Here is a 54,979-nt window from a genome sequence, read left to right as displayed (position 1 = left end):
GTCCTTCCGGCGTCGCCTGCGGACGCGTTACTTTCAAGCGTCCACGCGGTAGTAGCCACCGCTGCAAGCACTCGCCTGCGGGTGACGAATGGCAGACTCGTGATATTGTCGGAATCAGTCATGATCCGAGCTCCTCAGAAGCTTAGGCTTGTGGTCAGGCCGGGTAAGGTGTTGCACCACCTTATTCGGCCGTTTCACACGGGCTCGTCCTGCCACCGGCCGAGTATTGTCTGGGGCTGAGCGAGCGCAGTGTCCACTCTACGGTCTTAAACGAAACCGTCGGCATAGTCAAGACTTTTGGCATCAAATGATGCGTTAGGTATAATAATGATAACGAGTGAGCAGTTGCGAGCAGCCCGCGCACTTTTGCAATGGGATCAAAAGGCCCTCGCCGCGAAGTCAAAGGTGTCAGTCGCGACCATTAAGCGGCTTGAGCCACTCGCTGGCATGTTGAAGGCCAACCAGGTGACGATCGAAGCACTCAAGCGTGCATTGGAGGCCGGTGGCGTCGAATTCATTCCCCAAAATGGCGGCGGGCCTGGCGTACGGCTGGCACGCCCTCTGGAAAGCAAATAACTTGTTGGAACGGGCGGCAAAGGCTTCGTTCATCCATCTCGGGCCTAGTGTCTTCGATGATGGTTGCGTGTGTCCATCTGCATCTCGACTTACGATTGTCATTGCTACAGATCGATTGCCCTCACCCGGAATACGAGAGCATCCCTGGCGAAGCTGAGAGCCGAGTTCGTGAGCAGTCATGCGATTGCACAGAGCAAAATCAGCCGAGGGCCCGGCTGGCCAACGGGTGGGTGATTAGCACGTTTCCGGCCCCTGCCCGTGCTCGACCGCCACGGACCGGCCAACCAAATGCTGGCCCTCATATCGTAGACCGGCAGGCGCACTCTTCTTACGATCTCATCGAAAACAGGATCGGCAAGACTCGTTAAGGCGGATCTAGCTAATGCGAAACGGCTCGCTGCCAACGAGCTCGGCAGCTCTGGCCGACATTGGCAGCACCACGGGGGCGGATACTCGACCTTTACTCCGCCGCTCCGCGCTCAGCGCGATTGTTCAAGGCGATGAGGTTTTTGGCCCGGGCCAAGCAATCGGGCTGCTCATTGCGATAGCGGGGTTCGATTTCCATGATGAGGACGGTCCCCGGCAAGAAGACCAGCTCGCTGACAATGTCATCCCATTCGATATCGCCCCAACCGAGGAGTAAGTGCAGGTCACCCAGACCTAGCGCTGCATTCTCCTGCGAGAGGTAGGTTCGATGGAGACCCTGTGGGCGCCCGAAGGAACCATGGACATGCAGGTGGCCGGTCACCGGCGCCGGCCCGCAGCTGCTCACGGAAGTTCAGGCCGCGATGGGTCGATTCGCTATAAGCGTGACTGAAATCGATGAGCGCCACCAGGTTCAGATGGCTAACCGCCTTTGCCGTCTGCGCCACCTCGGCCAGGCTCTGCTGGCACTGACCCGGGTCCATGGCGAAGAGGTTCTCGAAGGTGATGCGCACGTCATAGGGCTTGCAGAACTCGGCGAGCTCGAACACCGCTTCGCGTTCGCGTTCCTCGAAACCAGGACCATCGAGAACCTGGTCGGCGAAAAGCCCGCTATGCTGGACAAGGTCGCGCATCGATCCGATCGCAAATTCGACCAGGGCCTTGGCAGCATCAATCTGGTGACGTAGACAGCCGGTCCGTGAGGTTCGATGAGACGACGCCGTGAACCGTATAGCGGAAATCTAACTGCCTCGTCAGCGCGATAAGCCTCTCGGCTCTCTCGGGGACGACGCGGCCACCGACCATGAGGTCAAGGGTCGTCAGTTCCAGTTCGACGGCTTCGACGCCCATATCGGCAAAGCTGCGAAAGTCCGCTTCAAGGCTCTCCATCTGCCATTGGAAGAGACTGAGTTAAACCTGCGGCGATAATGTTGCTCATAAGCATCCCCCAATGACGGGCGGCCAGGAATGCCAGGCCGGTCTGGACCATTGTCAGGTGAGATGGCAATTACAGAACCGATGCCATTCTCGAAACGAGTCTTCGTTCGCCCCAAGTGCGATCGAGCGGTCTACGCTATTGCCAGTGGGCCTACATTAACTCGGATCGGACCGCGACGACCTCGAGTCTCACAAAGCAGACTGCCTGCCCCCGAACCTGAAGCTCTCAAGAGCACCTCTCGTTCAGACAGACTTGATACTGAGAACCCCTTTCTCAAGCTAAACTATTACAGGTTCACGCAAATCACCTTGTCATCGTGGCGAATTCATCAGCCTCCAGAGCTGGAGGAACTGGCAAGATGCGCGGCATGAGGCAAATCAATTCGACCGCCGGAGGCCTTGCCGTTGCAGAGTTTCCGGGTTTGAGTTTCATTGCTGCGGCGTGCTCGCAGATCCCAGGAAAAGACCGGTGAAGTTCGCAACACGTTGAATTCTCGGCGACACGCAGAGGTTACAGCCCGCCTTTATGTACGCCGCAACGGCTCAGATCTGTCTGGGTTCGGTCCACTCGGCGCCCGAGAGGCGAAGATTTCGGGATCGAGGCGCTTGAGCCACTGCGCGCCAGACAGAGCGATCCGATCCGTGTCATACTGTCAGAGGCAAGACACTAGCAATTTGGGGGCGGCGGCAGATGAAGGAAGAGAACGACGTTCAGAAGCTGGTACGCACGCTGCGTGCTCGAGCACCTGATGACGCGGCTGAATTGCTGGCCCGAGAATCTCCCGAGTTCATCCGGGACACACTAAAGTTGTTGCCGGACAGGCACGCCCGTAAGGTGGCGGAGCATTTGCCGCCGCATATGCGGCCTGTCAAGCCTGATGCCGGTGGCAAGGACCTTGCGATCCCTGAGTCGCTCGTCGAACTGATGGACCCGATTCCCGCCAGCGTTCCTGTCGGCACGACGATAGCCGCCGCGGTGGAGGCCGTCAGACGCACCCAGGTGCCGACCGAGCTCACTTATCTCTACGTCACGGAGGGCGGCGATAAGCTGGTTGGCCTGGTGGTCCTGCGCGATCTGATGCTGAGCGAACCGGACGCGATGGTCGATCAGATCATGCTGCCCAGGCCGTTCGCCCTTAACGTCGATCTCTCTTTGAGCGACGCATGCAAGGCGGCGGTACGCCGTCACTACCCTGTCTATCCCGTGGTGGACGCGGAGAACCGGCTGCTCGGGCAGGTCCGCGGCTGGCGGCTGTTCGAGCAGCAAATCATTGAGATTTCCGCCCAGTCTGGCCAGATGGTGGGTGTCCAGAAGGAGGAGCGTTCTTTTACGCCGCTGATTTCAGCCTTCTTGAAGCGTCATCCGTGGCTGCAGCTGAACCTGCTGACGGCCTTCATGGCCGCTTTCGTGGTCAGTTCGTTCACAGGCACGATCGAAAAGATCGTCGCCTTGGCAGCGTTCCTCCCGGTCTTGGCCGGGCAGAGCGGAAACACCGGCTGCCAGGCACTGGCCATGACGCTGCGTGGCCTTGCCCTGGGCGATGTGGACAAACGACCGAAGCTGCACCTGGTGATGAGGGAGGGCGCGCTCGGGATCGCCAACGGCGTGCTCGTCGGTCTTGTGGCGGCTGCGGCGATGTGGTTCTACGCCTCGCGGCAACCGGAGTCGGCGGCCCAGGCGCCCATGCTGGCACTTGTGATCCTGCTCGCAATGTCTGGATCGTGCCTGATGTCCGGAATCTCCGGCGTGCTGATCCCGCTGGGCCTGCGCCGGGTCGGCGCCGATCCGGCGGTCGCTTCGGCGATTTTTCTCACCACCGTGACCGATATTGTAGGCATGGGCCTGATGCTGGGGCTGGCCACCATGCTCGTGCTGTAGCAAGGCGCGTCCGGTGGACGCGTCCCTGGACAGATGTAGTTCCTATAAGCTGACCTCGTCGCGTTCAACGAAATAGCAAGAGCCGTGCCGCATCGCGCGCGCGTCGTAAGAAGCACCTCGCGGCAACTCTCCGACCGCTTGCGCACTGCCACGGAAGACCTTTGGATCAGCCGTGGACGACCTTGATGGCTCATTCGGTGACCAGGTACCCGCAGAATCGCGCAAACAATATTGATCTTGTCGGCTGTGGGATCCACGACTGGTGATGATTTGAGTTAGTTGCCACCGGTGCCGAATACTTCACTTGCTACAGCAACGCCGAGAAGATGTTTTTACAACCAGCGCAGCCAAAATGCGAATGAACCCGATGGTTTGTTGCGCAGCTGCAACAGCTGCTGAGACTCGCATGATCTGGTATCCGTTCAGTCGCCTTTTTCTTGTAGTCGTGCTAAGTCCTTCGCACTAGTCGGGTTTGGGGTGGGTTCTCGGCATGCAATTCTCGTTTCGAACGATCGTCGGCTGCGCCGCAGCGCTGCTTTGTACCGGCGTATTGCCGGCCGGCGCGCAGGGTCTTTTTTCTGCCTATGACGATGCTTTTTCAGCCCGCATCGCCAGTCCGGCCGACAACGGAACGCTCGCCCAGTTCGTCACAGTTGCCGTCAACGCGGGACAATACGATCAGGCGATCTCGTCAATCGAGCAGTATCTGATCAAATACCCCCGCGATGCGCGCGCCCGGCTGGCGGCCAGCCGGTTGTACTATCATGTCGGCTCCTATGAATTGGCCCGGCGGCAGGTGCAGTACGGCATCGAAGTCGGCGGCCTGACCGCAAGTGAGCAGCAGGAAGCTGTTCGCCTGCTCGCCCGCATCGAGCGCGCGTTGCGTGGCGTCACCTGGGAACTCGCCCTGACCGGTGGCGTATTCAGCGCATTCACCGATTTTGAGCCGGGCGGGGCGCAGGACGACGACAGCTTCGTCTCGCCCTATGGGCGGGCGGAAGGCTTTGTCCGGTGGGACCTCGGCACGCCAAGTGCTGACGCTCTCGTTCTTTCGGGGTCATTGACGGCGACACAGCGCTTTTTCACGCCAGACCTGTCGGTTCCGGGTGGCAAGGAGACCTTCATCCACGGCAACGCCGCGATCACCTGGGACAAGGGATTACCCAACAGTGGGATCGATTCGCTGCGCCTGCTGCTTTCCGCGTTCACAGTTACGGATCGCTTCGACAGCGATATCCAGGAAACCGGCATCGGCGTCAGTGGGCGCTTTCTTGTGCGCCCGACGGTCGAGACGACGCTCTTCGCCGGTGGCGGCTACATCGATCTAGGCGCCTCGCAAGGCATTTTCGCCGATAGCAGGCTTTTCTATGAGGCAGGCGGCAGCTACCGCTTCCGCAATGGCCAGGCGCTCGGACTGCGCTTTGTCGGCTCGAATGACTTCGCCTCCGGATCTGAAATCGGCCGCAGCTACACGGGCGAGGTCCGCTATGGCGGCCTGTTGATGAACGTACCGGATCTTTTCGCATGGTCGCACCAGGTCGCTTTCTCGGCCGGACATAGCGACGCTCCCGATCTGTCCATCGGCATCGGCACAAGTATCAAGAGCGACTTCTGGCGCATTGCCTCGGAAAGCGATTTTCAGCTGACGGAGTCGCAGAAGATCAGCGTCGATCTTGCCTATCGCGAAACCAACTTCGACATCGCCAGCCGCGACCGAAAATCGTTCGAAATGCTCATGAGCTACACGTTGACGCTCAATTGAAAGAGGCCGCGATGAGGACCCCGTACCGTCAGATCGCCATTTTTGTCGCCTGCCTTGCCTTTGCGGCACCATCTGCCGCTGAAACGGTCGGGTCGATGACGGCCTACCAGACCAACATCGTCCGCAACAACGGCGGGACAATGAACGTCGGTGCCGGCGTCGAACTCGGCGACCAGCTGCGCAGCAATCCCACTGGTCTTGGAATGCTGGTGTTCCAGGACGAATCGAGCGCCAAGATTGGTCCGAACACCAGCCTGACGATCGATGAATTCGTCTACAATCCGGGATCCGGATCGGGAAAGATCGACATCGGGATGAACAGCGGCCTGGCCCGATTCTATGGCGGCCAGGTTTCGAAAGGCGGCGTCATGCAGGTTGCGACGCCGCACATGGTGCTCGGGGCCAGAGGCGGCATCATCGAAGTGCTGGTGGCAGCCGGCCAGACCGTCGGCATACTGCGCGCCGGCCGCATGACCTGCACGATGAATGGCAAACGGCTGGTCATCACAAACCCGGGCTTCGCCTGCACGTCGGAAAATGGCAAGCTGCTGACCGGCTACGGCGGAATCGACACCTTCCCGATATTGGACAGCATCGACCGGATTGCCGGCACCGGCCTGCCAGGCGCACCGGGTCCGGGATTGGACGTAAGCGCGCTTTGTGCGTCGGCACTCGGCGGCTCGCTCAAGGTCTGCGAGTCCAGCGATGGCGCATTGCCAGGAGTGGTCATGGAGTTCCCCGACAGCCCAACGCCACCTGCCGGTGGCGGGGTGAAGGATGAGGGCGATGGCGATGGCGAGGGCTGCGACTACTACTGCAATTAGGCCCGGCCGCACGACATGAGCCTTTTGGCCGGTTGGCGCTGGGCTGATTGGCGGCAAGCTGGCAGGCGCAAAATATCCGGCCTTGTGGTCGTGCTCCTGCTGCTCGCTTGCCATTTGGCTTTTGACGAACCGTTGTCGCGCCTGCGCGAACGCACGTACGACTTCTACCAGTTTCTCGCTCCGCGCCAGGCGACGAGCAATCCTGTCGTGATCGTCTCGATAGACGACGCCAGCCTCAAGGCACATGGGCGATGGCCCTGGAACCGTGGCCTCTTGGCCGATCTGGTCGATGGCATCACCAAGTCCGGCGCCGCGGTCATCGGGCTTGCGCTGGTACTGCCCGAGGCCGACACCTCGCCTGAGGGAATCGCCGGAGACAAGCGCCTGGCAACGGCACTGGCGAAAAATCGAACGGCGCTTGCCGTCAGCCTGGGCAACGAGGCGACAGTTTCAGAAGCAGGGCCCAAAGCCGGCTGGTCGATCGTCGGGCAAGTACCCGACACACTTCCCGGCTTCACCGGCCTGACCGGCTCGCTTGCCCAATTTTCGAACGCTGCCGCGGGCCTCGGCGTAATTCGCACCTTGCCCGATCCAGACGGCGTACTGCGCCATGTGCCGCTTCTGTGGCTTCGCAACACCGCTCAAGGCGTGCAGCTGTGGCCGTCCTTCGCGCTCGAGCTTCTGCGCCTTTACGCCGGGCAGGACGGCTACATAGCCCGGATGAATGCCGCCGGGTTCGACGCACTCAGGATGGCCGGCGCCATCGTGCCGCTCGAGCCGGAGGGGAGCATCCGCCTCTGGGAAACCGCCACGGATACGCCCCGTATATCTGCCAGCACTATCCTTTCGGGCGGCAGTGATCCGCGGCTGCGGGACGCCATCGCCATTGTCGATCTGTCGGCCGTGGGACTGACGCAGTACCTGCCCACCCCGACACGTCCAGCGCGACCAGGCGCGGACATCCACGCCGATGCAATCGGCCAGATGCTTGCCGGGCGCTACCTGGCTGAGCCAACGCACGCGCGTATGCTCGAGCGGCTCTGGTTTGTCCTCAGTGCCGTCGTTTTCATCGGGCTTTCCGGAGTGCTCGCCTGGCGTGTCGTGCTTGGTGCCCTGGCTCTCGTGCTGCTGGCCGTCACGCCGTTCGTGTTCGGCGCTCTCGAATACAGCCTGCAGGGTGCACTCTATGACCCGCTGCAGCCGGCGCTTGCGACGATCCTGGTAGCCGGCTTCGAAGGCTATGTTCTCTACAGGCGCAGCGAGCAGCGCCGGTCCACCCTGGCACGGCAGTTCTCCCAGTATCTGTCGCCTTCCGTGGTGCAGCGCCTCGCAAGCTCGGACACCGAAGCGATCCTGTCCGGCGAGAAGCGCGAGATCACGATCCTGCTCAGCGACATACGCGGCTTCACGACGATGAGCGAACAACTCGATACCCAGGAAATCGCCAAGGTGGTCAATCACTTCCTCGGCATTGCGACCGATGAGATCCTCAAGCGCGACGGCACCATCGACAAGTTCATGGGCGATGCGGTGCTCGCCTTCTGGAACGCTCCGCTTGATCAGCCGGACCATCGCGAGCGCGCGCTCGACGCGGGCCTTGCCCTGATCGAACGGGTGAAGCGTGAAGACGCCGCCTTCACCGCGGACGGCCACCCCTCCATCGCAATCGGCGTCGCCATCGAGACCGGCATCTGCTCGGTAGGCAATTTCGGCTCCGAACGGCGCTTCGATTACACCGCGATCGGCTCCCCGGTGAACCGCACGGCACGGCTCGAGTCGACGACCAAGAAGCTGGGCATCCCCCTGGTGCTTGGTCCCGGCTTTGCGGCAGGAGCATCGATGCCGGTCGTCCAGGCAGGCGCCTTTGAGCTCCAGGGTTTCAAGGGCGAGGTGCCGGTTTTCACCGTTCCGGAGATGCAAGCTGCTCACCAAGGTATGAGCCGCGAAGTAGAGAGCCAACGTGGTGAGCAATCTGGCGCCCCTGCCGTGGTGGTTGGTTCGCCGCCATCCGTGCAAATGGCACCGCCTGATCTTGCACCCCGAACCCGAAGCACACGCTGACCGGATCCAGCGGATGGCAGGGGTGCCGACCTGCTTTGTGAATTAATACTGCTGGGGAGGCCTAGGTGTCATCAAACGGCCCTTTAATTGCGGGTGGCTGTCAATCCGGATCAGCGCGACAGCCGATGAGACTCGGATAGACGGCGAAGGGATCCGTCGAGGTAACCCCGGCAATGATTGTCGAGGCCGCCGAATTTTCGAGCGAGAAGATAGGCCGTGTTATCCAGTTCACCACGAATGCAGCACGGCTTCGTTGAGTTCGCCGGCGCCATCATGTGGAGGCAGCGCGTGGTTCAGATTGTTTATCCTCGCCGCCGGATCATGCGCTCGGGATGTTCCCAAGAGCATCCAGCCGTAGCACTCCCCGAGCTGCCCTAACGAGAGAGTTCGCTGGGCCGGGATTATGGCCGTTATGAACCTGACGCAATCGATGCAGCTGGCGCTGGCCTCGTCGGGCGCGTGGGCGGTCTATCGACATCAATCGGTCGCCGCGGATGTTGGGATGCGCAGGCGTCGGCGTACGTAGCGCCGATGCGCCTTGGGCATGTGGGCGTTGACAGTGACATGGCCGCAGCGACGTGTTTCAGACGCCGAGCAATTCCAAGGACTGAGCACCAGAACCGAACCTTCCGACGGATTTTCGCGAGCTGCATTCCTCCCTCCCCTCCTTATCAAAACCGCCGCTCGCGAATTCGCTGGCCAGTATATCTGCGATATGATATACATATATCACTCAGAGGATATACAAATGCCGCTCTTCATTCGCGATCCCGACGTCGATGCCATGGCCGTCGAGCTGCAGCAGATTACCAACGCGCGCAGCAAGACCGAGGCCGTCAGAACCGCCTTGCGCCATGAGATCGAGCGCAACCGCGGCAGCGTCCCGCTGCGCGAGAGACTTGCCAAAGTCAAGGAAATGGCGCGGCGGATCGGGCCGGCCAACCCTGATTTCGATATGAAGAAATTCACCGACCAAATGTGGAGCGACGACTGATGTTCGTCGATGCCCCGGTGATCGTTGCCATCCTGAACGAGGAACCTGGCGCGGAAGAACTGGAAAAGCGGCTCGCGGCCGCGACCAAGCCGCTGTATATCTCCCCGCTCGTCCGGTTCGAGGCAGTCCAGGGTCTCGCGCGAGCATCGGCCGAAGCCATCAAAAAGAACGCCAAGCCCACGGCCGACATGCTGGCGCAAGCCCGTGATACCGTCGACGCCTTTTTGATCGAGATCGCCGGCAAGGAAATCATGATATCCGGCGACATCGGCGACCGGGCGATCGAAGCCAGCATGAAATACGGCAAAGCAGTCGGGCACAAAGCCGATCTCAATTTTGGCGATTGTTTTGCCTACGCTTGCGCGAAGGCTCACCGGCTTGCCCTGCTTTACAAGGGCAATGACTTTTCACAAACTGATCTGGCGTAAGGCTTTCCTGGCCTTGCATCGCGGCGCGAGAGCCGATGGGCCCTTTTGTGCTTTGGGCGAATCGTCGTCTTTCATGGTTAAACGCAATATTACGAGGAACGTTCGCTGCAGCACTGGTTTTGTTCGGCACGATCACCGTCCAGGCACAGCGGGCAGACGGCATCTTCTGGGTGCTGCGACCGGGTGCGCCATGCCGCGATCTTCCAGGGGGCGATACGGCCCACGCACCACCTGCTACAATCGCTTCGTTCGATGGCGGAAAGCAGGTGTGTGGGACCGCCTCATGCATGGCATCACCAGAGTCCATGATGCAACGGTGCAGATGATCGATACCTCCATTGTTCGCGTCCATCAGCAAGGCGCGACAGCAAAAAGGGGGATCGAGATTATTGTCTCGGTCGTTCCCGATGCGCGCTGACGACCAAAATCCATGCTCTTGTCGACGCCGAAGGCAGGCCGATCAAGCTGACGCTCACGGCAGGTCAAATGAGTGACATCGCCTACGCAGCGGACTTGATCAAGGATTTGCCCGAGGGTGCCATGCTGCTCGCCGACAAGGGCTATGATGCCACGCCTTGCGCAATGCCGTCACCGAGCAAAAGGCATGGGCCAACATCCCGCCCAAGGCCAACCGCAAGGACCCGATGTGCTTCAGCCCCTTTCTCTACAAGGCCCGCAACCTCGTCGAACGTTCTTCAACAAGGCCAAGCAGTTCCCTCGCATCGCAACTCGATATGACAAGCTGGCAGAAAACTACCTTGCTGCCCTGAAACTCGTGTCAACTCGCATCTGGCTACGCGGTGATGAGTCTACGTCCTAGCGTTTTGCGTGCCCTGCCCGGTTGTCATTCGCCGCGCATGGTCGCCTGGAACGTCGGCAGGTGCTTCTTCTGCGCCTCGAGCATTTTCTCGCGATAGACGCCATAGATGACGTCGGTGTCGTGCAGTGTGACGCCGGCAATTGTCGGCGAGGCAAAAACCGGCAGTTCGATGCCGCGTTTCGAAAGCGCCTCGGCGGTGCGCGCGATCAGCTCATGCGCCAGGATCATGGCAAGCACGGTCGACGAACCGGAGACCGGCCGGCTCCAGCCCTCGACCGGCACGATGGCATCCTCGATCGGCGAGCAGGTGTCGATGACAAGGTCGGCGGCATCGGCAAGCCGTTTGCCGGAAGAGTGCGTCGCCGGCTTGTCGAGATTGTTCTTGCTAGTTATCGCAACGACGAAGATGCCGCGTTTTTTCGCATAAAGCGCGGTGTCGATGCCGGACGAATTGCGGCCGCTGTGGCCAAAGATGATGATCGAATCGCCTTTGTTCAGCGGCTGGTGGTCGAGGAATTTCTCGGCGTATTTCTCGGTCCGCTCCAGCCACAGAAGTTCGCGCACGCCGCCGGCGCCGAGCACGTTATGCCACATGACACGCGGGTCGGTCAGCGGATTGAAGCCGACATAGCTGCCGTAGCGCGGAAACACTTCCTGGACCGGCAACACCGAGTGGCCCGAGCCGTAAAGATGAACCAACCCGCCGCTCTCGAGCGTGTCGGCAAAGCGGCTGGCCGCTTCGCCAAAGGCTTCGGCATTGGCTTTCGAGGCCTGTTCGATGAGGGCGGCAAGGCGGGGTATGTAAAGATCGGACACGTCGGTACTCCTGTTATGGGTCGGCTTGGGTATGGCTCAGCTTCTTGCGGTTGGCGCGGCGCGACCGGCACGCAGCGTCGAGCGGATTTCGTAGCGGTCGCCACGCATCACCGAGACGGTGAATTCGAACGGGCCGCGCTCGTCGGTGGTGATGCGCTCGACCACGAAAGCGGGGCTCCCCGCAGGCAGATCGAGCAACTCGGCATCCGCCGCCCCGACAGCGCCGACACGGTAGTTTTCGCGCGCTGCGACCGGCACGATGCCGTAATGGCGTTCCAGCGCTTCGTAGAGCGAGCCTTGCAGCAGGCCGGCATCGAGAAAGCCCGGCACGCGCGCGGCCGAGAGTTGCGCAGTCTGAATACCGATCGGTTCGTTGTTGCCGAGCCTGAGCCGCCGGATGCGCACCACCGGGTCGCCCTCCTCGATCTCCAGCGCTCCGGCCGCGGCGGCATTGGCGGTGGTCAGGCTGCAGTCGAGCAAGCGCGAGCCGGCGACCACGCCCATATTGCCCATTTCCTGCGTGAAGCTGGTGAGTTCGCGGGTGCCGGCGACCAGCGTGGTGGAGCGCACGAAGGTGCCACGGCCATGTTCGCGCCTGAGCAGCCCGTGCTCCTCAAGATTGCGCAAGGCGTGTCGCAGCGTGATGCGGCTCACCCCGAACAAGGCGCACAGTCTGTCTTCGGCCGGAATCTGGTCGCCGGTCGCCCACTCGCCACTCTTGACGATGGCGCGGATGGCCTCTTCCACCTGATACCAGAGCGGCTCGGGCCTTCTGCGGTCGGGCAGATGGAAGCTCGCTTGACTCATCTTATCTGCCTCCACTGTGCTCCGGCGAGACCAGCCAGCGAGGCGCCGACGAGACCGGCGCGGGAGCCGAATTCGCCGGACCGCAGAACGACGTCGCGCAGATGCGGCGGCAACTGACGCCGCAAAGCCGAAAGCAGCGGCGGCCCTATCACGTCCAGCGCATCGGCAAGCCCGCCGGAAATCAGGATCGCCTGCGGATCGAGCAGCGCGACCGCACCCGCAAGGACAGTGCCCAGCCGGCGCGCCGGCAGCTCCAAGGCGTCAAGTGCGGCCGTGTTGCCAGCCCGCGCGGCCTCGATCAGCCTGCCGCCATTGGCCAGCCCGATCTGGCGCGCCGCGGCGTCGAACGCCCGCCCGGAAGCGAAGCGCTCCAGCCAGCCGCTGCGGTCCTCGCCTTCATCCTCGATGTCGGCGCAGGCCCAGCCGAATGAGCAGGCGCCGCCACGTGCGCCTGCAACGATGCGGTTGTTGGCCAGAACGGCGGAGCCGATACCGGTGCCGATCGCCAGCAGGATGGCATCGGACAGGCCTTTTGCGGCACCTTCGACCGCTTCGGCCAGCATGGCGACCTGCGCGTCATTGCCAATGGCAACAGGCAGACGAGGAAACAAGGCCGCGATGTCGATGCCGTCGAGATAGGGAAGGTTCGGAATCCAGCGGCAGACCGAGCCCTCGACAAGTCCGGGCACCGCAAGCCCGAGGGCGTCGACCGGACCGGCCTCGGCGCGCAAGGCACCGATACGGGCGACGAAGGCATCCAGGCTTGTCGGCGCAGGCTCGCGGCTCAGCATCTCCAGCCAGCGAACATCGCCGCTATGGATTGCGGCGCGCAAATTGGTGCCGCCAAGATCGATAGCCAGAATGCGTGTCATCGAGAGCCGCTCCGATTGGCCGGCGCGAACAGGCCACTGCCGGCTTGCCAGGACTGCGAGGCCGCCGCAAAACCCTGCGCGTAGCGCGTGCCGCGCAGGCAGCCGCGAAGCCGATAAAGCGCACTGTAATAATCGACGTAGGGGAAACTGCTCAGGCCGCGTGCCAGTTCGTATTCCCGCACCGCCTCGCTCCAGGCCTCGAAGCCGTCGCTGACGTCGACGAGGTGTTCGGGGCGAAACCCTTCGTCGTCCTCCCAGTTTTCGCCGAACAGCAGCAGTTGCGGTGTGTGTGCAGCATGGTCGCGCTTCAGCGTCGGCAATGCCGCAAAAAAAATACCGGTCTGTGTCAGTCGGGCCGCGGCGCGATGGTCCTTGTGCCAGCTGCCATGCCAGTGAGTGATGACGATTTGCGGCTTCAACTCGCGCACAACATCGCAAACCTTGAGCGCCGTCTCGTCGTCGCAGGGCAGGAAGGCGTCGTGCAGCCCGAGACTGCGCATGGCAACGCCGAGCCTGGCTGCGGCCTTTGCGGCCTCCTCCTGCTTCTGGACGCAATAGTACTCGGGGGCGAGGCTTGGATGGCCCTGCTCGCCCATGCTGAGATGCAGGAAGGTGACTTCGGCACCGCCTTGCACCGCCGCCGCCGCCAGTGGACCGGCAATCACCTCGGCATCGAAGGCATGCGCCCCGACGACCAGAATCGAGCGTGCGGCATAGACCTTGTCCTCGATCATTTCGCGCCTCCCCCGGAGCCGACGCCCTCGCGAATCTGGCGGGCAAGCAGACAGTACATGATCAGGATGGGCGCCATGGAGATGGCAAGCGAGGCGAACACGAGGCCCCAATCCGTGCGGAACTGGCCGACAAACACGCTGATGGCCAGCGGCACGGTCTTGTAGCGGTCGTCGAAGATGAAGATCAGCGGGAAGAAGAAGTCGTTCCACACGGCGATAGCGGTGAAGATGGCGACGATCGATATAGCTGGCTTCACCATTGGCAGCACGATCTGGAACAGAATGCGCGCCTCGCCGGCCCCATCCATGCGCGCAGCCTCGTCGAGCTCGGACGGCAGTACCCGCATGAAATTTGCGAAGATGAAGACGGCGAAGGGAATGCGGATGGCCGAATAGACAAGGATCAGGCCGATCAGCGAATCGAGCAGGCCAAGGTTGCGCATCAGCGTGAACAGCTCCACCGAGGCAAGCCGGATCGGCAGCATGATGCCGGACAGGAACAGGCCGAGCATGATACCGTTCCAGCCCAGCCGATAGCGGCTCAGCGGATAGGCGGCCATTGCCGACACGATAATCGTCAGGATCACCGCACCGCCGGTGACGATCAGGCTGTTGATGAAATTCTGGCCGAGATCGGCGCGCGTCCAGGCCGCAACGAAAGTGTCGAAGGCAAAGCTTTGCGGCAGGCCGAGCCTGTTGTCGTAGATCTCCGCCGTGGTCTTGAAACAGGAGACGACGAGAATATAGAGCGGCAGCAGCACCGCTGCGGTCCACAGGACCAGCGCCGTCCAGCCGGGCAGCCGAGCAAGCTGTCGAGGGATGGCGAGCATATTCACAGTCGCACCGTGCGGCGGTCGAAGAAGCGCAGCATCACAAGCGTGCCGATGCTGAGGATGAGAAACAGCAGCGTGCCGAGCGCCAGCGCCAGGCCTATATCCGTGATACCGACGGCGCCTTCGGCGCCGAAAGCGAGGCGGTAGAAATAGGTCACCAGCGTGTCTGTGGAATAGCTTGGATTGCCCTGCACGCCCTGCATGACATAGACGATGTCGAACTGGTTGAAGGTGTTGATGAACGACAGCGTCGTCAACGTGCCGATGGCCGGCATCAGCAAAGGCAGGGCAACCGAGACCAGCATGCGGCCGCTGCCGGCGCCGTCCAGCCTGGCAGCCTCGAATATCTGGGACGAAATCTGCCTGAGGCCGGCGGTGTAGATCAGCACCGGCAGGCCCATCCAGTTCCAGGCGTCGACGGCGATCAGCATCACGAGTGCCGTGTGGCTGTTGCCGAGAACGGTCAGGCTGCCTTGATGCAGACCAGAGCCGTTGAGCATCCATTCGATGGTGCCGCCGGGCGCCAGCAGCAGCCGCCACAGGGCACCGACGATGACCGGGCTCAGCACCGCCGGGAAGAAGAATACCGACTGGAAGAAGGCCGCCCCCTTTTCGCGCAGAAACAGCAGCCAGGCAAACAGCAGACCAAGGCCGTTCTGGAACAGCATGATGCCGAAGAACCAGGCGACGTTGTGCCAGAGCGCCCCGTAGAGCCGTCCACCGCTCGGGAAAACGAACAGGCGGGTAAAATTCGAAACGCCGGCGAACTCCAGCATGCGCAGGCCCCTCCAGACGAAGAAGCTGCCCCACAGCGACATCAGCAGGGGATAAAGGACAAACAGCGCATAAACGGCCAATGCCGGCACGATGAACAGCACGGCCATGCGCTGCTGGGTGCGCTGAAGGCTGCTTTTGCGGCGACGGGCGATCATGTGCTGTTTCGCGCAGGGTGTGACGGCCTACTGCTTCGGCTTGAACCAGCTGCTGACGGCGGCCTGCATGTCCGCCGCCAGCTTCTGCGGCGTGATGTTGCCTTCGACCATGTCGATGATCTCGGACTGCAGGATCGAGGAGGCCGTAGGCGTCTGCCAGCGGAAGCCGACAAGCGTCAGATAGGGTGTGGAGTTCTTCGACATCTCCATCATCGTGGCGAGTACCGGGTCTTTCACGGTGACGTCGGTACGGGCCGGCGGCCAGCCCAACTCGTCGGCGAAGAGCTGCGCGAACTCGGCCGAAGCCATGAAGGTGAGCACCTTGATCGCTGCCTCCTTGTTGGTGCTTTCAGAGACCAGACCATAGGAGCCGTCCGAAAAAGCCGAGGTATAGAGCTTGGTGGCAGGATCGTCGGCAGGGAACGGGAAAATCGAGAATTTCAGCTTCGGGTTCTGCGCCTTGAAGCTGCCGTTCTCGAACGAGCCGCCGAAGAACATCGCCGCCTTGCCGCCGATGAATTGCTGTGTCGAAGTGGTGTAATCGACCCCGGCAAAGCCGTCGGAGAAATATGGCTTCAAGTCGGCATAGCGTTTCAGGGCAGCCACGTAGCGCGGATCCTCGAAGGTCGCCTTGCCGCTCATCATTTCGTCGTAGAAGCCCGGGCCATAGATGGTCGGGCCGACAACACCGACGCCGATCTCCAGCGCCCAGGCGGAGCCGTTGGCACCGCCGGCGGCTATTGGCGTTATCCCCGCCCCTTTCAGCCTCTCGCAGGCGGCGACGAAATCTTTGTAGGTCTTGGGAATCTCGATGCCCTGGGCGCCGAAGATGTCTTGATTGTAGAAGACGCCCATCATCGGCACCGAATAGGGCACGCCATAGGTCTTGCCGTCGGCACGGCCACGAGCGCCGCCCAGCGCGCTATCGGGCATGTTCTTCAGCTCCGGCACGCTGTCGTCGAGCGCGTCGAGATACCCACCCTCGATGAACGGTTGCAGTTCGCCGTAAGCCTTGAGCTGAGCGATATCAGGCCCCCGGCCGCCACGCAGCGCCGTGCTCAGCCGGTTCTGGTAGTCGGCGTCGGGGGTGAACTGGATGTTGACCTTAATGCCGGGAGTCTTGGCCTCGAAGGCGTCGAAGATGCGGCGCATCGCAGCCTCGTCCTCGGTGCGCCAGCTCCACAGGGTCACGGTGTCGTCGGCCTTGGCCGGCAGTGCGGTGAGGACCCCGGTGCAGACTGCGGCAAAGCCGCCGATCAGGCCGAGTGTGGCGCGTCGATGAATTGAAAACATGCGCAGTCTCCCATTCTTGTCGATATTGTCATCCCCACGGCGGTTCAAAAGCCGCAAGGCAGTCATAAGCTTCTCTCATGTCATTATAACGACATGACTTCATTCGCAAGAGCCTTGCGATATGTTCGGGCATGGCCGGCAGGGAGAAACGGCTCGAACCATTCCAGATAATTGCCTGTTTTCAAAGTATTATCCCGCACCTTTGTGGGCCGCAGTAAGAAAACGCCGCAGTACCGGCAGGAGCTCTCCGACGAAGATAGCGCTTGCATCGTTGCTTCAACTTGTCATAACGTCATTGACATCGCTGTGCGGCTATGCGGAGGGTCCGGATGTCTTTGGCTTGGATTTCGAAACTGGCACTGGCTGCAGGGCTGCTGACGTCGCCCACTATTGGTTGGGCCCAATCGGTCAACATCTCCTATCTGACCCACTGGTCGCCCGAAACGGTCGCTTTGCTGGACGCCGCGGCCAAGGACTACGCCAAGATCAATCCGGATGTGACCGTCACCGTGCGCGCCGTCCCCTTCGGCGATCTCCTGACGACACTGCGTTCCCAGGGCGGCAGCTCGGACGGGCCGACGATCGGCGGCATCTATGATTTGTGGCTGCCCGAACTGGCGCGAGACAAACTGGTCGCGCCGGCCCCCGATGCGGTTGCCGGCGAGGTCAAGAGTGCGTGGCCGGCCGGTGTCGTCAGTGCGGCCTCTGTTGGCGCCACGCTTTACGGCATTCCAAACGAGATCGACGTCTATGCGCTGAACTACAACAAGGAGCTGTTCAAGCAGGCAGGCATTACGGCCGCGCCGAAAACCTGGTCCGAATTGAAGGATGCGGCCCAGAAGCTGACCAGGAAAGATGCCGGCCAGCAAGGTTTCGGCATGATCAATTCCTGGGCGGCGGGCGTCGTCCATCCCTTCGCCTCGCTGCTGGCCTCCAATGGCGGCGAGCTGGTCAAGGACGGCAAACCGGTGCTCGACAGTCCTCAAGCCGGCGAGACTTTCCAGCTCTACGAGGACCTGATCAAGTCCGGTGCCAGCGATCCGGCGATGGCCACGGCCGACGCCAACACAACCGGTCCCTTCCTCGACAATTTCGTCTCCGGCAAGACCGGCATGATCATCATGGCCAACTGGTGGGAAAGCGCATTGAAGAGCGGCATGGGCGACAAGTTCTCCAATATCGCCACCGCACCCATTCCGGTGGGTCCGAACGGCGACAAGCCGCACTCGATCTCCTATTCGTGGATGACCGTCGTCAACGCCAATGCCGGTGAGGCCGAGCAGAAAGCGGCATGGGATTTCCTGGTATGGCTGAACAGTCCGAAGTCCGGCAAGAACGGCGCATCGGCAATGTCGGATATTCTGATCTCGATGGGCATCCTGCCGACACGGACGTCCGACATCGAAGCCCATAAGGACAAGCTCGGTTCCGAGTTCCTGTCCGGCTATGTCAGCGTGCTTGCCGACGCCAAGCCCTTCCCTGTCGTCCCGGGCGGCCAGGAGTTCAGCGAATCGCTGCAGCAGACGCTCGAGGCGTTGCAGTATGGGCAGCTCTCGGCCAAGGATGCGCAGGCGAACGCGCAGGCCGATGCCGTCTCGATCCTGGAGCGTGCCGCCAAATAGCGAAGGCGTTGTTTCGAGAGCCCGACGCTTTGGAAGCAGAGCGATGATCAAGACCTATCGTGCCTCGGCGGGCATCATGCTGGCGCCCGCCGTGACACTAATCGGCGTTTTCATCCTGCTGCCGATGCTGCTCACCATCTGGCTGTCATTCCAGGACTGGTCGACGCAGACGCCTTTTTCCAATGCGAGCTTCATCGGCTTCGACAATTTTCGCGAAATATTCGGACCGACCTCGGTCGGGCGGGATTTCAAGCGAGCACTGCTCAACACCGCGATCTACACGGCATTGTCGGTGATGCTCATCCTGCCCCTTTCGGTCGCGTTCGGTTTGATGGTCTACCAGCGCGATGTCGCAGGCGGCACGGCGCTGCGGACCGTGTTGTTTTCCACCTACATGGTGCCGATGATCGCCGTGACGCTGGTCTGGTCGAAGCTCTATTCGCCGAGCGAAGGGCCGCTCAACCAGATGCTCGGCCTCGCCGGCATCGGCCCGCAACCCTGGCTATCCTCGCCAAGATCGGCGTTGATCTCGATCGTCGTCCTCAATGTCTGGCAGCAGATCGGCTATTTTACCGTGCTGGCCGTGGCCGGGCTGACCCAGATCCCGGGCAGTCTTTACGAGGCGGCGACTCTGGACGGCGCCACCCGACGCGAACAGTTCCGCTTTATCACGTTGCCGCTGCTGCGGCGCACGCTTCTGTTCAGCGCCGTCATCGCCATCATAAACGCCGTGCAGGTGTTCGAGCCGGTGGCGCTGATCACCCAAGGCGGGCCGGTCGGCTCGACCAATGTGCTGACCTATCACATCCGCCGTGTCGGCATCGAGCGCGCGCAAGGCGGATTGGGCTCGGCCATGGCAGTGATGCTGATGTTGGCGCTGATCGTCGTTGTGTGCGCGCTGTTTGCATTTGCCAACCGGAAGGATGACGAATGAGCGCGCCGGGCCGATCAGCATCGAGCCGGTTGGCGCGCAAACGCCTGGCGGGCCGCAGAGCACTGCTCGCCACGCTGATGCTGCTGGTTGCCGTGGCCTCCGCCTTTCCGCTGTTGTGGATGGTGCTCTCCAGCCTGAAGACGCCGGCCGAAACCATGCAGGTGCCGCCAGTGTGGATACCGCGCACGCCGAGCCTCGAAGCGTATGAGAAAGTGTCCGGCGTCATCAATGTCGGCCGCTCGATGTGGAATTCGCTGGTGATCGCCACGATCACCACCGCCGGCATTCTGGTCACCAGCATGATGGCTGGCTATGTCTTCGCCAAGCACCACTTTCCCGGCCGCTCGCTGCTGTTTTCGGTGCTGATCGCCACCATGTTCCTGCCGCCGATCGTCACGCTGATCCCGCTGTACCGTCTCGTCGGATTAATCGGCCTGAACGCCAGCCTTGCCGGCATTATCGTGCCCAACCTCGCCAATGCGTTCGGCATTTTCCTGATGCGCCAGTTCATAGCCGGCGTGCCGGACGACCTGATCGACGCCGCACGGATGGATGGGGCGTCGGAACTCCTGATCCTGTTCAAGATCGTCGCGCCGAGCGTGGCGCCGGCAATCGCGGCGCTGGCGCTGTTTGCCTTCGTCTACCACTGGAACAGCTATCTCTGGCCGCTGACGGTTCTACAGGGCAATGCGCACGACTATCCTATCGTTATCAGCCTGAGCCGCCTGCTCAGCTATAACAGAGGCGCCCTCAATACGGGACTGGTGATGGCTGGCGCCACACTTGCTGTGCTGCCGCCGTTGGTGCTCTTCGTCTTCCTGCAGCGCTTCTTCGTGGATTCAATCGTCGGCTCGGCGGTCAAGGGGTAGCCTCGGCGGCACGGCCGGCGTCCGCCTGGCCGTCATCGGGACGCGCTCTGCAAGCTCCAGGCAATCAGCGAACTTGGACGCCAAATGCCCACAGCTTAGCTGCACCTGTGATACCGGTTGTTGTGCTACATATGTACCATGCTCATCACCCCAGGGGCGGGAGATCATGGCACTTACCCATGAGACTATTGAACTGTCGGGATTTGGCGTCCTCACCGGAAGGCCGAAGGAGGTTGGTGACCGACTTGATCGCCTAACTGCCGAGCTGGTCATAGCAGTAACGGTCGAGCATGGGAGTGAACCTGCTGTGCGCGGCCTCGCGGACACGCTCGTCAGCATTGCGCCTCTGGTGCGTACGATCCTGATGAGTCGCCAGCGCGAAGCCATAAGCACGATAATCGACGCCCTGGTCCCTGACGTACTCCCTCCGCAACACGTGCTCATACAAGCGCGGATGGCGGCCGAGGCGAGAAGAGAAGTATTGGAAAGCGGCGGTTGGCTGACCGCTCCTCAAGTCGCGACAATGGCGGGGTTCAGCACGAGCAACCCACGTGCGCAGCCCAACAAGTGGAAAAAACAAGGCCGCATCTTCGCAGTTCGGCATCGGGGTGTAGACTATTTTCCCGGCTACGCTCTGGATATTGCAGCTGGATATCGGCCCACTAAACCGCTCGCTAAGGTTCTGAGTGTGTTTCGCGGGAAAAAGGATGCCTGGGGGCTCGCCTATTGGTTTGCATCGATCAATAGCTTCCTTGGCGGCAAACGTCCGCAAGATGTGCTCGCCTCGGACCCCGAACGCGTTCTTTCAGCTGCCGTGGATGAGTTAGCACGCGCACCACATGGCTAACCGACGCGGCTTGGCGCACGAAGCTATCCATGAGCCGCATCCGATGGTGAGTCGCCAATGGCGCTTAGTATCGGACGCATCCAAGCCGCGCCTGTATGGCGGTTGAGACGAGTCTCTTTTTGTTACTCAGGGACAGTTGGCCCGACGCGATCTGAACGACATCGGCGGCCCGTGATGGCCCGAGATGCCGCAACGCCTGAACGACTGTTCCCGCAGCACTCCCCGGTGCTATCGGGTGTTTGGGCGACGCATGGCGCAGGTCGATAACACGCTTTCCGAGCACCACGCGACGGGATGGACCATCCGTGAGATATGAGGTTCGGGCGGGAACTTGGCTGGTCAGACCAAGCGCATTGGCCGCATGCGTCCCGGCGACCTGCACATGAGAGCCCGTCTCCCTGGCCAGCGCCTGGGCAACTTAATCGGGCGACGGGGAAAGCGCCCCAAGTTTTGGATGCAGTTTCGGGAAATCGTAAAGTCCGCGGGCGAGACGCCGCAACCTATCTCTTTTGACGAGGCGCGAGAGCGCCTGATCGATCGCTGACCGTCCCGCCAGATCAAGAAAATCGCTGGGCGTGAAAACGCTCCCGCGCCCACTACCGCGGGCGCGCCTCAAGATCCGATCAGGAACTGAGGAAACGACCATCTTCATGCGTCAGAAAGTAACGCATCTTTTACTGACATTCATCGAAAAAATAGGCATCGCTGTCTGGTTGCTAGGTTTCTCAACAGAGTGCGAGAGCCCAACCAAGCGCCGCGGACTCAGTTGGCGGGCCGCAGCGACAGAGGACTCGGAGACGGCTTGTCCGTGAGAACCTGTTGTTGAAACGAATTCGGGCGCGAGGGTCATGCCGGCCACCGGTCACGCCCGTCGGATGGCAGCCTGCTACAGACTGAGTACTGCGGAAAGCTGCCGAGACGATGACCGCCACAAAGTGACGGCTCGATGCCGAGCTTCACGCAGCAAATCTTGGCTCCGGAACTCCCGTTACGCCGAGGCCGGTGATGGCAAAAAGGCTGCCGCGTAAAACTCCGTCGCCCGGAAAGCGCGGCAGCGGCGGCTTGGCCATCGACGTGACGTACAGGGTATCGAGCTTCGGCCCGCCGAACATGACGCTGGTGATCTTCTTGACGGGCATGTCGATGATGCGGTCGACGCTGCCGTCGGGCGCGTAACGCACCAGCCTGCCGCCATAGACCAGCGCGTTCCAGAGGAAGCCCTCGGCATCGACAGTTGAGCCGTCCGCCGCCCCTCCCCGGCTGGTATCGACGCGGGTGAAAGTGCGCCGGTTGGTGGCGGCACCGGTTTCGATATCATAGTCGTAGGCCCAGATCTCGCCGGTCCAGGTGTCGGCGAAATAGAAGGTGCGGTCGTCTGGACTCCAGCACGGGCCGTTCGAGCAGATGATGCCGGAATCAATCCTGGTCACGGAGAAATCGGGATCGAGCCGGTAGAGCCCTCCGGAGGGTCCCTCTTCCATCGTGTCCATTGAGCCCGCGAAGAAGCGGCCGCGCCGATCGACCTTGCCGTCATTGAGCCGGTTCATCGGCCGGTCCGGCTCCGGATCGTGGATCGGCGTCACCTCGCCGGTGGCGAAATCAAGCAGATGGAAGCCGCGCTGCAGCGACACCACCGCGCCACCACCGTCCTTGCGCAATGCCATCGAGCCGATCTTCATCGGCACGTCCCAGCAACGGATCTCGCGGCCGTCGGCGGTCGCCCGAAACACGCGCCCATCGAAACTGTCGATCCAGTAGAGGCGCTCCTGTTCAACGTCCCACAGCGGTCCCTCGCCCAGCGTGGTTTTCACGTCCACCACGACCTCGATCTTCATGCCGTCCTCCTCTGTTCGAACCTTGCAGAAACCGGTCAGAAGGCGACCTGGTCGCCGCCCTTCAATGACAGGATTTCGCGAGCCTCGTCGGGCGTCGCCACTTCCATGCCGAGGCCTTCGATAATCTTACGGGCAAGCACCACCTGCTCGGCGTTCGATTTGGCAAGCTTGCCCTTGCCGGCCCACAGACTGTCTTCGAGCCCAACGCGAATATTGCCGCCAAGCGCTGCCGATTGCGCGGCAATGCGCAGCTGGCTGGCGCCGGCACCCAGCACCGACCAGCGGTATTGATCGCCGAACAGGCGATCGGCGGTGCGCTTCATATGGGCGACGTCTTCCGGGTGCGTACCGATGCCGCCGAGCAGGCCGAACACGGACTGTACGAAGAACGGCGGTTTCACCAGCCCGCGATCGGCGAAATGCGAGAGGTTATAGAGATGGGCAATGTCGTAGCACTCGAACTCGAAGCGCGTGCCGTTGTCGTAACAGGTCTCCAGTATGTACTCGATGTCCTTGAACGAGTTGCGGAAGACCAGGTCACGCGTCGCTTCCAGGTGCGGCCTTTCCCAGTCGAACTTGAACGTTTCGTATTTGTCTACGAGGTGATAGAGCCCGAAATTGATCGACCCCATGTTGAGCGAGGCGACTTCCGGCTTGAACTGGGCGGCGGGCCGCACACGCTCCTCCACCTTCATGTAAGGACTGCCGCCGGTGGTGATGTTGATGGCGGCATTGGTGCCTTGCTTGACGCGCGGCAGGAAACGCGCGAACGCCTCCGGCGTCTGGTCGGGCTTGCCGGTCTCAGGGTCGCGAGCATGCAGATGCAGGATTGCCGCACCAGCCTCGGCCGCCGCAATCGCCTCCGAGGCGATCTGGTCTGGCGTGACCGGCAGATAAGGCGACATGGTCGGCGTATGGATTGCCCCCGTCACCGCACAGGTGATGATGACCTTGCCCTTGGGCTGCTGAGCGCCGGGCTTGCGGCTTGTTTCCATCATCGTCCAAACTCCCGATCCGATTTTTTCTTGTGCGCCGCCAGCGCCATCAGCCGACGGTCGCGCCAGACCTGCCGTTCGCCGAGTTCTTCCCGCGGCAGGCGCTTGCGGCGCTCGGCCTCGATCGTCTCCATGACCTCGCCGGCCCAGTCGACCCGACGCAGCATCTGCGGGAAGATGTTGGAATAGATCGTCTGGTAGCGCTCTACATAGTCGCGCACACCACCAGGCGCGTTGAGGTCGATCGTTTCGAACGGACCCATGAACGACCAGCGCAGCGCCAGCCCCTCGCGCAGGCCCGTGTCAATGTCCTCAACGCTGGCGTAGCCGTCGGCGACGAGCCGGAACGCCTCCTCCAACAGCGCGCCCTGCAAGCGGTTCATGATGAAGCCGTCGAGTTCGCGCTTCATCACCAGCGGCGCGTGGCCCGCTTCGACAAGAAAGGCGCGGGTCCTTTCCACCGTTTCGGCGGAGGTCCATGGCGCCGGCACGACTTCCGCTGCCGGGATGAGATAGGGCGGATTGATTGGATGTACGACGAGGCAGCGATGCCGCGCCTGCAGATGATCGGTGAATTTCGACGGCAACAGCGCCGAAGTGGAACTGGCGATCACCGCCTGCGGACCGGCAAGGGCGTCGATCCGGGAGAATACGTCACGCTTCACCTCCAGGTTTTCGGGTGTGTTCTCCTGGACGTGGACGGCATCGGCCAAGGCTTCTCCAAGCTCCGCCACAATGGTGATGCGGCCAAGCACGGCATCGACCGCCTGTCCCCGCAGCAAATCGTTGGCGGCGAGGTCGCCGAGCACGCCGGCGATATAGTCGCGCGCACCGCTGGTCGCGGCCGGCGCCTGGTCCCACATGCGCACATCATGGCCCGCACGAGCGAAGCTGATCGCCCACGCTCGCCCGATGAAACCGCTTCCGACAATTGCTACCTTCGCCATGATCGCCCCTCAGAGTGTCTCGACATTGCCGTCGACGCCAAGCGATTGGCCGGAAATGTTGACGCCCGCATCGGAAAGCAGGAAGGCCACCATCGCCGCGACATCGTATGGGCTGGTCATCCGGCGCAGCGAGATGTTCTGCAGATAGCGTTGTGTCATCTCCTCGTTTGACACGCCGAGCTGCTTTGCCCGGTCGGCAATGACCTTGTCGATTCGCGGCCCTTCGATGATGCCGGGCAAGATGGCATTGACCCTGATCCCATGCGGTCCGAGTTCCTTGGCAAGGCTCTGGGTCAGGCCGACAACGCCGAACTTGGCAGCCGAATAGGGGGTGCGGAACGCGTAGCCATGGCGGCCGGCGGCCGAAGACATCGAGACGATCGAGCCGCCGCCCGCCGCCTTGATCAGCGGCACGGCACGCCGCGCGCACAGGAACTGGCCGGTCAGGCAGATATCTATGCAACGCCGCCAGTCTGCCGGATCGATCTCGTCGACGCCGCCGGTCGGCCCGGCAATGCCGGCATTGTTGATCAGGGCGTCGAGCCCGCCGAGCTTCTCCTCGACCGTCTCGAACAGCCGGTCGACATCGTCGTCGCGCGAAACGTCGGCCTTGACTACGGCGGCGAGCGTAATTCTCTCTCGAGCAGCGGCCAGCGCCTCGTCCGAAATATCGCAGATCGCGACGCGTGCGCCGAGCCGCGATAGCGTCTCTGCAATGGCAAAGCCAATGCCGCCAGCGCCCGCCGTGACCAGCACGCGCTGGCCTTTGAGCCCGGTCAGGAATTCGTCCGCCGATGCCGGTGAGCTTGAGCTCATTGTTCCATCCCTTTCACTGAATCCGCCTTTCGCGCAGCGCCATGACGGCACCGAGCACCACCAGCCCAAACAGAATCGCCCGCGTCGCATAAGGCAGCGTCGTGCCGGCGAGCAGCATCTGCAACGCGGTCAGGAGCAGCACCCCACCCAGCATGCCGAGATAGTGGCCACGCCCGCCGGTAATCAGCGCACCGCCGACCACGACGACGGCGATGGAGGGCAGTAGATAATCGTCGCCCATGCCGAGGCTGGCCTGGCCGGAAAAGCCGGTCAGCATGATGCCGACGATCGCCGCGCAGACCGCCGACAGCACATAGACGAGGATGAGCGTGCGACCGACCGCGATGCCGGAGAGCTGGGCTGCGCGCAGGCTGTTGCCGATGCCATAGACGCGGCGGCCGAAAGCGGTGCGGCCGAGCAGCAGTACGGCAAATACGACGAAGGCGATCATGAACAGCACCACCGGCGTGATGGCGAATATTTTGCCGGTCATGAACCAGCGCAGCATCGGCGAGGAGAAGCCGGCCGGCGTGCCTTGCGAGTAGAGCAAAGCGAAACCTTGCAGAATGCCGTTGGTGGCCAGCGTCATTACAATTGGCGAAATGCCGAGGAAGACGATGCCGATGCCGTTGGCGAGACCGATCAGGCAAGCGATGAGCAGCACCGCCGGCAGCGCATAGGCAAGTGCAGCATCCGATCCGTTGACCATGCCGGCAAGCAGGATTCCTGACAGGCCGATCGTCCACGGCAGCGACAGGTCGAGCCCACCGGTGAGGATTACGCTGCCCTGCCCAAGCGCCAGGATGGCAAGGAAGCTCGACAGCACGAACAGCGAGTTCCAGTAGGTGACGTTGACGATGGCGCGTCCAAGCCAGATCTGGGTGACGATCACGACGACGGCCAGGCAGACATAGGCCGGCAGCGCATAGCGCAGCGTCTCGGCGTTACGGACATGGAAGGCCGGCTGCGGCGCCTGCTGGTCGCCAGCGCTGCCCCGCTTGATTCTCAGCCGCCGGTCGGTGCGATCGATCTGCGAGGGCAGCATTCCGGCGCGCCACGCGGCCAGCCGAGCCCGTAGCGCACGCAGTTGGCGGGCAAGCACGGAGCCATGCGACAGCGAGCCGGCAAGCACGGCAAGGATCAGGATCATGCCCTCGGCGATCGTCGAATAATAGGCCGAGACGTTGAGCACGAGCAGGATGTTGACGACCATCATCAGGATGTAGGCGCCGAAGACGGTGCCGACTGGCCCGCCTTGACCGCCGCCCAGTCTTGTGCCGCCGACGACGACTGCCGCGAACATCGACAGCAACAACGGGTTGCCGACCAGCGGATCGCCGCTGCCGGTCTGGGCGCTGATGAAAACGCCGGCAAGCCCATAGCAGCCGCCGGCAATGACATAGACCAGGAAGCGTACGAGAACGACGCGCACACCGACCGCGGCGGCGGCATCCGGGTCGCTGCCGACCGCATAAAGCGCCGTCCCGAAGCGTGTTCCTTTGAGCCAGAACCAGCCGAGCAGGACGACGCCGATGACCACCAGCGGCATCGGTATCCAGCCGGCAATGGCATCACCGAGATAGAAGGCGCCAAGATCGGGCGAGACGAAACCGCCCGGCTTGTCCATGACCAGCAGCGTTACCCCCTGCAGGATGAACATGGTCGACAGTGTGACGACGATTGGCTGCATGCGCAGGACGGCGATGAAGAAGCCGTTGAAGGCGCCGACCAGCATGCCGACACCAATTCCGGCCAAGGTCCACAGCGCGACACTCGTGCCGGTTGCCATCGGATCCATGCCTTTTGCCAGAACGACATTGACCAGCGAGATCACCGCGCCCGCGGACAGGTCGAAACCGCCGGACAGGATGACCAGGGTCTGGCCGATCGCCGCCAGTGCCGAGGTGGCGCCGCCGCTCGACAGGAACGAAATATCGAAATAAGTGAGCCGCCCGGCACTTACCAGATCAACGATTAGCAGGAGCACGGCAAAGACGATCGCCGCGATGATCGCGCCGCGATGCCGCGCGAGGAGCCGCGACACTGTTGCGGCCGGTGCCGCGGGCGAACTCGTCACGCTCATTCCGCCGCCTCCCGGACCAACTCGCCATGGCCAAGCGCCGGCCGCATGATCGCGCCTTCCGTGATGTCGTTGCCGGCAAGCTCCGCCACCAGGTGACCGTCGTAGAGGACGAGCACCCGGTCGCATTGATGGACCAGCTCGGGAATTTCGGTTGAATGCAGAAGGATCGAGCCGCCGGCCGCCACATAGTCGCGCATCATCACATAGAGCTCGTGCTTGGTGCCGACGTCGATGCCGCGGGTCGGATCGAAAAGCAGCAGGATCCGGCTTTCGGCGACCAGCCATTTGGCAATGGCTATCTTCTGCTGGTTGCCGCCAGAGAACGCCCCTGCCCTCGTCCATAATGCACTGCGGTCGACCTCCACGGTTGAGAAGGCGGACTGCACGGCCTTTGCCTCCTCGTCGTTTCTGATCAGGCCAAATCGGGTAAAGCGTTCGACCACAGGCAGCGATGCATTCTGCCGGCCCGAGAGCTTCAGGAACAGGCCTTCGGTCTTGCGGTCCTCCGGCACCAGCCCGATCGCCATGTTGGGCTTGAGCGCATCGGAGGGCGAGCCGAGCCAGACCTTGCGGCCGTCGACCAGGACATGGCCGCGCTCGATCTCGGCCATGCCGAAGCAGGCGAGGAACAAGTCGAGCTGCCCCATGCCCTGAAGCCCGGCAATGCCGAGAATCTCGCCCTTGCGCAGGTCGAAATCGACGCCGTCGAGCTTCCTCCCCGTCTTGAGATCGCGCACACCGAGCACCGGCGGACCGAAGGCGGCCTCACTTTGAGGTTTCGGCGGGAAGGTCTGGGCGATGCTGCGGCCGATGATCTTTTCGATCACCTCACCATCCGAAACATCGGCAACCGGCGCGGTCACGATGTGGTGGCCGTTCCTGAGAATGGTCAGCGTGTCGCAGAAAGCCCGCACCTCGCGCATGCGATGGGTGATGAACACGACCGTGGTACCGGCCGCTTTCAATTGCGCGATGATGGCGCCCAGCCACTCGACATCGCCACCTGACAGTGTCGAAGTCGGCTCGTCGAGCAGAAGGATGCGCGGCTTGCGATAGAGCGCGCGCGCGATTTCGATCTTCTGGCGGATGGCGAGATCGAGCGTCGCTACCTCGGCATCGAGATCGACCGTAAACCCCAGATCGGAGATGTGCTTGCGGACTGCCTTGCGCGCGCTCAACCGCCTGATCAGGCCGATCGAGCCAACGGGCGCGTAAGGCAGCAACATGTTATCGAGAACGCTGAGATCGCGTACCAGGGTCATTTCCTGGAAGGCTGTCTGCACGCCTTTGGCATGCGCGGCGCGCGGCGAACCGAGTGGCGCCGGTTCGCCTGACACGGTGATTTGCCCATCGTCGGGCCGTACCAGCCCCGACAGCAGCTTGACGAGCGTGGACTTGCCCGCACCGTTCTCGCCAAGCAAGGCATGCACGCTGCCGGAAGCGATCTCGAAGGAAACGCCATCGAGGGCAACTGTTGCGCCAAACGCCTTGCGGACGCCCTCTATGCCGACAGCTGTCGAATGCGCTGACATCATGATCTCAGTCCCAGCCCGCATGAAAGCTGCGTGGAGCGCCTCGAAAGCACCCCACGCCCCACTTCGGAAGGCCTACTCCTCGGGCTGGCCTACAAGGGCGGCCGCGAGACCGATCTCAGGTGTCTGATCGGAGAAGATCGAGGCGAACCAGCCTGGGTTCGAGACCAGCGACGGTTTGAACGCATTGCAACCAGCCTTCATCTCCGCCCAGGTGCCCTCGTCGCAAAGCTTTATCGTCTCGTTGGTGACGACCGGCAGCGGCAGGATCGTCTTCTTGGCAACGTGCTTGCCTTCAAGCGCCTCGACGGCAAGCTTGAGAGCGAGCGCCCCGGAATAAGGCGGCGAGGCGTAGGAAATGCGCGGCGCGCCGAGCGGCGCATAGGGAGAGGTTGCGCCCTCGACCTCCGTGCCCTCCGGCAGCATCTGGATGCGCCCGCCATTGGAGCCCTCGCCGGCGCAAGGCAGGAGTTCGCTGACCTTCTTGCCGGCCTCGAGCTGCATGGAATTGGCAGTGAAGCAGCCTACCTGCATCCACAGCCCATTTATGTCATCCCAGCTGCGCGTCGCCAATATCTTGGACAGTTCGGTACGGGCCACCGCCTGGCTCCACATGCCGACAGCTTCGCCGACGATCTTGATGTCGGGATGCTTGGCAAACACCTCCTTCGCGGCCTTGGTGCGCAGATCATCGACCGACGTGCCGGGAACGCCGGTCACCGCGATGATGTTGCCCTTGCCATTAAGTTTCTTGACCAGCCACTCCGCCGTCACCCGGCCAGCCTCTTCCTGGTCGATATGGACGTTGTAGGCGCAGGGCTCGGTGATCTCGGCATCATAGGCAAACACCTTTACCCCCTTGTCGCAGGCGTTCTTCACCACCTGGTTGAGCGCTGTCGGCGAGATCGGGAAAATCACGATGGCTTCGGCGCCTGCCTGCACCATCGCGTTGATCTGCTGGATCTGGCGCTGTGCGTTCGGCCCCGCCACCTGAACCTGGAGGTCGACCTTGTCGGCCATGCTCTTGTGCGACGCCATCGCCTTGAGCATGTTGGCGGCCTCGGCCTGCCAATCATTGCCGATGAAGCTCATGCTGAGAAATATCTTGTGCTTTCCGGCCGCTTCGGCGGCGGACGTACCACAAACGCAAACAGCCATGCCGGCAAGCAGCGCAAGCCGCCGGGCTTTCGATCCGATACCCATTCGAAACTCCTCCCAGTTCAGACGACCGAATGCCTCCCAAGGGTACGAAACGTACTCCTTGTCATTCGATGCGGCTGACCGTATCATGATTTGATCAAAGATCAATGATGAAATGGCTAAGAGGGAAAAGTCGGAAACGCGGGCGCTTGACGCGGCAATCCGAACCTTGCATTCCGGACACAGGCGCCGGGTATGACAAGAGCGTCGCTCGAATGGGGGAAGGTTGACAGAAATGGCTGGGGCGGCATTCAGGAAGCCGGGCGTCGAGATCACGCCGCTGTCCAGGGAAACCCTGCAGGACAGGGTTTACCGGCACGTTACCGAGTTGATCCTCGACGGCAGCATCGTTCCAGGTGAAATGGTGACGGTGCAGAGCCTCGCAGACGCTTTCGGCGTCAGCCCGATGCCGGTTCGCGAGGCTCTGAGGCGTCTGAGCGCGGCCAACGCCTTGATGGTGGTTTCGGGCCGTTCGATCGGTATCCCGGCATTAAGTCGTGCGCGGCTTATCGATCTCAGGAACGTCAGGTTCGAAATCGAGGCGATCGCCGCCGCATGGGCCGCAGAACGCATTGACGATCACGGCGTGATGCTGCTGGGCCAGCATCTGGAGGCACTCGAGCAGGCCAATGCCGCTGGCGACGTCAAATCCTATCTCAGGGCCAATTACGCCTTTCACTTTTCCATCTACCGGGCCGCGGGCTCGGAAAACATGCTCAGCATCATCGAGAACCTGTGGCTGCAGATCAGCCCCTATTTCAACATGCTGCACGATTCCGGAAACTATTCGACCGCCAACCAGCACCATCAGGAGATGTTTGCAGCGCTGCGAGACCGCAACGCGGAGGCGGTCCGGGCTGCGGTTCGCGCTGACATCGACGCGGCTTTCACTGTCCTGATCAAACTGCTGAAATAGTCGCAGGTCGCCAAGCCCGACATGGCAGGACGGTGATGCTCACCACGAACCGAACCGCCGAGCATCAGCGGGCATTTCCGGCGCCTTGCTGCGGTGATTCATCCAGAGGGGACGATCCAGCGCTCACAGGGCCGAGTTGGTCAGGGGTAGCGCTTGCCAGAGCCTACAAGCTCATCCTTGAATGCTGGCGTTGCGGTGTGACCGTCGGCACGGGTGAAGGCATGCCCGAGCGGCTTGTCAACAAGAACGGGAGACGGCAGTGTTCTGACGTTATCAATGAGCCGCGTTTCGCCGAGCCAGGCCGCTGCAAACAGGCGTGCCGGCCGATCCAGGCTTGCTATCGGTTGCAGATCTGCCTCGCCACGGAGTTCCAGGTACTCGACCTCGCGATAGCCCGCGGACAGGATCGCTGCGCGCGCGTCGGCAAGCGTTGGCAGGACGGGAGAGCCGTTCGAGAGCCCCGCCGCCGTATCGAGTAGGACCGATGCTAGCCTTGGGGCGACGGCGCGCTCTGCCGGCGAGAGCCGGACATTGCGCGATGACAAAGCGAGACCATCGGCTTCCCGGACTGTCGGACAGGGGACGACGGTGATCGGAATATCCAGGTCCCGGACCATGCGCCTGATAAGTTGAAGCTGCTGGAAGTCCTTCTCTCCGAAAAAGGCGAAATCAGCGCCGGTCTGCAGGAAGAGTTTTGCAACGACGGTCGCCACCCCATCGAAATGGCCGGGCCGGAACGCACCGCAAAGGCTTTCACTGACGCCGGACACGGACACGGTCGTGGCGAAGCCGTCAGGATACATCTCAGTCGCATCCGGAACATAAAGCAGGTGGGCGCCCCGCCGCGTGAGCTTTGCAGCGTCTTCGTCTTCCGTGCGGGGATAGGCGGCAAGATCCGCCGCACTGTTGAACTGCTTGGGATTGACGAACAGCGTCACGATCACGCGATCGGCCTTTTGAAGCGCAGAACGCACGAGACTCAAATGCCCTTCATGCAAGGCTCCCATCGTAGGCACCACGGCGATATTGGCACCAGAACGGCGCCATCCCGCCACAACGGTACGAAGCCCGGCAATGGTGCGGACGATCGGCACGCTGACGCGGTTTCTCCGGCCTGCGGCGCGTCGGCGAAGAGATGTTCGGCCGCCGGAAAGCGCCCTCCCCGCACATCAGCCGCATAAGCCGCAATGGCCGCTTCGGCCTCTGAGCCCAGTTCGGCATAGCGCTTGACGAATTTCGGACGAAAACCGGTGAACATGCCCAGAATATCGTCGACGACCAGAACCTGGCCGTCGCAGGCGGCGGAGGCGCCGATCCCGATGGTTGGAATCGTAACCTCCTCGGTTATTCTTCGTGCGAGCGGCTCGGCCACCTTTTCCAGCACAACGGAGAATGAGCCGGATTCGGCAACAGCAACAGCGTCCCGCAAAATCGTGTCGCCGTCTCGGCCCCTGCCCTGGACCTTGTAGCCGCCAAGCACATTGATCGCTTGCGGTGTCAGCCCGACATGGCTCATGACGGGGATGCCGCGGGCAATGAGAAAGCGGATCGTGTCAGCCATGCTCTCGCCGCCCTCCAGCTTGACCGCGGCGCATCCGGTCTCCGCCATCAGCCGGGCGGCGTTGCGAAAGGCCTGTTCGCAGCCCTCCTCATAGGAGCCGAACGGCATGTCGACGACCATCAGCGCCCGTTCAAGACCGCGGCGCACGGCCTTGCCGTGCATGATCATCATCTCCAGCGTAACTCCGAGGGTTGACGTCAGGCCATGAAGCACCATGCCGACGCTGTCGCCGACCAGGACCACGTCGCAATGCCTATCGGCGAGGCGCGCAACCGGCGTTGTATACGCTGTTAAGCAGACAATCGGCATCTTGTGCTTTCGGGCCGCAATGTCCGGCGGCGTCAGCGCCTTTGTTTCGACCGCCACACTCATCGGCACATTCCCTTGGGTCAAGTTCCAGCGGTGACGGTTTTGCATAGTTCTGTGCAGGTGCGAAGGCCAAAACCGCACTGCATCAGAAAAGTTTGTGCGTCGCGAAGCAGGCTCTCCGCAAAGCAAAGACAGAGGGCCAGCGTTTCTCTGCTTCGGTGATCCTGCGCGACAACCGTGTTGCTGATCGGCTGAGCAATCGGGCTCCGGCCGTTTTCAACTCGAACAGTTCAACTGCCGCACGGCGGTTCACGCCAGAAGCGACCTTGGTTGCAAGCCTACCCGAAATGCGTTGTGACGGAAGCATGCGCCCGCACTCCAGACACTACGATTTGAATCAAAATCGCTGGTTCGACTCAGTTCCGAAACAAGGTGCACGCTGGCGGTGTTGGCATCTTCCGCATATTAGCAATCCCTTGACTACCGTCAAAGCCGCTCCAGAATCAGGGGCATGGCTTGGGAAATTGCGGACATCAATATCGGCGATGAGGTGGCGATCACCGTGACGGTGCTGAAGCTCCTGGACGACGGAAGAGCTAGCGTCAGCATCCCCTCCTATGGTTTTCCGCATTCGATCCCTGCTCCTAAAAAGTCCAAACCAGGTGACGAGCTCCAGCTCACTGGCGAGGTCACGCGGGTCGACGAGGAAAATCGAAAGGTGACCGTGAAAGCTGGCGGGCTAATCACCGTCGATGCTGATACGATCATCGACTGGACGCCTGTCCGCCGCAAAAAGATGTCGCTCAGAGATGAGGCGGATTAGCGAACGCAGATCAAACCATCGATGCCGAAGACAAGTCCGCAAGGCCTGGCCGCCCTTGCTCTGGTGCGCGTGGCATCGAGGAGACCTGCCCGGCCGGCGTGCTGCCGATCGAGGAGGCTGTCTTCCTGCTCTTATGGCCAAGAGCCCATGCATGAGGGTGAGGCGCTTGCCAGGGCTATCATTGAAACAGTTGAACGGCTAACTGCTTGCGGAAAGGCAATCGGCCCCAGGTGGCGCACTGTACGAAAATTACCAACTTCGTTAGCCGGGAACAAGCACTCTACATCAAACGTTTTTTGCGCGAGAACTCTCCTCCGTTCTCCAGTCTGGCTGTAAAGGCCCGCTGCTCTGCACGGGCAGCGGGCCTGAGGGTTCGCACATGCCGCAGCGCCAGCGTACCAATCGCACCTGCCTTAGTCCTCATGATTTGGCTATTTGCCAGCGCGTTTTCGATCGGATTTGCGCAGACGAAGACCTCGACCCTTTAAGCCAACAGGGCAAAATCCTGGCGGAAACGGTAGTGGCGACTTTTCGAAATGCTTACACTGACGAGCGGGAACTGCTGAAGGCAGTCAGGTCTCATCGAGGAATTGAGCGGCAAAATTTCACCCGACCGACAAGGTCGGGCTTGACCCATTCGGCCTTGTCCCCGGAGCAGGCCCGGAAGCTAACGAGGCCCTAACTGCCAACAAGATAGGCGTCACCGATTGCGGCGTCGCTGTGTTGACGGTCGTTTTGCGCCCTCATCATTCCGCTCTTGCATAGCAGTCCCAGTCTTCAGCCGCTGTTCCCGTAGTCTGGCCGTTTTTGCGTCCCGTGCCGTATGCTCAGTGCGGTCCTTGCTTTCCTGATGAGCAGCCATGCTTCACCTACGTTTTTTGCTGGTGCCCAAACTTCGTCAAAACCCGCTGTTCCACTCCGGATCCTACCTCAGGGCTAACTACGCCTTTCATTTCTCCATCTATCGAGCCGCGGGCTCGGAAAACATGCTCAACATCATCGAGAACCTGTGGCTGCAGATCAGTCCCTATTTCAACATGCTGCACGATTCCGGAAACTATTCGACCGCCAACCAGCACCATCAGCACATGTTTGCAGCGCTGCGAGACCGTAACGCGGAAGCGGTCCGCGCCGCGGTTCGCGCTGACATCGACGCGGCTTTCACAGTGCTGATCAAACTGCTGAAGTAACATTCAGGTCGCCGTAAGCGACATGCCGCCTCCATTGCTGATCAGACTTCCAGTTCTTTTTCCGCCCACTCCGCGAACTTTTCCAACTTGTCGAGCAAGCTCTCCGCTTCGGGTAATGATTTTGCCCTGATTCCGTATTGAGTTTCGTCCTTCTCATCGAGGATGCTCCGCAACCTGCTGGCCTGCGCTGCAGGAAGGCGATTTCCAAGCGCGTCGCATGGTTTTCACCACGGCCGCATGATCCGCGCGGTTGATCTTTCCTGCAAATCGGGCAGTGAGCGCATCGGCGTATGCTATTGCCGCATTCACGATCTGCGACATAGCCGGATTTCCGATGTCACCCGTTCCGGACATTGCCACCTCTAAACGGGCAGCCTTCAAATATGAGCGGGCGATGCGCAATCGCCCCTCGCCAAAGCCTGTCTCGACTGCTTTCGTCGCACCTCTTCTGGTCATGCCAACGCCTGCCGGCGAGTTTTTGTTGCGAGTTCGTCCGGGCGTGAACCCAAGACGAGCAGGGCATTGGCTTCGACCCCGCCCCACCACGGGTCTCGCGTGCTCGACAGCCTTGCCACATCCTCCGGAGTGAGTCCCACGACCGAGGGATTGAAGCCAAGCTTTTGACCTTGGGTCACCAGTGCCTCACGGATTTCTTGGAGCGCGCTATCTAGCTTTTCGGATGGCGTAACCACTGCGATGTCGAGATCGCTGTCTGGACGGTCCTCGCCCCTCGCTACGCTGCCGTAAATCCAGGCCGCGAGTACTTTCGGCCGAACTGCGGAGACCGCCTCAGTGATTACGGCGCGAATATTGGAATACCGAAGCGCCTCCTGCTCGAAGAGAGCTTCCAGTGATGTCGCCAGCGGATGGCGATCATTCAACCGGTAAAGACGAGCCCTGCCCGTTCCCTCCGAAGATACGATGCCAATCCCTTCCAAGGTTGCGAGAGCAGACCACACGCTTGCCCTTGCAAGCCCGCTACGAGTCGCAAGCAATGGAGAAGAAAGCAAGCCGCCGTGGCGCGACAATTCCCGGAGCAATCTTACGCTTGCTTCGGTGCCGAGCATAATGGTGAGTGGATAGCGCAAAGCGCTTTGAGCGGTCGAGCGTGCCATGCGCAAGTTCCTTCTGCTGTGGACTCATAGCACATCAAATCGTCGGATATCAAATCGGATGTTTTGTTTTCTAAACGAACGTCCTGTTGTCTGAATCCTGGGCGGTTGCTGCGCCACGTTTGCATCTGGACCTGATGCTGGTCGCCGTCGGCCATCTGTTCAGAGGATATCGGCGGCTTGGGCAACCCGCTCCAAGTGTAGATAGTGTTCCGCGACCTGCACGGGCTCCTCAAAACGGTGGTCTTGCACGCGCACCTCCCGAGTCTCGAACACGACTCAATCCTCGGTCATGTGACAGGTTCCTGCCATGTCTGATCATATTCTGCCCGGTCAAAAGAAGCCCAAGCTAATCGTCGTAATGGCGTTCGATCGTGGCGAGGACGGCGAACTGTTTCCCGCCTTTGGTCCCGCCGATCAGCAAAGCGAGGAACGCGCAATCCGCACCGGTCAGGCGCTCGCAGGGAAGCACGTTGGCGTAATCGCATGGAGCCGCGACGCCGACCCGGCTATTGGCGACTATGGCCCGCCGACCGTGCTATTCACCTGCGGTGACGTGCCGGATATGGAGTAAATTCAGCCCCGAGATTCCATTTCGCGGCGTTCGGAGAACTCCCCTTCACTGCCCTTCACTGGGTATTTTGTGAATCATTTATTGGGTAACGCCGCTCTTGGCGATGCGCTCTTCGAAACTCGGGGCCGGCCCGACGTGCTGAAGCACTGGCCAGCGTCCATCGCGGCGGCAGCTTCTGGGCTAAGCGGATGCCTTCTGTTACTTGCGGACGTTTGATGTGGCGCAAAGGATCAGCAGAAGCTAACATATCTTGTTCTTGGAGGCTGTCGTGCGTACGAAACGTTTCAGAAAGCCCGTCATCATTCAACCCGGCCGGATCGATCGCGACAGAGTTGTTGCGTCGGTATCCGACGCGGCCGAAGTTCTGCTGAAGGATTGGCCGAGGCCGGAGGGCAAGTCGCGGCGCGCCGCAATCGAAGCATGCCTTGCCGTAATCCGTGGAGAAAAACCACCAAGGATAGCACGCCAGGCGTTCATCGCTGCTGCCAAGGAGGCCAGGATATTGCTCGGGGAAGAAATTTAGGCTTACCCAGCACCCGTATGGCCATGCCCTTGAAGCACGGAGCGCTGCTGGATTCAGCGGCTTTGTTGCTTTGTGGCATCGAGCAGAGCTTGATGTATCGATGTAGTGCGATTTTATCGACATGATTTGATTATCTGTCGAGGGCGACGATGTATCAGCTCGACTTGTCGATCGCACATTGATCGACCTCTGCTGCCCCCGCCAGGATACGAGGACGTGAAGACGCAAGCAGTGCTGAAGCTTGTGTTGTGGCGTGAGCGGCGCTTACTGAACTGCGAAGCCAGGCAGCTCATTCCCAGCCACGCCACCTGGACCATCTAGACCTGATGGCATGGCCCGAATTCGTGCACTGTCAGGCTTTGGCCTTGCGCTTTGCTGGTGCTTTCTTTGGCGGCGTTTTGGCAACCGCCCTGCGGCCGAGACCGGCAGCTTTGGCCAGCGCAGACCGCTGAGCCGCATAGCTTGGCGCTACCATAGGATAGTCCCGCGCCAAACCCCACTTGGCTCTGTACTCATCAGGTGTCATGCCAAGCAAGCCCAGGTGGCGCTTCATCGACTTGAACTTGCGCCCGTTCTCAAGGCTTATAATGTATTCGGGAAAGATCGACTTCTTAGGATTTGCCGCGGGCGTAAGTATTGGCGATGGTGCAGCGACCGGCTCATCCAGGCCAGACAACGCAGAATTAACACTGGCGATCAAATTCGGCAGATCCGCCACGGGCGTTGCGTTGCTCTGGACATAGGCTGCGACGATATCTGCTGTCATCCCTAGCAGATCAGCCCTTCTCTGCCCAATTGCTTCATCCATCAAAATTGTTCCCTTGTTGATCTCCGGCGTTCCTATTTGGAAAATTCGGCCTGCGCAATTGCAAACAACGATTATTTGACGCTAGATTACTCCAAGGCCGACTTTGCTGGTCATCTTCTGCGACATGCGTGTTTGCGGCCGATTTCCCTTCAGGTGTAGCACCCTCATTCACCCGAATGCGATCAGCAGATCGTTGGCATTATCTGGTCGCCGGCCTTGATCTGGACTTCGGCGATGGTGCTGTCGCGCTCGGCATGCAGCGCCGTTCCATCTCACCGCTTCGATCGAAAGCAGCAGATCGCCGGCCTTCACCGCCTGGACGGCAGCGACCGAGAGCGCCGAGAGACGCCAGGCCTCGGCGCGCGGACACGCGAACACAGCCCAGGATGGCAACGTGCATTCGGGAGATGTCAGGCGTTCAAGATTTTCGCTTCCTTGGCGGCGCTGAGAAATGCCACGCGGGCAATCTCCGGGGCCCTATCCCAGCCGAGCATGCAGGCCATGGGTGCCTGGATGCGGCGCCCAGTTTCTCCAATGGGCCAATCATAACGCATCAGGTCAGGCCGGCGTTTAAGCGTTCGACTCTACCTTCACCGCGAAAAAGTACCTGTCGATACAAGCGATCCAGCCGTCGTCTTGCGGTCATGGAGCAAAATTCAAAATGCACTGTTAGGTGTAAGATTAGGAGCGACCTATGCACCCCAGCTTCACCTGGAACGATATGGCTCGCGGCACTCCAACTACGCCGGGCGAGGAAGGGCTAGCTCCGGCGTTGGCCCGCAACATTGACGCTCTCGTCGAGCGTGGAAGGCGGAGAGGCGAAAGCAGCTTCTCTTGAGGAAAGGCCGCCGCCGCAATGGCCGTAGGGGAGCGTCTGGGCATTTTAGGATCTGATGGGAAAGGTCATCGCAGCGGGTTGGAGCGTTGGAGCTCGCGAAGCGATAGAGCACCTCCCGGCTGATAAGCGGGCGAGGGACGAGAACGCCGCACTCGACGCATCTCTCGTGATTGCGCGAACTTTGGCCGCGAGGGCACCGCAATGAAGACTCCGAAGCCGCTGTTCGTCCTGACCGGGGTGGGTGCTGCCGCGGAGTTCTCGAAGGAAAATCGTCCCTCGATCGGCATTCTGACTTTGAATACCGACACGGAAGAGCTGAAGTTCGCTATGAACATCGAAGGAGCCGAGGCGATCATCAGATCATCAACGCTATGAACGCATTCCTTCAGGCAGCGGCCGAGCACGCCGTGAAACACTAGGAGGGCCACCGCCGGTCGTGGCCACCACCCAGGGTGGTTTTGATCCCAACGAGACGAGGCGCTTTTTAAGACACTGCGGCTCTGTCTGGCGAGCGCCCACGAGGCTTTGAAGCGTGAGGTCGACCGACGGCATGGGGTGTATGAAGCACCCGACGCCTTCACCCCCTACCTCTGAAAATGCCCCAACTCGTTCTCATTCAGATAGTCCACCGTCATCACCCGCGCGCGAATGCCGCCGGGGGAACCGACGAACTTCACCGATGACAGCGAGCCGGTCGGCGCGTTCTCTCCGCGGGGCGTGAGGGCGTAGGTGTCGCCGTCCCAGTGCTCGAGCGTGAACTGCATGGGCTTGGGGCCGAGTTCGAGCATCAGCTTGTCGCCATCGGCCCGCACGGTGGCGGTGTCGAAATAGTTGCTCGTATATTGGCCCTCGTAGAAGGATGGACTGCGCGCCTTGGCGGGGTTCGTCGGCTTGACCTTGCCGGCGAGGTCGCCCACCGGCTTGTAGTAGCCCATGAACCGCGGCTTCATGTAGGGATACCAGTCGCGGGTGATCTGGCCATATTGCACGATGTCCATGAAGCTGGCGGCGACCGCCTCGGCGGCGCCGACGGGGGAGCCGTTGGTGAGCACGACGATGCCGACGTCGGCCGAGGGCAAGATCTGGAAGGTGGTGCCGGCGCCGAGCAGGAAGCCGCCGGAATGGCCCATCGTGGTGCGCCCATTGGCGTTCACCCCCACATTGAAGCCATAGCCATAGGAGCTGGCCCGCGTATCGGGCGTCTCGCCGCGGTAGGTCACGCTCTGCGGTGTGATGGCGGGCTGCAGGATCTTCGGGTCGATCATGGGCTGGCCGTTATAGGTGCCGTCGCCAAGCAGCAGGATCATCCACTTGGCAAGATCCTGGACGCTGGAGGAGACGCCGCCCGCCGGCGCCTGCTGGTCGGGATCGCGGTCATAGAGCGGCTCGAACACATTCTCCGCCACGCGCGCATGCAGCAGGGCGCGGTTCTTGCCGGCGGCCATGAAGTCCTCGTGCCGATAGCTGCTCGAGCGCATACCGAGCGGATCGAACAACAGGCTCTTGGCCAGCGGCTCCCAAGGCTGTTTCTCGGCGTGGGCCACTGCCTCGGCGCCGATCGTCGTGCCGAAATTGGCGTAGTGATAGGAGATGCGGAAGGGATCGAGCGGCACCATCCACAGGCCGCCGACGATCTGCTTGCGCTGGAAGCCGAGATCCTCGAGCTCATCGCCAGCCGCCATTGGCAGGCCCGAGCGATGGGCGAAGAAATCGCCGATGGTGGCGTTGCCCGAGACATAGTCGAGATTGAGGCGGAAGCCGTCCCAGACCTTGCCGACCGCGGTATCCCAGTCGAAGCTGTGGTCCTTCGTCATGGCGATGGCGGCCACCGTGGCCGAGATCGATTTCGACACCGAGGCGACCTGGAAAATGGTAGTGCTGCTGACCCTAGAAGTGTCGTCCCGGTTGTCGCGAAGGCCATAGCCTTCGTCAAAGATCATTTTGCCGCCCTGCACCACCGCCACGGCGAAGCCGGGAACGTCGGATGCTTCCTTGACTTTCTTGACGATGTCCGACAGGGCGGCCACAGCCTTCTCGACACCACCGGGATACAGCTGCACAGCATCCTGCGGCGGCGATGGCCCAAGCTCCGGCACGTAGGACTGCGCGGCTGCCATGGCGGGGAGCATGGTAACGAGGGAAAGCACCACGAGAGCAGCGGCCTTCTTCATTGCATGTCCTCAAACTTGCACGGCAGATGATCGGATCATACGCGGCAAGATGAAAGATGGTTACAGTTATTTCTACTGACATGTTTAAGTCCAAAGATCAGACAGCGACCGCGGCTGCACGCATGTGATTGCGGGACCTGGTGAAGTATCCGCGTTACCTACGCGGGCGGCAATTGGATGGGACTGCGCGGGAGAACGTCACGTTCCAAGGCCGGGCGGCAAATGGCATCTAATCAGGAGTTGTTCGCCAGCGGGCTGGCGGCCAACCAGAAAGTCATGGAAGCCAATTATATGGCCCATCGCGAGGCCCTACGGCCTGCTGCATGGGGTCCGATGGCCGAGGGGCCGGGACGCTTCGTCTTCACCGATCTTGCCTGCGGCACGGGGCCCGTTTGCAGTCCGTCCGGTTATTGCCGCGGGACAGTTAAAGCCCCCGTTCGGCTCACGACCTCTTCTCGGAAATACGAGGCAAGTTCACACATCCCGCGGAAGCCGACATTGAACTGCCTCTCCGTTACACGTTTGGCAAATGTTGCGAATGGAGGGAGTTGCATGTTTGAAGGTTCTCGCTGGAGCAGATCAAACTTCTGGATGCGACGCTCAGAGTGCGGGTTGGTGGAAGGGGCCCACCGCTTCTGATGCTGCACGGTCATCCTCGCACCCATGCCACTTGGCATCGCGTGGCGCCGATTTTGGCTGAGGAATACACCGTAATTGCCTGATCTTCGCGGTTTCGGCCAAGCCCTTTGACATGCCCTGACCATTCGGGCTCGTCTAAAAGGTCCAATGCCCGCGATTGCTTAGCCCTTATGTACTATCTGGGCTTCGATCGCTTCGGACTTGCGGGTCAGGACCGTGGGGCGTACACCGCATTTTGGACAGCAATGGATCATCCGGCATCCGTCAGCCGGCAAGCCATTCCGATCGGCATGCGCTGGCGCGATGTGACGCTCGGTTCGCATCGGCATGGTGGCATTGGTTCTTCTTCGCTCAGCCTGAAAAGCCGGAGCAGGCTATCCTTGCCAATCCAGACGCATGGTACGGCGGTGATCCCGCGGAGATGGGCGCGGAGGCTTACGCTGATTTCTCGCCTCGATCCACGATCCGGCGACGGTCCACGGCGTGATCGAGGACTACAGGGCCGGGTTAGGCATAGACCGACAACATGACGAGGACGACCGAGCCGCAGGCCACGAGCCGGTCTCGGAATCCACCTCGATATGGCAGATATGGGTGGCGAAGGAGACGCCGGCGCCGTGGGCGACGAGCTCACTGTGGCCGGCGATCGGTCCGCCGGTCTTCCCCGACGCGGCGTCCTCCAGCGACAGCGGCGAAAGGTTGCCGTGCGTCGCGCCCCTGGCGATCGCGTGGCCCTTTTCCCAGGCCAGGTCGTCGACCGGGATGTCCCACGTCTGCGTGGCGCGGTCCCGCAGGATCTTGATGGCGCTGCGGGCGGCGGAGATCGCCGCCATCGAAGACGAGAAGGCGCCGCGGCTGCCGTCCGTCATATCGTTGTAGCCGAGGCTGGAGGTATCGGCGACCACCGCCTTGACCTGCTCATAGGGGATACCGAGTTCCTCCGCCGCCACCAGCGAAATCGAGGCGCGAGCCGCCGATGTTGCGGGCGACGTTGATCAGCGCTGACGCCTGATTGGTCTTTGCGCAGGGAGACCGACGTAAGCCGCGGTCGAAATAGGGATGATCAGGAACGCAGTCCGATCATCAGGAAGACGCGCCCAAAAGGCAAAAAGTAGTAGCTGGCGTCGGGGTGAGCGACGTCATATGCCATAGGGCGAACGTAGCCACCACATACCCGCAGCATGGCGATGCCGCCCGGCATTATCGAGAGGCCCGACAGCGTCCCCTGTGTAGGCCAATGCCGTTTGTTGCAGCTGTGGCATGATCTGCGTTGTGCTGAACATGACGGCGCCGACTGCCATCATAACCAAGAAACATGCACCAAATTGGCGAGTGAACAGCAGGCGTATTTCGACGGTCGGATCGCCGCGGCCAATATCCCAGAAATGACTGCAAACGTCGTGATGAAGCTCGACACGAACCAGCCGTTGCGTTGGCCTTGGTCAAGGAGGATTACCGCTCTGCAATTCCAGTCGTCTTAGTATCACGGCGGCTTGCCCGAGCTCATCAACGACGCGGTCCGGTTTGGTTGGAGTCACGGGAACAAACATCGCACGTGGGAGTTGGGGCGGTCTGTTCGTATTGAGACTTTCATAATCTTGGGAGGGGATATGTCACGTGTCTTCAACCTTGGCTTGCCGGCGCTGCTTGGCGCCGCCGCGGTCACGCTTACCGCTGCTTCCGATCCTCTGCCGCCAGATCTGACCTATCGTCCATTGCCAAGCCTGCCCTTTTCTGCGGTGAAGGAGAATGACGAAGCGCAAAAACCCGCCGTGATCGAGCGGCAGCGCAAGTTGCTCGAAAGCCGTTACAACCTGGCGGACCGGCCGATGCGGGGCGTCATGATGTCGGGCGGCCGGAAAGTGGTGCAGGAGGGCGTCAGGGTCAAACTCCCGGCAGGCGAGACCTGGGACAGCCTGGCCGCCAAGACTCCCCAAGAAATCCGCGACCGTGGTTTGTTGCCGAACGGCTTCCTGCCGCTGCCGCACGTCAAGCAGGCGACCGGAGGCCAGGTCTTTCCGGAAAACCAGATCAGAGAGATCGGCGCCGATGAAGGGCGCGATCTGCGGCGCTTCGACGTCGATTTCGACCTGCCCGACTATCTTACGCCGGAATTTCCACCTCCGATATTCCTCACCACGCATCCCGAACTGGGGGATGTGTCGCGCGGTGATCTGCTGACGATCCGCAACTTCTACGAATATATGAACGGCATCATCACACCCGTACAAATGGAAGGACTGCGTCTGCTGCTGACGCCCTTCCCGCAGGAGGAATTCAATCAGACCGAGGACAGAAAGGTCGCGATGCAAAGCATGGGTGTGGCATGCCTCGACTGCCATGCGAATTTCCATACCAACGCAGCCTTTCACCTGACGCCGGACGTCCGGCCACAAGCCGAGCGCTTTCGGCTCGACACAACCAGCCTACGCGGCCTGTTCAATCAGCAGATTCATGGCTCCAAGCGCTCGCTGCGCTCAGTCGAGGACTTCACGGAATTCGAGCAGCGCACCGCCTACTTCAACGGCGATCACGTGAGCGCCACCCGCAAAGGGGTGAATCTGCCCGACCGCACGAACCAGGTGGCGATGATGGCGCAGATGCAGAATATCATCGATTTTCCGCCGGCGCCGAAGCTCGACCCGTTCGGGCGGCTTGACCCGGCCACCGCAAGTGCGCAGGAACTCAAGGGCGAGCAGGTGTTCATGGGCAAGGGCCGCTGCGCCGAGTGTCATGTTCCAGGGTTGTCATTCATGGACAACAACATGCACGACCTGAAGCTCGAGCGGTTCTACAAGATCGGCGAGACCTTCAACGACCAGGTCGCCATACCGGATGGGCCGATAAAGACCTTCACACTGCGCGGGATCAAGGATTCTCCGCCCTATCTGCATGACGGCCGCCTAATGACGCTTGGCGATACCGTTGAGTTCTTCAACTTGGTGCTCGGAACGAAGCTTGACCAGCCGGAAAAGGATTCACTCGTGGCTTACCTGCTCACTCTCTGAACGAGCGAAAGAGCCGCTGCCGGGGGCCCGCCTTCGGCGCGGAATGGAGGACACTCATGCGTGCTGCCGCAATCACCTTCGCCGTGGGGCTGTCGCCTTGTTGTGCGTTGGCGCAGATCGGCAATCCGGCCGGCCTTGCTCCCGACACGAGGATGGAGAAGCCCGGAGTTCCAGCGCCGAACCAGACGAATTATCAGGATCGGCTTTTCGCCCAGCTGGTCACGGCTGGCGGCAGGGCCGAGGTGGAACTGGGTCGGCTCGCGGCCGAAAAGACAAGCCATGATGGGGTGAGCGCATTTGCAAATCGAATGGTCGAAGATCACGACGAGGCAAATAAACAGCTGAAATCCGTCGCGGACAAGAGCGAGATTCCGCTTCCCGAAGAGCTCGACCCTGATCATAAGAAAATCCGCGCTGATCTCGAAAAGCAGGACGGCGTCGCGTTCGATCTTGCTTATCTGGCGGCGCAGATCCTCGACCACCAGAAAACAGCGCAGCTTCTGGCTTGGGAGATTGGCTCCGGCGAAGATCCAGAGCTCCAGCACTTCGCCTCAGACAACCTACCAAAGGTGCTCGAGCACCTCGATATGGCGCGCACGCTGCACGCGGAACTGGCGGGACAAGCCTTGCTCGCAGCGGAAGCGCAAAAGAGCAAATAAACTGCCGGCCACATCTGCAACGTGAACAGTGCTTACGATTGCACGCGAGCCGCCAAACGCGTCAATCTTAGCTGTTGTGGCCATTCGGCGAGCTCCGCCTGTCAAACGGCCCTTTAATTGCGGGTGGTTGTCAATCCGGATCTCGCACTGCCATCGCCGGGGTCATGGTCCTTTCCGAGGTCGAGTGCCTCATGATGATGTTCGGGTCGGGCGCCTCAACGTTTCCAACGAGATGCAGATGAACTGCTGTCAGCCGTTTGACCGAGGTCGCCGCAACCACCGTCCCGGCGGGGGACATCACGAGTTCCGCAAAGGGCCCGCGATTGGGATCGAGTGCGGATCTGTTACGCCATCTTTTCGCTGCCCCACTCGAAGCTGGTGCCGTCGACCCAAATGCAATGAAGCAGAACCGCGATCTTCCGTGCGACCGCCACCTTTGCCTTCTTCAAGCCGATCCGCCTCGACAGACGCATCCCCCAGGCTTTCAGCGTGGACCATTTCTTCGTCCGGTGCAGGAGGACACTGGCTGCTTCGTAGAGATAGGTTCGCAACAGTCGATCGCCCCAGCGTGAGACGCGGCCATTGATATCCGTTTCGCCGTCGTCTTCACGAGCGAGATGCCGGACTTGCCGATCGAGCTTCTCCTGTTCACAGCAGACCTGCTCGTGGACAGATAGAAGGGCCTGAACCAACGACCGAAGCGGATGCCCGTCAGCAACCAGCTCCCAAACCTTTCGCCGGAACTGTGACCCAATCGATCGACTGAACTGCAGCCCGTATTCCTTCAGCATGGACCGTGTCTGGTTTTCGAGATCGCGCCGGATCTCAACAAGTCTTGACCGTGCGACGAGCATGGATCTGGTGGCCTGACTCTCCGCGCTTTTGACCTTCACTTCCCGATACCAACCGACGTGAACCAGCTCGGCCAGGCCGCGGGCATCGTTCTCATCACGTTTGTTCATTCGAACTGAAAGTGCCGCCTTCGCATGCCGAGCATCAATGCAGACGACCGGCAATCCGACCCGCTTGAGCTCATGCCAGAGCCAGCTGGACATGGCCCGTCTCGAATCGGATGCGCTCGGCGTGAGGTGCCCGTTTGCGGAGCAACTCGGTCAGTGCTCCCGGATCGGACTTCACCTTCCCTTGGAAGATAGGCCTTCCAGCATCATCGTCGACGCAAACGCTGGTCTCTCGCTGCGACACATCCAATCCGACATTGCTTCAGCCTTAGGATGGCTGGCGTATATTAGAAGCCTCTTGAAGAAGACACTGCCCGCACCAGAATCCATGGCATGGCTCGGGGAATAGGCATTGGTGACCAAGTGGCGATTACTGCCACGGTTCGAAGGCGGATAACAGAGGACCGCGTAAGCGTCTCTATCCCAGGTTACGAGTTCCCACATTCCATCATCGACCACACCAAGGTGAACCGAGGCCAGCAAATTGACCTGAAAGGCGAGGTCACGCGCATCGACGAGGACATCGACGGTCGACCTCGGGCCACTAGTCACGGTCGACCGTGACAAGCGAGAAATATCGGCCGCCAAAACGACCAAAGGCACTTGTCGATGCCCCGGATTAGAACCGACAACATCGCCACAGGCTATAAGGGCAGGCCGCATGACGGGCCGGTAGAGGACGAATCGAAGCACTTTATCTACTGCCCAGTCTGCGGCCAAACGTTCGACGCGCGCGATCTTGGACAGGTGTTCCACCACGCTGAGCCGCAGCACGAGCCGCTTCCGGTCGAGCAATAGTCCACTAGTTGAGCTCCGGCGGCAAACCGACGTTGAGACCCTTCAGCGCCAGCGACGTACGTTGGATGAGAAAAGGGTGCTGCGTGCACCGCGCCTTCCCCGCGCGCCGATGTTCCACCTGGACCGCAAAAAGTCCCGCCGCACTGCCGGAACGGCGGGACCGATCAAACGCTTTGCACCAGGCGGGGGGATGCGGGGGGTGGGCTTGCCAGGTGAGCGCGGATCGTAACCAACCCTAAGCGCAACAGCGGCAACGCGTCCACCAACCGCCGGTTGGAGCGACAGGACGATTGAGCCGCCGGCAGGTCAGGTCATCCCGGGTCGCTATCGCTCGCAACCAGACGGTAGCGGAAATTGTTGCGGATGTGGTCGTTGAAATAGCGGCCCTTGGCGAACGCGGCCCGGAACGCGGCAAAGGTTTCCGGCGGTACCCCCTCAAACTCGTACCGTTTACCGCTGGCGACGAACCACACCGAGAGGGTTCTTCTATCCAGATCATATTCCATCTTGCGGATCGAAGTAGATGGCATGAGCACCACAGGCCGAGGCCCGCGCCCTTGCGGGGAGCGCGGGCCGATCGGGATACCGATCTGCAGCAATACCTGGAGGGGAGGGTTCGCTGCGTGCACCGAACTTTCGCGGCGGTCCCGTGTTCCCAATCGAGATACACAAAAAGGTAGCTGCACCTTTCGGCATCACGCGCACGTTGGATTTCTGAGAAAGCGCGAGCGTCAATACTAACAATGCGGCTGGTCTCGAAGAAGCCGCCCATGACATTGCCGCTCAGGCGTCAGCCAAATGGGATTAGTTGCGCAGCATACTCATCCGGCGTGGGAGGGACACATGCCGATCCACCGAAAAGCTGAAGAGGCAGGCGTCTTCAATCCATCCGAACTCGCGTTGCTGGGCCGCGTGTTCGATCGGCTCAAGTTCGAAGGTCAATCTGAACAGCGGCGCAAAGCGCTGGCGTCTCGTATCCTTGCAAACTACACCGCTGGAATTACACACGAGGAAGAACTTGTTTCAACGTCGAAACTACCGCTGGCGCGCTAGGGAGTTGGCTCCGCCATTGTGTGGCGGGCCAGATCCCGCCGCGAAGGTGCGCCTGGCTTTTTGGCGTTTGCGGGCGTGCGCTCGTCAATCTAGAAACGTTGAATGTACCGCCGTCGGGCCTTTGCCCGCACCAGGACAGACCGACGGGAAGACGTATCGGCTTGTAAGCCCAGCGGCCCGCCCTTTTCCACGGCGTCGGCGGCGTCATCGTCGAAACCCACCCTCTGGGCCGAAGCATCCTTCTGGCTGCTCGGCTTTGCCCTGTTGATGAGCGCTGCCGCGGCGCTGGCCGGCTTTGCCGATTTTCTTGGAAATTCAAGGGTGCGGTCCATCAATGCCGCGTGGCACCATATGGTCGGCAACGTCGTGGCCGTGGTGCTGGCGCTGGCCAGCTTCATCCTGCGCCTAAGCGCCGGTGCCGCCGAGGGCGCCTTGCCCTGGGGCCTGGCGCTGTCGACGATTGTCGTTCTGCTGCTCCTTTATACCGGCTGGAAAGGCGGGACGCTTGTCTACGAACACAGGGTAGGCGTCCATCCCGAAGAGGGTGAGGACGTCAACTCCCGCCCGGAACTATCCCGATAGGGTTGACGAATGGCCGACCTGCCGGGAGCCGTCGTCGTGGTCACCGGCGTTGTTTCGTGTCTTTGGGATTCGTCAAATACCAGGGAGACACCATGAGTTTTGAGTTGCAGAGCCAAGGGCTGGCGCAAGGCTCAACGCAAGCCAGTTCTAAACCGTAGCCTGTGGGAGGAACTGGAAGCCCTCGTTGCCGGCCGCGATATCACCTGGGAACGGGTGCGTGGCCACAATGGCGATCCATTGAACGAGGAGGTCGACCGGTTAGCCAATGAAGCTGCTCGGTCGGCTAGGTTCTCATAAAATGCTCATTGCTGTCGGATTGGCGTTCGCGTCCATTGTTGCTTTAGCCAGGCTGCCCAAGTAAACATCGCTCCCCGGGCCGCATCGTGTCCCACTCAGTAAGTGACTGTGACGACGACAGTGTCGGTGTAAACACCGGCCGACGGCATGGCCTGCGGAGGCACCCGGCCATAAACGGTCAAGGCTGGGGTGTCCGGTGCCAGTTCCCGTCACCATGCTGCCAGCCATCGACGCATCACCCCAAGGCTGAGTTCGGGCAATGTCCTTGTAGAGCCCGTAAGTCACGGTTCCGCCCCTTTGACAGTTGCGGCTGCGGGGGTGAACCGGCGGTCGAGGCTGCCCAGTTCCGGCATTTCGGCGATCAGGCTGCGGGCAACGACAGGACCGACACCCGGCACGGAGGAAAGCAGCTTTTCGTTGACCCGCCAGACTGGGGACTTGCGGATATGATCGTCAATGTCGCCATCGAGGCTCGCCAGCTCACGCCGAAGCGCGACGAGCAGCCGGTGGATGCTCTTTTGCGCCTGTTTCGCGATGACCGTGCGAGCACGGTTGTCCTCCGCCACAATCATCTGCACGATCTGACGCCGGCGGGCGACGAGCTCGGCCAGGGTCTCGGTTTCGGCGTCGCGCAAGGGCCGCAATTGCGGCTTGGTCGCAGCGATGAAAGCGGCAATGACGGCAGCATCGATCGGGTCGGTCTTGGCCCGCTTGCCGAGTGCATTGGCATAGGCGCGCACCTGCGCCGGATTGACCACAACAATCGCCAGGCCGGCGCCTGCCAAGGCGGCGACCGCCAGTCTCTCGAAGCTGCCTGTCGACTCCAATCCGACAACGGCCGGCGAAAGGGCTGCCAGCCGCCGAACCAGATCCTCCACCCCGGCGTGGTCATTCTCCACCGAGAACGCCTCGCCGGACGGCAAAACATGCACGTCGAGCCGATCCTTGGAAAGGTCGATGCCAACAATGATTTCCATCTTGTCCCATCCTTGCCTAATCGGGCTTCGCTTGCGGCCCAGGCGACTGTTCGGGTTCGATGGAACGGCGGACGAAGACCCTTGCTCTGTCACGGGCTCAAAGGCCCAAAGAGGGGTCGGTCTCCCGTCCGCCACCGCACCTGCCTTCATAGCAGAGTCGGCAAAAAACGATACACGTTGGCCTCCTTGGCAGCCGCCTCAAAGGCTGACGACCTCTTGGGGGAAGACTCTGTCCTCGAACGCGTCCACGCAGGATTGGACCACCTTGGTCCACTTCGGGCCCTTTGTGTCCCACCCATGAGTTCCTCGGCGGCTCCCTCGACGTGGCTGACCCCATTGCGAATGCCCGGACGTTTCGTCTTCACGTAGACCGGTGGAGAGAACCAGAGAGGACCCATAAGGGGGAACTTAGAGCGGCAAGAGCCCGCTGACCAACCCCGCTTTAGCCGCAGCTAAGGGAACGATGTAGGCCCTCGCAGGTTTAGAGGTTGCAGCGGGATTCTTCGTGGATGTGCAGCCGCTGTAGGGGGGTCCGTCGCCTCCCCTTGCTGGCGGCGGGCTCCTTTCGCGAAGGCGGTTTTGGTCAGAGACACCTAGAACCTTATACCGCATCCAATTTAGCTAGTTGTCATTGGGGGGAGTAATGTCCCCTCCTCTTTTGCAGCAGCCAGGAACGCCTTGCGGGCCTCCTCAGGTTCCATCTCGTCGAAAATCACGGCCATGCAAACGCGCACCGCGAGGTCCCAGCAGGGGCCACGCTTGGTCCACTTCATCAGCTCCTCGCCGGCTGTCTCGGCGTTGTTGACGTTGTGGATGATCCCGGGACGCTCGGTCTTGACGGGGACCGGAGGGTTGAACCAGTGGAGAGCCATGCGGTCACTCTTTGTCGACCTTATCAAGCTCCTCCAGCAAATACCTTTGCTCAGCCGGCAGTTCCCGTTCTACATGCAGAGTTAGCAGGTTGCGAAGGTAATTGCGGATTACCTCTGACTGGTGAAAATGGCGCAGGACGGCGCGCTTCCGTTGCGATGCCACAGCGGCTGAAGTTGGCTGACAGCTACTCGCGACAGTCGAAAGCCACGCAGAGGCCCATGGCAGTTGCTGCCTCGACGATCGCCTCGGTTAGTTCTTCGTCGGAGGGCACCAAATAAGGCGCAGTCTCCCGAGCTTCGCGTAGTGCCGCTTTGATCGAGACGGTGTCGCCACGGTCCGTCGCGGATGGTGCGAAGGCCGAGTTCGGCGCAGCCGCGGTAGGCGCCCAGGGCATGCAAATTATGCGAGGTCGCACGAATAAGATCGAGGCGAACCCCGTCCTTGCGCCGGTGCGAGGAGCACTCAAAGCCTGCCATGAAAAAACTGGCGAAGCGCGAAGCTTGCGGAACCGGAGCCTCCACCTGGTGCTCGTCCCTGCGCCCCACTTCGCTCATTCGAAGTCTCCTTTCAGCAGTCGGCTTCGAACTCGGCCGCCTTGTTAGGACCGGGAACCGCGTTGGCGAAATACCGCATCCAATCGGGCGCGCGCCATCGTCGTTGCTCAGTCCAGCTCGTCCTTGCGTGGCCGGGTAATGCCGAACCGATTGGTCGAGCCTTGTTCCTGTGGTGGACCGTCCGGAGCTGGGGGCGAATGAGGAACAAGGGGGGCCGTGCCAAGTTCGGGGCGATGTACCACCGCCGATCGACTCGAGCGGCTGCTCAGCAACAAGAGAGGCACGGGATCACATGACCGTTCAGATTCGACTTTCCGAGATCGACCACGCCAGGCGCGAGGATCGTGGCGACGGCGCTTGGAGCATCGCACCGGACTTGGGCTATTTGCGGCTAGCAATCGTCAATGTCGTGTTCTTCGGCGCACCGGGCAGCGGAGATCGGAACTGGGTGCTGATCGATACCGGGTTGCCGACGTCCCGCAGCAGCATTCTTGCGGTCGCGGAAAGGCGGTTTGGCACGAACGCACGGCCGGCCGCGATCATCCTGACCCACGGCCATTTCGACCATGTGGGAACGGTTCTAGACCTCGCAAATAAATGGGACGTGCCTGTCTTCGCGCATCCACTCGAGCACTCCTATTTGGACGGAACCGCATCCTATCCGCCACCCGATCCCTGGGTCGGGGGTGGACTGATGGCGCTGCTGTCGCCGCTTTTTCCACGCGGGCCAATTGATCTTGGCAACCGTTTGGAACTCTTACCTGCCGACGGATCGATCCCCGGAATGCCCGGATGGCTATGGTTACACACACCCGGGCACGCGCCTGGGCATATCTCGCTCTGGCGCGAGAAGGACCGTTCGCTGATCGTAGGGGACGCTTTCATCACCACCGGTCAGGAGTCAGTCTATGAGGTCGCCGTTCAGGATCTTGAGATGCACGGTCCGCCGCGCTACTTCACGCCGGACTGGGATGCGGCGGAAAGATCCGTGAAGCACCTGGCTGCCCTGAACCCGCAGATGGTCATCAGTGGACACGGTGCGGCTGCTGCGGGAGTGGGCATGCGTCACGCTCTTGACAGCCTGGCTGAGCGGTTCAGGGTGTTCGCCGTCCCGCCGAAATTGAAATTTGTGCGCGAGCCGGCGGCAGTCCAAGGTAGCTGAGGCTAACCGAGCCGCCGTCGTTCTGAAGTATGGTCAAGTTGGGCAGACTCTATTTCTCGAGCCGGTAGAGTTACCCGTCGGGTCGTGCCCCCTACCGTCGCCGACAAACTCTGACAAGCGGAACAAACCCGGAAGGCGCCGGGTTAGGGCGTTCGATCGGCGCAGGCGACAGCGGCCAAGCGCCCCGAAGTTCTGCGTCAGGAGAAGACGTCAGATGGAAAAGAGTACCCGAGGACGCGCCCTCTCCGCCGGCGAGCCGACCGGCAAGAAGTTGTTCGAGCCCACACGCGTCGGCATCCGCCGAGACTTGGCTTCGATTCGCTCAACCGTGGAGGAGACCAAATGGCAAATCTGGCAAGATTGGCGATCGCCATGCTTGGCGTTCTGGCATACCAAAATCGCGACAAGCTCTGTGAATTGATTCCGGGAGCCGGGTATCTTAACCCAAACGACCCGCAACGCAGAATTCTGGCTCAGATAACGAATGGCGTGTCGAGGGCTGACCTTGGTGAGATCCTCGACCGGTTCAGGGAGGTGGGGGCAGGATCGAAGGTCGACTCGTGGGTTGGCAGCGGGCCAAACCAACCGATCGAGCCAAGGGACGTCGAAGCGGCAATGGACGAAGGTACACTCACGTCCATTTTGATGCACACGGGTCTTTCGCGCGACGAGCTAATCAGAAGGATTGCGCGGGATCTACCCGAGACAGTCAACGAGATGACGCCGAATGGTGAATGGCCGCCTGAGCCGACACAAGGCTTGGATAAGTCGACCCTGCTCGACAATGTATCGTAGGGGACGCAGCCAGGAATGCAGCCGGCCAAGGCGAGATCCAGTACTCTACACCGGGGAATCCAATTGCTCGGACGCACCCAGTTGGACAGCCCGCCAGCCGCAAGTTACCGGCCTTGGGAAGGCTCGTCGGTCGTGTCCCATCAGGTGGTGTAGCTCGGCGGTTACGAAGCCGCTCGCGAGCGCGCCGTCAGTAGCGAGTGGGGCGGCCGAGGTCGCGGGGCAGCGGTGGTCCAAGCATCGGGGGCTTGGGCTTGATCCCGGAATAGTCCTTAGACAGCCTTTCAATTGCCTCCGTGGTTGGCTTCCGCTCAGTGTTGTAAAGCTCGTCAGCCTGCTCTTTGATGCGCAGCGCCGGTCCCTGCAGCGCCATCATGGTGACGCCTAGAACGGTGCCGGAAGCAACAGCTGCAATGGCGACAATAATGCTGCGCTTGAAGCGCACAGCGCGGCGAGGCGAGGCCCGCAGCTGCAGCTGTTCTGGATCGAGTTTCGGTGTAGCATCGGAGCGGGGAGTATCCGTCATGGACCGCATCCCGTTCATCGAGATCTCCAGCCCCACACGATCTGAGAAGGCGGCCGGAAGATGGGGCAGAAGTCGGGTGCTCCGCGTTAAGTGAAGCACGGCAACGGAGGCACGCCTTGCGAAGCTCGCCGGTCACTGTCGTGTCATGTTCCCGTAGACCTCCGGAGTGCGCCACCGTCCGCCCATCACTTGGTTTGTCTTGGCGGGGCGGTTGCGGCAAGCGCGTCGGCCGACAAAGCGTCTGTTGAACTGCTACGCCCAGAATACATCGCCATCGCAGCGGCAGCGCAGGGCGGCAAGCGGCACCGCGACAAGGAAGCGGTCTGCCCACCATCAGGTTTCCTCCAAGCCCAGCTCCAGGGCTCGGCCGGACTTTGTCTCCCCACCTACCTTGCTATTGTGCAATGCGGCAGCGATATTGCTGCGTATGCGTTGCGCGGATCGAGGTCCATTCGGGCATCACAACCGGAGGCGGCTCGATTGCGAAAAAAATCCGATACGTCGCAAGTATCGCCGCGTTGTAAGCGCGATATGCGTCACATACTCCCAAACGTAGCGGGTCGAACCATCTGCAGACGCTGGCCGAGTTCGGTACCAAACCC

Annotated in this window: 53 protein-coding genes and 8 pseudogenes (1 of these 61 cut by a window edge); 24 read left to right on the top strand and 37 right to left on the bottom strand. The window is 61.2% G+C overall.

All coding sequences use genetic code 11. The features are described 5' to 3' along the window. Positions 1–122, bottom strand: the start of a protein-coding gene (locus tag NKH91_RS13075; protein ID WP_352885164.1) for a hypothetical protein. It extends 580 nt beyond the left edge of the window; the window shows 122 of its 702 coding nt (coding positions 1–122); the start codon lies at positions 120–122; its stop codon lies beyond the left edge, outside the window. A 205-nt stretch (positions 123–327) separates the two neighbouring features. Here NKH91_RS13075 and NKH91_RS13070 point away from each other — a divergent pair, with 205 nt between their 5' ends. Then, the gene (locus NKH91_RS13070; RefSeq protein WP_352885162.1) at positions 328–576 is read left to right on the top strand and encodes a helix-turn-helix domain-containing protein; all 249 of its coding nucleotides are present in this window, start codon (positions 328–330) and stop codon (positions 574–576) included. Between the two features lie 460 nt (positions 577–1,036). On the opposite strand, the gene NKH91_RS32405 is transcribed toward NKH91_RS13070, so the two are convergent. The 3 genes from NKH91_RS32405 to NKH91_RS32395 are packed head-to-tail and all read right to left on the bottom strand — an operon-like array spanning position 1,037 to position 1,890. Beyond that, positions 1,037–1,324 carry a hypothetical protein gene (locus NKH91_RS32405; RefSeq protein WP_502898986.1) on the bottom strand — a complete coding sequence of 96 codons (288 nt, stop codon included), beginning with the start codon at positions 1,322–1,324 and terminating at the stop codon, positions 1,037–1,039. Continuing rightward, a complete protein-coding gene (locus tag NKH91_RS32400) occupies positions 1,227–1,643 on the bottom strand; it encodes a TIM barrel protein (RefSeq protein WP_502898989.1) in 417 nt (138 codons plus the stop codon). The genes NKH91_RS32405 and NKH91_RS32400 overlap by 98 nt, the downstream gene beginning before the upstream one ends. Positions 1,644–1,671: 28 nt before the next feature. After that, entirely contained in the window at positions 1,672–1,890 is a 219-nt protein-coding gene (locus NKH91_RS32395; RefSeq protein ID WP_502898985.1) for a hypothetical protein, read from the bottom strand. Positions 1,891–2,629: 739 nt separating this feature from the next. Between NKH91_RS32395 and NKH91_RS13060 the strand changes: the two genes are divergently transcribed. The 7 genes and pseudogenes from NKH91_RS13060 to NKH91_RS13030 form a co-directional block, all read left to right on the top strand. Continuing rightward, entirely contained in the window at positions 2,630–3,817 is a 1,188-nt protein-coding gene (locus NKH91_RS13060) for a magnesium transporter (RefSeq protein ID WP_352885160.1), read from the top strand. Between the two features lie 490 nt (positions 3,818–4,307). Continuing rightward, entirely contained in the window at positions 4,308–5,579 is a 1,272-nt protein-coding gene (locus tag NKH91_RS13055; protein ID WP_352885158.1) for a tetratricopeptide repeat protein, read from the top strand. Between the two features lie 11 nt (positions 5,580–5,590). Next, entirely contained in the window at positions 5,591–6,403 is an 813-nt protein-coding gene (locus tag NKH91_RS13050) for a FecR family protein (protein WP_352885157.1), read from the top strand. A 90-nt stretch (positions 6,404–6,493) separates the two neighbouring features. Then, positions 6,494–8,464 (top strand): CHASE2 domain-containing protein, encoded by a 1,971-nt coding sequence (locus NKH91_RS13045; RefSeq protein ID WP_352885155.1) that lies wholly within the window; start codon positions 6,494–6,496, stop codon positions 8,462–8,464. Between the two features lie 748 nt (positions 8,465–9,212). Next, positions 9,213–9,458 (top strand): type II toxin-antitoxin system VapB family antitoxin, encoded by a 246-nt coding sequence (locus NKH91_RS13040; protein ID WP_023722247.1) that lies wholly within the window; start codon positions 9,213–9,215, stop codon positions 9,456–9,458. Next, positions 9,458–9,886 carry a type II toxin-antitoxin system VapC family toxin gene (locus tag NKH91_RS13035; RefSeq protein WP_352846314.1) on the top strand — a complete coding sequence of 143 codons (429 nt, stop codon included), beginning with the start codon at positions 9,458–9,460 and terminating at the stop codon, positions 9,884–9,886. Before NKH91_RS13040 ends, NKH91_RS13035 begins: the two co-directional genes overlap by 1 nt. Positions 9,887–10,041: 155 nt before the next feature. Further along, a pseudogene (locus tag NKH91_RS13030) lies at positions 10,042–10,706 on the top strand (IS5 family transposase); the annotation flags it as partial. Between the two features lie 24 nt (positions 10,707–10,730). On the opposite strand, the gene NKH91_RS13025 reads toward NKH91_RS13030, so the two are convergent. The 7 genes from NKH91_RS13025 to NKH91_RS12995 are packed head-to-tail and all read right to left on the bottom strand — an operon-like array spanning position 10,731 to position 16,993. Beyond that, complete coding sequence (locus NKH91_RS13025; protein WP_023722251.1) at positions 10,731–11,522, bottom strand: sugar isomerase domain-containing protein; 792 nt, start codon at positions 11,520–11,522, stop codon at positions 10,731–10,733. Positions 11,523–11,558: 36 nt separating this feature from the next. Next, entirely contained in the window at positions 11,559–12,329 is a 771-nt protein-coding gene (locus NKH91_RS13020) for a GntR family transcriptional regulator (protein WP_031195039.1), read from the bottom strand. Beyond that, a complete protein-coding gene (locus NKH91_RS13015) occupies positions 12,326–13,201 on the bottom strand; it encodes an ROK family protein (RefSeq protein ID WP_352885152.1) in 876 nt (291 codons plus the stop codon). Before NKH91_RS13015 ends, NKH91_RS13020 begins: the two co-directional genes overlap by 4 nt. Beyond that, positions 13,198–13,935, bottom strand: a complete 738-nt coding sequence (locus tag NKH91_RS13010; RefSeq protein ID WP_352492816.1) for a PIG-L deacetylase family protein — start codon at positions 13,933–13,935, stop codon at positions 13,198–13,200. Before NKH91_RS13010 ends, NKH91_RS13015 begins: the two co-directional genes overlap by 4 nt. Continuing rightward, positions 13,932–14,765, bottom strand: coding sequence for a carbohydrate ABC transporter permease (locus tag NKH91_RS13005; RefSeq protein WP_352885150.1), 834 nt, complete (start codon positions 14,763–14,765; stop codon positions 13,932–13,934). The genes NKH91_RS13010 and NKH91_RS13005 overlap by 4 nt, the downstream gene beginning before the upstream one ends. Positions 14,766–14,767: 2 nt before the next feature. Continuing rightward, a complete protein-coding gene (locus tag NKH91_RS13000) occupies positions 14,768–15,700 on the bottom strand; it encodes a carbohydrate ABC transporter permease (protein ID WP_352885148.1) in 933 nt (310 codons plus the stop codon). Between the two features lie 27 nt (positions 15,701–15,727). After that, a complete protein-coding gene (locus tag NKH91_RS12995; protein WP_352885147.1) occupies positions 15,728–16,993 on the bottom strand; it encodes an extracellular solute-binding protein in 1,266 nt (421 codons plus the stop codon). A 329-nt stretch (positions 16,994–17,322) separates the two neighbouring features. Between NKH91_RS12995 and NKH91_RS12990 the strand changes: the two genes are divergently transcribed. The 4 genes from NKH91_RS12990 to NKH91_RS12975 all read left to right on the top strand — a co-directional run bounded on the left by NKH91_RS12990 (position 17,323) and on the right by NKH91_RS12975 (position 21,265). Beyond that, positions 17,323–18,615, top strand: a complete 1,293-nt coding sequence (locus tag NKH91_RS12990; RefSeq protein ID WP_352885145.1) for an ABC transporter substrate-binding protein — start codon at positions 17,323–17,325, stop codon at positions 18,613–18,615. Positions 18,616–18,658: 43 nt separating this feature from the next. Continuing rightward, positions 18,659–19,549: a carbohydrate ABC transporter permease gene (locus NKH91_RS12985; protein ID WP_352484393.1), complete on the top strand. Its 891-nt coding sequence runs from the start codon at positions 18,659–18,661 to the stop codon at positions 19,547–19,549. Next, a complete protein-coding gene (locus tag NKH91_RS12980; RefSeq protein WP_352885143.1) occupies positions 19,546–20,418 on the top strand; it encodes a carbohydrate ABC transporter permease in 873 nt (290 codons plus the stop codon). Before NKH91_RS12985 ends, NKH91_RS12980 begins: the two co-directional genes overlap by 4 nt. A gap of 166 nt (positions 20,419–20,584) precedes the next feature. Continuing rightward, positions 20,585–21,265: a hypothetical protein gene (locus NKH91_RS12975; RefSeq protein WP_352813369.1), complete on the top strand. Its 681-nt coding sequence runs from the start codon at positions 20,585–20,587 to the stop codon at positions 21,263–21,265. 23 nt (positions 21,266–21,288) lie between these two features. Here NKH91_RS12975 and NKH91_RS12970 read toward each other — a convergent pair. From NKH91_RS12970 to NKH91_RS12935, 8 genes and pseudogenes are all read right to left on the bottom strand, one after another. Beyond that, a pseudogene (locus tag NKH91_RS12970) lies at positions 21,289–21,917 on the bottom strand (DUF6088 family protein). A 304-nt stretch (positions 21,918–22,221) separates the two neighbouring features. Next, positions 22,222–23,100, bottom strand: coding sequence for an SMP-30/gluconolactonase/LRE family protein (locus tag NKH91_RS12965; protein WP_352813371.1), 879 nt, complete (start codon positions 23,098–23,100; stop codon positions 22,222–22,224). A 35-nt stretch (positions 23,101–23,135) separates the two neighbouring features. After that, positions 23,136–24,098, bottom strand: a complete 963-nt coding sequence (kce, locus tag NKH91_RS12960) for a 3,5-dioxohexanoate:acetyl-CoA acetone transferase (RefSeq protein ID WP_352885141.1) — start codon at positions 24,096–24,098, stop codon at positions 23,136–23,138. Continuing rightward, positions 24,095–25,042, bottom strand: coding sequence for a 3-hydroxyacyl-CoA dehydrogenase (locus tag NKH91_RS12955; protein WP_352885140.1), 948 nt, complete (start codon positions 25,040–25,042; stop codon positions 24,095–24,097). Before NKH91_RS12955 ends, kce begins: the two co-directional genes overlap by 4 nt. 9 nt (positions 25,043–25,051) lie before the next feature. After that, on the bottom strand, positions 25,052–25,858 hold the full coding sequence (locus NKH91_RS12950) for an SDR family oxidoreductase (RefSeq protein ID WP_352885138.1): 807 nt from the start codon (positions 25,856–25,858) through the stop codon (positions 25,052–25,054). Between the two features lie 13 nt (positions 25,859–25,871). Then, positions 25,872–27,941: an ABC transporter permease gene (locus NKH91_RS12945; RefSeq protein ID WP_352494304.1), complete on the bottom strand. Its 2,070-nt coding sequence runs from the start codon at positions 27,939–27,941 to the stop codon at positions 25,872–25,874. After that, positions 27,938–29,476 (bottom strand): sugar ABC transporter ATP-binding protein, encoded by a 1,539-nt coding sequence (locus NKH91_RS12940; RefSeq protein ID WP_502895957.1) that lies wholly within the window; start codon positions 29,474–29,476, stop codon positions 27,938–27,940. The genes NKH91_RS12945 and NKH91_RS12940 overlap by 4 nt, the downstream gene beginning before the upstream one ends. A gap of 72 nt (positions 29,477–29,548) precedes the next feature. Further along, positions 29,549–30,676, bottom strand: coding sequence for a sugar ABC transporter substrate-binding protein (locus NKH91_RS12935; protein WP_023722272.1), 1,128 nt, complete (start codon positions 30,674–30,676; stop codon positions 29,549–29,551). 232 nt (positions 30,677–30,908) lie between these two features. Between NKH91_RS12935 and NKH91_RS12930 the strand changes: the two genes are divergently transcribed. Continuing rightward, positions 30,909–31,589: a GntR family transcriptional regulator gene (locus NKH91_RS12930; RefSeq protein WP_023722273.1), complete on the top strand. Its 681-nt coding sequence runs from the start codon at positions 30,909–30,911 to the stop codon at positions 31,587–31,589. A gap of 140 nt (positions 31,590–31,729) precedes the next feature. Here the strand turns inward: NKH91_RS12930 and panC are convergent, their stop codons facing one another. Next, positions 31,730–32,683, bottom strand: coding sequence for a pantoate--beta-alanine ligase (panC, locus tag NKH91_RS12925; protein ID WP_352885136.1), 954 nt, complete (start codon positions 32,681–32,683; stop codon positions 31,730–31,732). Then, the gene (gene panB / locus NKH91_RS12920; protein WP_352885134.1) at positions 32,569–33,522 is read right to left on the bottom strand and encodes a 3-methyl-2-oxobutanoate hydroxymethyltransferase; all 954 of its coding nucleotides are present in this window, start codon (positions 33,520–33,522) and stop codon (positions 32,569–32,571) included. Before panB ends, panC begins: the two co-directional genes overlap by 115 nt. Positions 33,523–33,970: 448 nt before the next feature. On the opposite strand from panB, the gene NKH91_RS12915 reads away from it, so the two are divergent. Continuing rightward, positions 33,971–34,282, top strand: coding sequence for a hypothetical protein (locus NKH91_RS12915; RefSeq protein WP_023722276.1), 312 nt, complete (start codon positions 33,971–33,973; stop codon positions 34,280–34,282). Between the two features lie 860 nt (positions 34,283–35,142). Next, positions 35,143–35,472 (top strand): FCD domain-containing protein, encoded by a 330-nt coding sequence (locus NKH91_RS12910; RefSeq protein ID WP_352885132.1) that lies wholly within the window; start codon positions 35,143–35,145, stop codon positions 35,470–35,472. 153 nt (positions 35,473–35,625) lie between these two features. Here NKH91_RS12910 and NKH91_RS12905 read toward each other — a convergent pair whose 3' ends face one another. Both NKH91_RS12905 and NKH91_RS12900 read right to left on the bottom strand, forming a co-directional pair. After that, the gene (locus NKH91_RS12905) at positions 35,626–35,928 is read right to left on the bottom strand and encodes a hypothetical protein (RefSeq protein WP_352484671.1); all 303 of its coding nucleotides are present in this window, start codon (positions 35,926–35,928) and stop codon (positions 35,626–35,628) included. Further along, positions 35,925–36,587 (bottom strand): nucleotidyltransferase domain-containing protein, encoded by a 663-nt coding sequence (locus NKH91_RS12900; protein ID WP_352484673.1) that lies wholly within the window; start codon positions 36,585–36,587, stop codon positions 35,925–35,927. The genes NKH91_RS12905 and NKH91_RS12900 overlap by 4 nt, the downstream gene beginning before the upstream one ends. Before the next feature lie 307 nt (positions 36,588–36,894). Here NKH91_RS12900 and NKH91_RS12895 point away from each other — a divergent pair, with 307 nt between their 5' ends. Further along, complete coding sequence (locus NKH91_RS12895) at positions 36,895–37,158, top strand: hypothetical protein (protein ID WP_352549440.1); 264 nt, start codon at positions 36,895–36,897, stop codon at positions 37,156–37,158. 55 nt (positions 37,159–37,213) lie between these two features. Here the strand turns inward: NKH91_RS12895 and NKH91_RS32390 are convergent, their stop codons facing one another. The 4 genes and pseudogenes from NKH91_RS32390 to NKH91_RS12880 all read right to left on the bottom strand — a co-directional run bounded on the left by NKH91_RS32390 (position 37,214) and on the right by NKH91_RS12880 (position 39,043). Further along, positions 37,214–37,804 (bottom strand): hypothetical protein, encoded by a 591-nt coding sequence (locus NKH91_RS32390; RefSeq protein ID WP_502895956.1) that lies wholly within the window; start codon positions 37,802–37,804, stop codon positions 37,214–37,216. A 229-nt stretch (positions 37,805–38,033) separates the two neighbouring features. Continuing rightward, complete coding sequence (locus NKH91_RS12885) at positions 38,034–38,489, bottom strand: Ros/MucR family transcriptional regulator (RefSeq protein ID WP_352549438.1); 456 nt, start codon at positions 38,487–38,489, stop codon at positions 38,034–38,036. A 168-nt stretch (positions 38,490–38,657) separates the two neighbouring features. Beyond that, positions 38,658–38,857, bottom strand: a pseudogene (locus NKH91_RS32385) (biotin/lipoyl-containing protein); the annotation flags it as partial. Between the two features lie 42 nt (positions 38,858–38,899). After that, positions 38,900–39,043, bottom strand: a complete 144-nt coding sequence (locus NKH91_RS12880) for a DUF982 domain-containing protein (RefSeq protein ID WP_352549436.1) — start codon at positions 39,041–39,043, stop codon at positions 38,900–38,902. A gap of 485 nt (positions 39,044–39,528) precedes the next feature. On the opposite strand from NKH91_RS12880, the gene NKH91_RS12875 reads away from it, so the two are divergent. Beyond that, on the top strand, positions 39,529–39,702 hold the full coding sequence (locus tag NKH91_RS12875; protein ID WP_352549434.1) for a hypothetical protein: 174 nt from the start codon (positions 39,529–39,531) through the stop codon (positions 39,700–39,702). Between the two features lie 209 nt (positions 39,703–39,911). On the opposite strand, the gene NKH91_RS12870 is transcribed toward NKH91_RS12875, so the two are convergent. The 3 genes and pseudogenes from NKH91_RS12870 to NKH91_RS32380 form a co-directional block, all read right to left on the bottom strand. Then, entirely contained in the window at positions 39,912–41,498 is a 1,587-nt protein-coding gene (locus NKH91_RS12870; protein WP_352549432.1) for a serine hydrolase, read from the bottom strand. 1,193 nt (positions 41,499–42,691) lie between these two features. Then, positions 42,692–43,108: pseudogene (locus NKH91_RS12865) on the bottom strand (molybdopterin cofactor-binding domain-containing protein); the annotation flags it as partial. Continuing rightward, positions 43,104–43,519 (bottom strand): annotated as a pseudogene (locus NKH91_RS32380) (DHA2 family efflux MFS transporter permease subunit); the annotation flags it as partial. The pseudogenes NKH91_RS32380 and NKH91_RS12865, both read right to left, overlap by 5 nt. A 228-nt stretch (positions 43,520–43,747) precedes the next feature. Between NKH91_RS32380 and NKH91_RS12860 the strand changes: the two are divergent. After that, positions 43,748–45,145 (top strand): cytochrome b6, encoded by a 1,398-nt coding sequence (locus NKH91_RS12860; protein WP_023718734.1) that lies wholly within the window; start codon positions 43,748–43,750, stop codon positions 45,143–45,145. A gap of 56 nt (positions 45,146–45,201) precedes the next feature. Further along, entirely contained in the window at positions 45,202–45,804 is a 603-nt protein-coding gene (locus NKH91_RS12855; protein WP_352885128.1) for a DUF4142 domain-containing protein, read from the top strand. Positions 45,805–46,148: 344 nt separating this feature from the next. Here NKH91_RS12855 and NKH91_RS12850 read toward each other — a convergent pair. The 3 genes and pseudogenes from NKH91_RS12850 to NKH91_RS12840 all read right to left on the bottom strand — a co-directional run bounded on the left by NKH91_RS12850 (position 46,149) and on the right by NKH91_RS12840 (position 48,091). Further along, positions 46,149–47,013 (bottom strand): annotated as a pseudogene (locus tag NKH91_RS12850) (IS110 family transposase). Then, the gene (locus NKH91_RS12845) at positions 46,938–47,537 is read right to left on the bottom strand and encodes a hypothetical protein (protein ID WP_352885126.1); all 600 of its coding nucleotides are present in this window, start codon (positions 47,535–47,537) and stop codon (positions 46,938–46,940) included. The pseudogene NKH91_RS12850 and the gene NKH91_RS12845 overlap by 76 nt, the downstream one beginning before the upstream one ends. A gap of 335 nt (positions 47,538–47,872) precedes the next feature. Continuing rightward, the gene (locus NKH91_RS12840) at positions 47,873–48,091 is read right to left on the bottom strand and encodes a KTSC domain-containing protein (protein ID WP_023722567.1); all 219 of its coding nucleotides are present in this window, start codon (positions 48,089–48,091) and stop codon (positions 47,873–47,875) included. A 313-nt stretch (positions 48,092–48,404) separates the two neighbouring features. On the opposite strand from NKH91_RS12840, the gene NKH91_RS12835 reads away from it, so the two are divergent. From NKH91_RS12835 to NKH91_RS12825, 3 genes are all read left to right on the top strand, one after another. After that, positions 48,405–48,614: a hypothetical protein gene (locus NKH91_RS12835; RefSeq protein WP_352494308.1), complete on the top strand. Its 210-nt coding sequence runs from the start codon at positions 48,405–48,407 to the stop codon at positions 48,612–48,614. Positions 48,615–48,716: 102 nt separating this feature from the next. After that, the gene (locus NKH91_RS12830; protein ID WP_352885124.1) at positions 48,717–49,196 is read left to right on the top strand and encodes a DUF2231 domain-containing protein; all 480 of its coding nucleotides are present in this window, start codon (positions 48,717–48,719) and stop codon (positions 49,194–49,196) included. A 99-nt stretch (positions 49,197–49,295) separates the two neighbouring features. Further along, positions 49,296–49,493, top strand: coding sequence for an RNase H family protein (locus NKH91_RS12825; RefSeq protein ID WP_084643096.1), 198 nt, complete (start codon positions 49,296–49,298; stop codon positions 49,491–49,493). Positions 49,494–49,588: 95 nt separating this feature from the next. Here the strand turns inward: NKH91_RS12825 and NKH91_RS32375 are convergent. The 3 genes and pseudogenes from NKH91_RS32375 to NKH91_RS12810 all read right to left on the bottom strand — a co-directional run. Next, positions 49,589–49,781 (bottom strand): annotated as a pseudogene (locus NKH91_RS32375) (spore coat protein U domain-containing protein); the annotation flags it as partial. 35 nt (positions 49,782–49,816) lie between these two features. Beyond that, positions 49,817–50,470: pseudogene (locus tag NKH91_RS12815) on the bottom strand (IS110 family RNA-guided transposase); the annotation flags it as partial. Positions 50,471–51,087: 617 nt separating this feature from the next. Continuing rightward, positions 51,088–51,342 (bottom strand): DUF982 domain-containing protein, encoded by a 255-nt coding sequence (locus NKH91_RS12810; protein WP_352484679.1) that lies wholly within the window; start codon positions 51,340–51,342, stop codon positions 51,088–51,090. Positions 51,343–52,189: 847 nt separating this feature from the next. On the opposite strand from NKH91_RS12810, the gene NKH91_RS12805 reads away from it, so the two are divergent. Both NKH91_RS12805 and NKH91_RS12800 read left to right on the top strand, forming a co-directional pair. Then, complete coding sequence (locus NKH91_RS12805; protein WP_023722561.1) at positions 52,190–53,059, top strand: MBL fold metallo-hydrolase; 870 nt, start codon at positions 52,190–52,192, stop codon at positions 53,057–53,059. Positions 53,060–53,401: 342 nt separating this feature from the next. Continuing rightward, positions 53,402–53,854 (top strand): YidB family protein, encoded by a 453-nt coding sequence (locus NKH91_RS12800; protein ID WP_352885119.1) that lies wholly within the window; start codon positions 53,402–53,404, stop codon positions 53,852–53,854. Between the two features lie 187 nt (positions 53,855–54,041). Here NKH91_RS12800 and NKH91_RS12795 read toward each other — a convergent pair whose 3' ends face one another. Next, complete coding sequence (locus tag NKH91_RS12795; protein WP_245278762.1) at positions 54,042–54,395, bottom strand: hypothetical protein; 354 nt, start codon at positions 54,393–54,395, stop codon at positions 54,042–54,044. Positions 54,396–54,979 lie beyond the last annotated feature (584 nt).

This window comes from Mesorhizobium sp. M0894, assembly GCF_040319725.1.
Lineage (GTDB): Bacteria > Pseudomonadota > Alphaproteobacteria > Rhizobiales > Rhizobiaceae > Mesorhizobium.
Note: the sequence above shows the minus strand (reverse complement) of the source record. Positions and strands in the feature narration are given on the sequence as shown.

What these genes read in the sequence shown, in the direction of transcription:
- NKH91_RS13000 (WP_352885148.1), bottom strand. Translation starts at nt 15,700, where the DNA reads ATGATCGCCCGTCGCCGCAAAAGCAGCCTTCAGCGCACCCAGCAGCGC.
- NKH91_RS13010 (WP_352492816.1), bottom strand. Translation starts at nt 13,935, where the DNA reads ATGATCGAGGACAAGGTCTATGCCGCACGCTCGATTCTGGTCGTCGGG.
- NKH91_RS13070 (WP_352885162.1), top strand. Translation starts at nt 328, where the DNA reads ATGATAACGAGTGAGCAGTTGCGAGCAGCCCGCGCACTTTTGCAATGG.
- NKH91_RS12895 (WP_352549440.1), top strand. Translation starts at nt 36,895, where the DNA reads ATGTCTGATCATATTCTGCCCGGTCAAAAGAAGCCCAAGCTAATCGTC.
- NKH91_RS12835 (WP_352494308.1), top strand. Translation starts at nt 48,405, where the DNA reads ATGCCGATCCACCGAAAAGCTGAAGAGGCAGGCGTCTTCAATCCATCC.
- NKH91_RS13005 (WP_352885150.1), bottom strand. Translation starts at nt 14,765, where the DNA reads ATGCTCGCCATCCCTCGACAGCTTGCTCGGCTGCCCGGCTGGACGGCG.
- NKH91_RS13035 (WP_352846314.1), top strand. Translation starts at nt 9,458, where the DNA reads ATGTTCGTCGATGCCCCGGTGATCGTTGCCATCCTGAACGAGGAACCT.
- NKH91_RS12995 (WP_352885147.1), bottom strand. Translation starts at nt 16,993, where the DNA reads ATGTTTTCAATTCATCGACGCGCCACACTCGGCCTGATCGGCGGCTTT.
- NKH91_RS12965 (WP_352813371.1), bottom strand. Translation starts at nt 23,100, where the DNA reads ATGAAGATCGAGGTCGTGGTGGACGTGAAAACCACGCTGGGCGAGGGA.
- NKH91_RS13040 (WP_023722247.1), top strand. Translation starts at nt 9,213, where the DNA reads ATGCCGCTCTTCATTCGCGATCCCGACGTCGATGCCATGGCCGTCGAG.
- NKH91_RS12805 (WP_023722561.1), top strand. Translation starts at nt 52,190, where the DNA reads ATGACCGTTCAGATTCGACTTTCCGAGATCGACCACGCCAGGCGCGAG.
- kce (WP_352885141.1), bottom strand. Translation starts at nt 24,098, where the DNA reads ATGATGGAAACAAGCCGCAAGCCCGGCGCTCAGCAGCCCAAGGGCAAG.
- panB (WP_352885134.1), bottom strand. Translation starts at nt 33,522, where the DNA reads ATGAGTGTGGCGGTCGAAACAAAGGCGCTGACGCCGCCGGACATTGCG.
- NKH91_RS13055 (WP_352885158.1), top strand. Translation starts at nt 4,308, where the DNA reads ATGCAATTCTCGTTTCGAACGATCGTCGGCTGCGCCGCAGCGCTGCTT.
- NKH91_RS12985 (WP_352484393.1), top strand. Translation starts at nt 18,659, where the DNA reads ATGATCAAGACCTATCGTGCCTCGGCGGGCATCATGCTGGCGCCCGCC.
- NKH91_RS32390 (WP_502895956.1), bottom strand. Translation starts at nt 37,804, where the DNA reads ATGTCGATAAAATCGCACTACATCGATACATCAAGCTCTGCTCGATGC.
- NKH91_RS13050 (WP_352885157.1), top strand. Translation starts at nt 5,591, where the DNA reads ATGAGGACCCCGTACCGTCAGATCGCCATTTTTGTCGCCTGCCTTGCC.
- NKH91_RS12955 (WP_352885140.1), bottom strand. Translation starts at nt 25,042, where the DNA reads ATGGCGAAGGTAGCAATTGTCGGAAGCGGTTTCATCGGGCGAGCGTGG.
- NKH91_RS12945 (WP_352494304.1), bottom strand. Translation starts at nt 27,941, where the DNA reads ATGAGCGTGACGAGTTCGCCCGCGGCACCGGCCGCAACAGTGTCGCGG.
- NKH91_RS12975 (WP_352813369.1), top strand. Translation starts at nt 20,585, where the DNA reads ATGGCACTTACCCATGAGACTATTGAACTGTCGGGATTTGGCGTCCTC.
- NKH91_RS12795 (WP_245278762.1), bottom strand. Translation starts at nt 54,395, where the DNA reads ATGAACGGGATGCGGTCCATGACGGATACTCCCCGCTCCGATGCTACA.
- NKH91_RS12855 (WP_352885128.1), top strand. Translation starts at nt 45,202, where the DNA reads ATGCGTGCTGCCGCAATCACCTTCGCCGTGGGGCTGTCGCCTTGTTGT.
- NKH91_RS12800 (WP_352885119.1), top strand. Translation starts at nt 53,402, where the DNA reads ATGGCAAATCTGGCAAGATTGGCGATCGCCATGCTTGGCGTTCTGGCA.
- NKH91_RS12870 (WP_352549432.1), bottom strand. Translation starts at nt 41,498, where the DNA reads ATGAAGAAGGCCGCTGCTCTCGTGGTGCTTTCCCTCGTTACCATGCTC.
- NKH91_RS12950 (WP_352885138.1), bottom strand. Translation starts at nt 25,858, where the DNA reads ATGAGCTCAAGCTCACCGGCATCGGCGGACGAATTCCTGACCGGGCTC.
- NKH91_RS12915 (WP_023722276.1), top strand. Translation starts at nt 33,971, where the DNA reads ATGGCTTGGGAAATTGCGGACATCAATATCGGCGATGAGGTGGCGATC.
- NKH91_RS12885 (WP_352549438.1), bottom strand. Translation starts at nt 38,489, where the DNA reads ATGGATGAAGCAATTGGGCAGAGAAGGGCTGATCTGCTAGGGATGACA.
- NKH91_RS12910 (WP_352885132.1), top strand. Translation starts at nt 35,143, where the DNA reads ATGCTTCACCTACGTTTTTTGCTGGTGCCCAAACTTCGTCAAAACCCG.
- NKH91_RS12905 (WP_352484671.1), bottom strand. Translation starts at nt 35,928, where the DNA reads ATGACCAGAAGAGGTGCGACGAAAGCAGTCGAGACAGGCTTTGGCGAG.
- NKH91_RS12980 (WP_352885143.1), top strand. Translation starts at nt 19,546, where the DNA reads ATGAGCGCGCCGGGCCGATCAGCATCGAGCCGGTTGGCGCGCAAACGC.
- NKH91_RS12830 (WP_352885124.1), top strand. Translation starts at nt 48,717, where the DNA reads ATGTACCGCCGTCGGGCCTTTGCCCGCACCAGGACAGACCGACGGGAA.
- NKH91_RS12935 (WP_023722272.1), bottom strand. Translation starts at nt 30,676, where the DNA reads ATGGGTATCGGATCGAAAGCCCGGCGGCTTGCGCTGCTTGCCGGCATG.
- NKH91_RS13060 (WP_352885160.1), top strand. Translation starts at nt 2,630, where the DNA reads ATGAAGGAAGAGAACGACGTTCAGAAGCTGGTACGCACGCTGCGTGCT.
- NKH91_RS13020 (WP_031195039.1), bottom strand. Translation starts at nt 12,329, where the DNA reads ATGAGTCAAGCGAGCTTCCATCTGCCCGACCGCAGAAGGCCCGAGCCG.
- NKH91_RS12990 (WP_352885145.1), top strand. Translation starts at nt 17,323, where the DNA reads ATGTCTTTGGCTTGGATTTCGAAACTGGCACTGGCTGCAGGGCTGCTG.
- NKH91_RS12880 (WP_352549436.1), bottom strand. Translation starts at nt 39,043, where the DNA reads ATGCGTTATGATTGGCCCATTGGAGAAACTGGGCGCCGCATCCAGGCA.
- NKH91_RS12810 (WP_352484679.1), bottom strand. Translation starts at nt 51,342, where the DNA reads ATGGCTCTCCACTGGTTCAACCCTCCGGTCCCCGTCAAGACCGAGCGT.
- NKH91_RS13015 (WP_352885152.1), bottom strand. Translation starts at nt 13,201, where the DNA reads ATGACACGCATTCTGGCTATCGATCTTGGCGGCACCAATTTGCGCGCC.
- NKH91_RS32395 (WP_502898985.1), bottom strand. Translation starts at nt 1,890, where the DNA reads ATGGAGAGCCTTGAAGCGGACTTTCGCAGCTTTGCCGATATGGGCGTC.
- NKH91_RS12940 (WP_502895957.1), bottom strand. Translation starts at nt 29,476, where the DNA reads ATGATGTCAGCGCATTCGACAGCTGTCGGCATAGAGGGCGTCCGCAAG.
- NKH91_RS12840 (WP_023722567.1), bottom strand. Translation starts at nt 48,091, where the DNA reads ATGCCATCTACTTCGATCCGCAAGATGGAATATGATCTGGATAGAAGA.
- NKH91_RS12930 (WP_023722273.1), top strand. Translation starts at nt 30,909, where the DNA reads ATGGCTGGGGCGGCATTCAGGAAGCCGGGCGTCGAGATCACGCCGCTG.
- NKH91_RS12900 (WP_352484673.1), bottom strand. Translation starts at nt 36,587, where the DNA reads ATGGCACGCTCGACCGCTCAAAGCGCTTTGCGCTATCCACTCACCATT.
- NKH91_RS12875 (WP_352549434.1), top strand. Translation starts at nt 39,529, where the DNA reads ATGAAGACTCCGAAGCCGCTGTTCGTCCTGACCGGGGTGGGTGCTGCC.
- NKH91_RS12860 (WP_023718734.1), top strand. Translation starts at nt 43,748, where the DNA reads ATGTCACGTGTCTTCAACCTTGGCTTGCCGGCGCTGCTTGGCGCCGCC.